Annotated in this window: 52 protein-coding genes, 1 other RNA gene and 1 pseudogene; 20 read left to right on the top strand and 34 right to left on the bottom strand. The window is 69.4% G+C overall.

Features of this window, described 5'->3' with window-relative positions:
• Positions 1-42: 42 nt before the first annotated feature.
• From modC to modA, 3 genes are read right to left on the bottom strand one after another with little or no spacing between them, the layout of a single operon-like run.
• A complete protein-coding gene (gene modC / locus HUW53_RS12150; protein WP_237346032.1) occupies positions 43-1,098 on the bottom strand; it encodes a molybdenum ABC transporter ATP-binding protein in 1,056 nt (351 codons plus the stop codon).
• Positions 1,095-1,778 carry a molybdate ABC transporter permease subunit gene (gene modB / locus HUW53_RS12155; RefSeq protein WP_237346033.1) on the bottom strand — a complete coding sequence of 228 codons (684 nt, stop codon included), beginning with the start codon at positions 1,776-1,778 and terminating at the stop codon, positions 1,095-1,097. Before modB ends, modC begins: the two co-directional genes overlap by 4 nt.
• 34 nt (positions 1,779-1,812) lie before the next feature.
• Complete coding sequence (gene modA / locus HUW53_RS12160) at positions 1,813-2,610, bottom strand: molybdate ABC transporter substrate-binding protein (protein WP_237346034.1); 798 nt, start codon at positions 2,608-2,610, stop codon at positions 1,813-1,815.
• Positions 2,611-2,911: 301 nt separating this feature from the next.
• On the opposite strand from modA, the gene HUW53_RS12165 reads away from it, so the two are divergent.
• Positions 2,912-3,613: an adenosylcobinamide amidohydrolase gene (locus HUW53_RS12165; RefSeq protein ID WP_237346035.1), complete on the top strand. Its 702-nt coding sequence runs from the start codon at positions 2,912-2,914 to the stop codon at positions 3,611-3,613.
• A 6-nt stretch (positions 3,614-3,619) separates the two neighbouring features.
• Here HUW53_RS12165 and HUW53_RS12170 read toward each other — a convergent pair whose 3' ends face one another.
• On the bottom strand, positions 3,620-4,309 hold the full coding sequence (locus HUW53_RS12170; RefSeq protein WP_237346036.1) for a fumarylacetoacetate hydrolase family protein: 690 nt from the start codon (positions 4,307-4,309) through the stop codon (positions 3,620-3,622).
• A gap of 249 nt (positions 4,310-4,558) precedes the next feature.
• On the opposite strand from HUW53_RS12170, the gene HUW53_RS12175 reads away from it, so the two are divergent.
• Complete coding sequence (locus tag HUW53_RS12175; RefSeq protein ID WP_237346037.1) at positions 4,559-5,542, top strand: LLM class flavin-dependent oxidoreductase; 984 nt, start codon at positions 4,559-4,561, stop codon at positions 5,540-5,542.
• Positions 5,543-5,766: 224 nt separating this feature from the next.
• Here HUW53_RS12175 and HUW53_RS12180 read toward each other — a convergent pair whose 3' ends face one another.
• The 11 genes from HUW53_RS12180 to HUW53_RS12230 form a co-directional block, all read right to left on the bottom strand.
• Positions 5,767-6,645 (bottom strand): RodZ family helix-turn-helix domain-containing protein, encoded by an 879-nt coding sequence (locus HUW53_RS12180; RefSeq protein ID WP_237346038.1) that lies wholly within the window; start codon positions 6,643-6,645, stop codon positions 5,767-5,769.
• On the bottom strand, positions 6,642-7,196 hold the full coding sequence (gspM, locus tag HUW53_RS12185) for a type II secretion system protein GspM (RefSeq protein ID WP_237346039.1): 555 nt from the start codon (positions 7,194-7,196) through the stop codon (positions 6,642-6,644). Before gspM ends, HUW53_RS12180 begins: the two co-directional genes overlap by 4 nt.
• On the bottom strand, positions 7,193-8,233 hold the full coding sequence (locus HUW53_RS12190) for a PilN domain-containing protein (protein ID WP_237346040.1): 1,041 nt from the start codon (positions 8,231-8,233) through the stop codon (positions 7,193-7,195). The genes gspM and HUW53_RS12190 overlap by 4 nt, the downstream gene beginning before the upstream one ends.
• Positions 8,230-9,120: a type II secretion system protein GspK gene (locus HUW53_RS12195; RefSeq protein WP_237346041.1), complete on the bottom strand. Its 891-nt coding sequence runs from the start codon at positions 9,118-9,120 to the stop codon at positions 8,230-8,232. Before HUW53_RS12195 ends, HUW53_RS12190 begins: the two co-directional genes overlap by 4 nt.
• The gene (locus HUW53_RS12200; protein ID WP_237346042.1) at positions 9,117-9,806 is read right to left on the bottom strand and encodes a PulJ/GspJ family protein; all 690 of its coding nucleotides are present in this window, start codon (positions 9,804-9,806) and stop codon (positions 9,117-9,119) included. Before HUW53_RS12200 ends, HUW53_RS12195 begins: the two co-directional genes overlap by 4 nt.
• Positions 9,803-10,204, bottom strand: a complete 402-nt coding sequence (locus HUW53_RS12205) for a hypothetical protein (RefSeq protein WP_237346043.1) — start codon at positions 10,202-10,204, stop codon at positions 9,803-9,805. Before HUW53_RS12205 ends, HUW53_RS12200 begins: the two co-directional genes overlap by 4 nt.
• Positions 10,205-10,215: 11 nt before the next feature.
• Complete coding sequence (locus tag HUW53_RS12210; RefSeq protein WP_237346044.1) at positions 10,216-10,413, bottom strand: hypothetical protein; 198 nt, start codon at positions 10,411-10,413, stop codon at positions 10,216-10,218.
• Positions 10,414-10,544: 131 nt separating this feature from the next.
• Positions 10,545-11,051 (bottom strand): GspH/FimT family pseudopilin, encoded by a 507-nt coding sequence (locus HUW53_RS12215; protein WP_237346045.1) that lies wholly within the window; start codon positions 11,049-11,051, stop codon positions 10,545-10,547.
• A gap of 226 nt (positions 11,052-11,277) precedes the next feature.
• Positions 11,278-11,751, bottom strand: coding sequence for a type II secretion system major pseudopilin GspG (gspG, locus tag HUW53_RS12220; protein WP_237346046.1), 474 nt, complete (start codon positions 11,749-11,751; stop codon positions 11,278-11,280).
• A 5-nt stretch (positions 11,752-11,756) separates the two neighbouring features.
• A complete protein-coding gene (locus tag HUW53_RS12225; protein WP_237346047.1) occupies positions 11,757-12,977 on the bottom strand; it encodes a type II secretion system F family protein in 1,221 nt (406 codons plus the stop codon).
• Positions 12,978-12,979: 2 nt separating this feature from the next.
• Positions 12,980-14,674, bottom strand: a complete 1,695-nt coding sequence (locus tag HUW53_RS12230; protein WP_237346048.1) for a GspE/PulE family protein — start codon at positions 14,672-14,674, stop codon at positions 12,980-12,982.
• Between the two features lie 627 nt (positions 14,675-15,301).
• Between HUW53_RS12230 and gspD the strand changes: the two genes are divergently transcribed.
• The 3 genes from gspD to HUW53_RS12245 all read left to right on the top strand — a co-directional run bounded on the left by gspD (position 15,302) and on the right by HUW53_RS12245 (position 18,777).
• Positions 15,302-17,500, top strand: coding sequence for a type II secretion system secretin GspD (gene gspD / locus HUW53_RS12235; protein ID WP_272904213.1), 2,199 nt, complete (start codon positions 15,302-15,304; stop codon positions 17,498-17,500).
• A gap of 113 nt (positions 17,501-17,613) precedes the next feature.
• Positions 17,614-18,189: a prepilin peptidase gene (locus HUW53_RS12240; protein ID WP_237346049.1), complete on the top strand. Its 576-nt coding sequence runs from the start codon at positions 17,614-17,616 to the stop codon at positions 18,187-18,189.
• A gap of 171 nt (positions 18,190-18,360) precedes the next feature.
• Positions 18,361-18,777 (top strand): tetratricopeptide repeat protein, encoded by a 417-nt coding sequence (locus HUW53_RS12245; RefSeq protein ID WP_237346050.1) that lies wholly within the window; start codon positions 18,361-18,363, stop codon positions 18,775-18,777.
• Between the two features lie 91 nt (positions 18,778-18,868).
• On the opposite strand, the gene HUW53_RS12250 is transcribed toward HUW53_RS12245, so the two are convergent.
• The 3 genes from HUW53_RS12250 to HUW53_RS12260 form a co-directional block, all read right to left on the bottom strand.
• The gene (locus HUW53_RS12250) at positions 18,869-20,962 is read right to left on the bottom strand and encodes a hypothetical protein (protein ID WP_237346051.1); all 2,094 of its coding nucleotides are present in this window, start codon (positions 20,960-20,962) and stop codon (positions 18,869-18,871) included.
• 180 nt (positions 20,963-21,142) lie between these two features.
• Entirely contained in the window at positions 21,143-22,843 is a 1,701-nt protein-coding gene (locus tag HUW53_RS12255; protein WP_237346052.1) for an outer membrane protein, read from the bottom strand.
• A 510-nt stretch (positions 22,844-23,353) separates the two neighbouring features.
• Positions 23,354-23,692: a Rieske (2Fe-2S) protein gene (locus HUW53_RS12260; protein WP_237346053.1), complete on the bottom strand. Its 339-nt coding sequence runs from the start codon at positions 23,690-23,692 to the stop codon at positions 23,354-23,356.
• Between the two features lie 265 nt (positions 23,693-23,957).
• Between HUW53_RS12260 and HUW53_RS12265 the strand changes: the two genes are divergently transcribed.
• From HUW53_RS12265 to HUW53_RS12275, 3 genes are read left to right on the top strand one after another with little or no spacing between them, the layout of a single operon-like run.
• Positions 23,958-25,061: an HlyD family secretion protein gene (locus HUW53_RS12265; RefSeq protein ID WP_237346054.1), complete on the top strand. Its 1,104-nt coding sequence runs from the start codon at positions 23,958-23,960 to the stop codon at positions 25,059-25,061.
• Positions 25,062-25,092: 31 nt separating this feature from the next.
• Positions 25,093-27,837 (top strand): ribosome-associated ATPase/putative transporter RbbA, encoded by a 2,745-nt coding sequence (gene rbbA / locus HUW53_RS12270; protein ID WP_237346055.1) that lies wholly within the window; start codon positions 25,093-25,095, stop codon positions 27,835-27,837.
• A 1-nt stretch (position 27,838) separates the two neighbouring features.
• Entirely contained in the window at positions 27,839-29,014 is a 1,176-nt protein-coding gene (locus HUW53_RS12275) for an ABC transporter permease (RefSeq protein WP_237346056.1), read from the top strand.
• Between the two features lie 16 nt (positions 29,015-29,030).
• Here HUW53_RS12275 and HUW53_RS12280 read toward each other — a convergent pair whose 3' ends face one another.
• From HUW53_RS12280 to HUW53_RS12290, 3 genes are all read right to left on the bottom strand, one after another.
• Complete coding sequence (locus HUW53_RS12280; protein ID WP_237346057.1) at positions 29,031-29,477, bottom strand: RrF2 family transcriptional regulator; 447 nt, start codon at positions 29,475-29,477, stop codon at positions 29,031-29,033.
• 69 nt (positions 29,478-29,546) lie between these two features.
• Positions 29,547-30,113, bottom strand: coding sequence for a septation protein A (locus tag HUW53_RS12285; RefSeq protein WP_237346131.1), 567 nt, complete (start codon positions 30,111-30,113; stop codon positions 29,547-29,549).
• A gap of 171 nt (positions 30,114-30,284) precedes the next feature.
• Complete coding sequence (locus HUW53_RS12290; protein WP_237346058.1) at positions 30,285-30,956, bottom strand: biosynthetic peptidoglycan transglycosylase; 672 nt, start codon at positions 30,954-30,956, stop codon at positions 30,285-30,287.
• Between the two features lie 162 nt (positions 30,957-31,118).
• On the opposite strand from HUW53_RS12290, the gene HUW53_RS12295 reads away from it, so the two are divergent.
• Positions 31,119-32,045 (top strand): polyprenyl synthetase family protein, encoded by a 927-nt coding sequence (locus HUW53_RS12295; RefSeq protein ID WP_237346059.1) that lies wholly within the window; start codon positions 31,119-31,121, stop codon positions 32,043-32,045.
• 110 nt (positions 32,046-32,155) lie between these two features.
• A complete protein-coding gene (locus tag HUW53_RS12300) occupies positions 32,156-33,523 on the top strand; it encodes a flavin monoamine oxidase family protein (protein ID WP_237346132.1) in 1,368 nt (455 codons plus the stop codon).
• Between the two features lie 108 nt (positions 33,524-33,631).
• Here HUW53_RS12300 and HUW53_RS12305 read toward each other — a convergent pair whose 3' ends face one another.
• Entirely contained in the window at positions 33,632-34,348 is a 717-nt protein-coding gene (locus HUW53_RS12305) for a sulfite oxidase-like oxidoreductase (protein ID WP_237346060.1), read from the bottom strand.
• A gap of 210 nt (positions 34,349-34,558) precedes the next feature.
• On the opposite strand from HUW53_RS12305, the gene HUW53_RS12310 reads away from it, so the two are divergent.
• Together HUW53_RS12310 and HUW53_RS12315 are read left to right on the top strand one after the other, a co-directional pair.
• Entirely contained in the window at positions 34,559-35,488 is a 930-nt protein-coding gene (locus HUW53_RS12310; RefSeq protein WP_237346061.1) for a thioredoxin family protein, read from the top strand.
• A 13-nt stretch (positions 35,489-35,501) separates the two neighbouring features.
• Positions 35,502-36,170 (top strand): LON peptidase substrate-binding domain-containing protein, encoded by a 669-nt coding sequence (locus HUW53_RS12315; protein ID WP_237346062.1) that lies wholly within the window; start codon positions 35,502-35,504, stop codon positions 36,168-36,170.
• A gap of 39 nt (positions 36,171-36,209) precedes the next feature.
• Here the strand turns inward: HUW53_RS12315 and HUW53_RS12320 are convergent, their stop codons facing one another.
• Complete coding sequence (locus tag HUW53_RS12320; protein WP_237346063.1) at positions 36,210-36,557, bottom strand: DUF6476 family protein; 348 nt, start codon at positions 36,555-36,557, stop codon at positions 36,210-36,212.
• 28 nt (positions 36,558-36,585) lie between these two features.
• Between HUW53_RS12320 and HUW53_RS12325 the strand changes: the two genes are divergently transcribed.
• Complete coding sequence (locus HUW53_RS12325) at positions 36,586-37,686, top strand: RluA family pseudouridine synthase (RefSeq protein WP_237346064.1); 1,101 nt, start codon at positions 36,586-36,588, stop codon at positions 37,684-37,686.
• A 112-nt stretch (positions 37,687-37,798) separates the two neighbouring features.
• Positions 37,799-38,641 (top strand): annotated as a pseudogene (rpoH, locus tag HUW53_RS12330) (RNA polymerase sigma factor RpoH); the annotation flags it as partial.
• 269 nt (positions 38,642-38,910) lie between these two features.
• Here rpoH and HUW53_RS12335 read toward each other — a convergent pair.
• The 4 genes from HUW53_RS12335 to HUW53_RS12350 form a co-directional block, all read right to left on the bottom strand.
• Complete coding sequence (locus HUW53_RS12335) at positions 38,911-39,405, bottom strand: DUF1178 family protein (protein WP_237346065.1); 495 nt, start codon at positions 39,403-39,405, stop codon at positions 38,911-38,913.
• Entirely contained in the window at positions 39,402-40,286 is an 885-nt protein-coding gene (locus HUW53_RS12340) for a carbon-nitrogen hydrolase family protein (RefSeq protein ID WP_237346066.1), read from the bottom strand. Before HUW53_RS12340 ends, HUW53_RS12335 begins: the two co-directional genes overlap by 4 nt.
• Positions 40,287-40,629: 343 nt before the next feature.
• A complete protein-coding gene (grxC, locus tag HUW53_RS12345) occupies positions 40,630-40,884 on the bottom strand; it encodes a glutaredoxin 3 (protein WP_237346067.1) in 255 nt (84 codons plus the stop codon).
• A 68-nt stretch (positions 40,885-40,952) separates the two neighbouring features.
• Positions 40,953-41,726 (bottom strand): ComF family protein, encoded by a 774-nt coding sequence (locus HUW53_RS12350; RefSeq protein WP_237346068.1) that lies wholly within the window; start codon positions 41,724-41,726, stop codon positions 40,953-40,955.
• A gap of 147 nt (positions 41,727-41,873) precedes the next feature.
• Here HUW53_RS12350 and mutL point away from each other — a divergent pair, with 147 nt between their 5' ends.
• Positions 41,874-43,793: a DNA mismatch repair endonuclease MutL gene (gene mutL / locus HUW53_RS12355; protein WP_237346069.1), complete on the top strand. Its 1,920-nt coding sequence runs from the start codon at positions 41,874-41,876 to the stop codon at positions 43,791-43,793.
• A 31-nt stretch (positions 43,794-43,824) separates the two neighbouring features.
• Here mutL and HUW53_RS12360 read toward each other — a convergent pair whose 3' ends face one another.
• The 7 genes from HUW53_RS12360 to tkt form a co-directional block, all read right to left on the bottom strand.
• The gene (locus tag HUW53_RS12360) at positions 43,825-44,613 is read right to left on the bottom strand and encodes an inositol monophosphatase family protein (RefSeq protein ID WP_237346070.1); all 789 of its coding nucleotides are present in this window, start codon (positions 44,611-44,613) and stop codon (positions 43,825-43,827) included.
• Positions 44,614-44,790: 177 nt separating this feature from the next.
• Complete coding sequence (locus HUW53_RS12365) at positions 44,791-46,098, bottom strand: tetratricopeptide repeat protein (RefSeq protein ID WP_237346071.1); 1,308 nt, start codon at positions 46,096-46,098, stop codon at positions 44,791-44,793.
• Positions 46,095-46,754: a thiamine phosphate synthase gene (locus HUW53_RS12370; RefSeq protein WP_237346072.1), complete on the bottom strand. Its 660-nt coding sequence runs from the start codon at positions 46,752-46,754 to the stop codon at positions 46,095-46,097. The genes HUW53_RS12365 and HUW53_RS12370 overlap by 4 nt, the downstream gene beginning before the upstream one ends.
• Positions 46,755-46,879: 125 nt before the next feature.
• Positions 46,880-47,905: a class I fructose-bisphosphate aldolase gene (locus HUW53_RS12375; protein ID WP_237346073.1), complete on the bottom strand. Its 1,026-nt coding sequence runs from the start codon at positions 47,903-47,905 to the stop codon at positions 46,880-46,882.
• Between the two features lie 117 nt (positions 47,906-48,022).
• Positions 48,023-49,225 (bottom strand): phosphoglycerate kinase, encoded by a 1,203-nt coding sequence (locus HUW53_RS12380; protein WP_237346074.1) that lies wholly within the window; start codon positions 49,223-49,225, stop codon positions 48,023-48,025.
• A 20-nt stretch (positions 49,226-49,245) separates the two neighbouring features.
• Positions 49,246-50,256 (bottom strand): type I glyceraldehyde-3-phosphate dehydrogenase, encoded by a 1,011-nt coding sequence (gene gap / locus HUW53_RS12385; protein ID WP_237346075.1) that lies wholly within the window; start codon positions 50,254-50,256, stop codon positions 49,246-49,248.
• Positions 50,257-50,359: 103 nt separating this feature from the next.
• Positions 50,360-52,351 carry a transketolase gene (gene tkt, locus HUW53_RS12390; protein WP_237346076.1) on the bottom strand — a complete coding sequence of 664 codons (1,992 nt, stop codon included), beginning with the start codon at positions 52,349-52,351 and terminating at the stop codon, positions 50,360-50,362.
• 460 nt (positions 52,352-52,811) lie between these two features.
• Between tkt and HUW53_RS12395 the strand changes: the two genes are divergently transcribed.
• The 5 genes from HUW53_RS12395 to HUW53_RS12415 all read left to right on the top strand — a co-directional run bounded on the left by HUW53_RS12395 (position 52,812) and on the right by HUW53_RS12415 (position 55,205).
• Positions 52,812-53,117 carry a DUF4164 domain-containing protein gene (locus HUW53_RS12395; protein WP_237346077.1) on the top strand — a complete coding sequence of 102 codons (306 nt, stop codon included), beginning with the start codon at positions 52,812-52,814 and terminating at the stop codon, positions 53,115-53,117.
• A 6-nt stretch (positions 53,118-53,123) separates the two neighbouring features.
• The gene (locus HUW53_RS12400) at positions 53,124-53,507 is read left to right on the top strand and encodes a cell division protein ZapA (protein WP_237346078.1); all 384 of its coding nucleotides are present in this window, start codon (positions 53,124-53,126) and stop codon (positions 53,505-53,507) included.
• Positions 53,508-53,592: 85 nt separating this feature from the next.
• Positions 53,593-53,746: non-coding RNA, 6S RNA (ssrS, locus tag HUW53_RS12405), on the top strand.
• Between the two features lie 16 nt (positions 53,747-53,762).
• Positions 53,763-54,377 carry a 5-formyltetrahydrofolate cyclo-ligase gene (locus HUW53_RS12410; RefSeq protein ID WP_272904214.1) on the top strand — a complete coding sequence of 205 codons (615 nt, stop codon included), beginning with the start codon at positions 53,763-53,765 and terminating at the stop codon, positions 54,375-54,377.
• A gap of 3 nt (positions 54,378-54,380) precedes the next feature.
• Complete coding sequence (locus tag HUW53_RS12415) at positions 54,381-55,205, top strand: TIGR00282 family metallophosphoesterase (RefSeq protein ID WP_237346080.1); 825 nt, start codon at positions 54,381-54,383, stop codon at positions 55,203-55,205.
• Positions 55,206-55,321: the final 116 nt, after the last annotated feature.

The following is a 55,321-nucleotide window of genomic DNA, read 5'->3' on the forward strand; positions in this document are numbered from 1 at the left end:
GTACCACGCGGACGCTGGCCGGGCGCGCGCCCGGCGGCGGGGTCACAGCACCTGCACGCCGATCGACTTGAACAGGGCCAGCACCGGCTTGTTGGGCTGGATGTCGAGGTCCTGGCGCGAGTCCGGGGTGAGCTGGGACAGGAACAGCACATCGCCCACCGCGACCTCGGCCAGGGCCATGGTCTTGTCTTCGGTCTCGCGCACGGTGCGCACCGTGCCGGCGATGACATTGTTGGTGCTGATAAGCCTGGGCTCCTCCAGGGCGAGAGCGACTTCGCGCGCTGGAATGCGCACCCGCAGCCGCGTGCCCAGCGGCCGGTCGAGGATCGGCACCAGGATCTTCACGCCCTGGGCGTCGAGCTGGGTCAGCCAGCGGGCGTGATCATGCTGTTCCACCGTCGCGGAAATCACGGCGCCGGCATTGCTGCCGGTGGAGAAGGGCAGGTCGGCGCGCGCCAGCACCGCGCCCACCGGCCCCGACGCCTCGATGTGCCCCTTCGAGATGAGCACCAGCGTGTCCGCCAGCCGCGCCACCTCCTCGATGGAGTGGGTGACGATCATGATGGGAATGTTCATCTCGTCGTGCAGGCGGGCGAGGAACGGCATGATCTCCTGCTTGCGCGAGGAATCGAGGGCCGCCATGGGCTCGTCCATCAGCAGCAGCCGTGGCTGGCTCAGCAGCGCCCGGCCGATGGCGACGCGCTGGCGCTCACCGCCCGACAGCTTGGCCGGACGCCGGCCCAGGAGGTGGCCGATGCCGAGCAGTTCCACCGCTTCGTCGAACTTGACCGGGCCGGCCGGCGCCCGGCGCATGCCGTAGCGCAAATTGGCCGCCACCGTCATGTGCGGGAACAGGCGCCCGTCCTGGAACACCACGCCGATGCGCCGCTCGGCGGGCTGCCGGTCGGAGAGCACGTCGCCGTCGAGAACCACGCGCGCCTCATCGGCCTTGAGCAGGCCCGAGACGGCGGACATGACCGTGGTCTTGCCGCAGCCCGAGGGGCCGAACAGGGCCACGACGCCGGGCGTGGGCGCGCTGAAGGAGATGTCGAGCGAGAAGCTTGGAAAGCTATGCTTGACCGTGACGTCGAGGCTCATGGACGTAACCGCTTTCCGACCCATTCGCCGAAGAGCAGTCCGGCCACCGCGAGCACCACCGAGATCAGGGAGAGGCGCGCCGCCGCCTCCTCGCCGCCCGGGGTCTGCAGGGCGGTGAAGATGGCCAAGGGCAGGGTCTGGGTCTGGCCGGGAACATTGGAGGCAAAGGTGATGACCGCGCCGAACTCGCCGAGGCTCGCCGCATAGGCAGTGATGGCGCCGGACACCACGCCCGGCGCCATCAGCGGCAAAGTGACGGTGAAGAAGCGGTCCACCGATTTGGCGCCCAGCGTGCTTGCGGCATCCTCAAGGCCGCGATCCACCGAATCGAGGGAGAGGCGGATCGCCCGCACCATGAGCGGAAAGCTCATGACCGCGCAGGCCAGGGCCGCGCCGTTGGCGGTGAACACCAGGCGGATGCCGAACCAGTCGTTGAGGATCTGGCCGATGGGGCCGCGAATCCCGAATACGATCAGCAGCATCCAGCCCACCACCACCGGCGGGAGCACCAATGGCAAATGAACGAAAATATTGAGGGCGGTCCGGCCGGGAAGGCCAGGCCACCGCAGGAGAAGCGATACCAGGATCGCCAGGGGCAGGCCCATGGTGACCGCCTGAGCGGCCACCACAACGCTGAGGCGGACCGCCTGCCATTCTTCCGCGCTGAGGCCGAAGTCCATCGGAGGTCTTCAGATGAGCGTCATTCCGCTTTCATCAATTGGCCGAGAAGCCCAGCTTCTTATAGACCGCCATGGCTTCCGGACCCACCAGGAAGGCCAGCGCGGCGCGCGCGTCGGGCGTGTCCTGGGCGGTCACGATCACGAACGGATAGCTCACCGGCTCGTGGGAGTCCTTCGGGAAAATGCCCACCACTTTCACCCGGCTGGAGGCCGCCGCGTCGGTGCCATAGACGATCCCGAGCGGGGCTTCGCCGCGCTCCACCAGGAGCAGGGCGGCGCGCACGCTATCGGCGCGGGCAAGGCGGGGGTTGATGGCGTCCCACTGGCCCATCCAGGTCAGGGCCTGCTGGGCGTAGAGGCCGACCGGAACGTGGGCCGGATCGCCGGTGGCGAGGCGACCGTTGGCGCCAAGCAGGGCTGCAAGGTCGGTGGTCTTGGTGATGTCCACCTTCACGGTGCTGTCGGTGGGGGCGATGAGCACGAGGTCGTTGCCCAGCGGCGACACCTTGGAGGACTTCACCAGCAGGCCGCGCTCAATGCCCCAGTCGGCCCAGCGCTGGTCGGCCGAGATGAAGATGGCGGCCTTCGCGCCCTGCTCGATCTGCTTGATCAGGGTGGAGGAGGCCGCGAAATTGAACTCCATGGGCGCATTGCCCTTGGCCACCCAGATCTCGTTCGCCTTCCGCAGCGCGTCCGACATGGAGGCGGCCGCGAACACGGTCTGCGTGGTGGTGACCTTTGCCGGGGCGGGAGCAGCGCTTTCGGCGGACGCGAGGGAAGGCAGCGCAATGGAAAGGCAAAGAAGAGCGGCTGAGAGCAGTCGGAGGGCCATGAGGAATGTCCTGAACTATATTCAGATTAATATAGCTTAAGGTGGCGGTAGAGGATTGCCAATCGCCTTTCAGCGCGAAAGGGCCGATGTGCGACCATAGTCGATGCCAGGGGCGGATTTGCCGGGGCGATAGGGGCGCGGGGCAGGGGCGGTGGACATCCCGCGGGCGCGCGGGCATGGTGCACGCCCGCTCCAAGTCGATGTCCGCGCCCGTGATCTGCCTTTGTCCCCGCGTGTGCACGCCGCGCCGCATCCCCGTTGTGTTTGTCGGCCGCGCCCCCGCGCCTACGGGGGGAGTGCGATGACGCGGCCAAGCGGGGCCTGCCCCCTGTTCACGGTTGCGCCGGCGCGGCCGCTCCTGGTGGCGCGCTTCACCGTCGATCAGCACATGGTGTCGTGGTCCATCAACCGGCCCGGCTTCGTGACGGCGCGCACGGTGGCCTGGCTGGAGGTGCGCAATAGCGATCTCTCCGCCGATCTCGATGTGCTGACGTGGTTCGCCGCCCGGCTCGATGCCGCCGGCCTTGGCGATGCGGTCGGCCTGATGACGTCGCGCAACGTGGATCATCACCATCTGGCGCGGCGCACGGTGGAAGGGGTGACCGCCGCGTGCCTCGTCACCCTGGGGCTCAACAATGGCGAGCGGGTCGGCGCGCGCTTCGCGCCCGTGCCGGCCGCGCACCTGTCGGCCGGCACGGTGAACATGTTGGCGGCGGTGGATGTGCCCCTGACCCCGGCGGCGCTGCTGGAAGCATCCTCCATCGTCGTCCAGGCGCGCACCCGCGCCATCCTGGAGGCGGATTTCCAGCGCGACGGCATCGCCGAGCCGGTGTCCGGCACCGGCACCGACTGTGTGGTGATGAGCGCGCCCGCCGCCGGCGTGGCGCGCCCTTATGCGGGGCTGCACACGGCCGTGGGCGAGGCGGTGGGCGCCGCCGCTCTCGCCGCCACCCGCGAGGCGGTCGCGGTCTGGCTCGCGGACCCCGGACGGTTCACCCTCTGAGGGGGCTCACGCGAAGCGGATGTCCAGGGTGCCGACGCCGTCCACGCCCCCTTCCAGCCGATCACCCCGCGCGATGTGGCCGACGCCGGCGGGGGTGCCGGTGAAGATCAGATCACCGGGGGCGAGGGTGAACAGGGTGGAGAGCGTGGCGATCACCTCGGGCACCTTCCAGATCATCTGGTTGAGGTCGCCCTGCTGCTTCAGCGCGCCGTTCACGTTGAGGAAGATGCGGCCGGCGGCGGGATGGCCGATGCGGCTCGCCGGCACCAGGGCCGAGCAGGGCGCGGCATCCTCGAACGCCTTGGCCGGCTCCCAGGAGCGGCCCATTTTCTTCAGTTCCGCCTGCAGGTCCCGGCGGGTGAGGTCAAGCCCCACCGCATAGCCATAGACATGGTCGAGCGCGTCGCGCGCTGGAATGTCGGAGCCGCCGGACTTCAGCGCCACCACCAGCTCGATTTCGTGGTGCAGGTCGTTGGTACCCTTGGGGTAGGCGGCGGTGGCGCCGTCCCGCACCAGGGTGTCGGGGTTCTTCTGGAAGAAGAAGGGCGGCTCCTTGCTTGGATCGTGCCCCATCTCGATGGCGTGGTCGGCATAGTTGCGCCCGACGCAATAGATGCGATGGACCGGGAACACCGCGCTTTCGCCGATCACCGGCAGGGTCGGGATGGACGGCGGGGAAATGACGTATTCGGCCATCACAGGCTCCGGTAAGGCAGGATATCGCTCCTGATTAGGAGCTTCCGGCGCCCGAGGAAAGGCATCCGCAAGGTTGCGGCGCGCGATTTCAGGCCTGCGAAAGGATGCGACCGCAAGGCCGCTGACAGGTTGGTTATATCCACATATATATAGCTGCTGGGCGTTTCGCCCGCGATTGCGCACACGACCTCAGGCGCGGCGGCTGGTTCCCCCGGTGACGCGCCGCTTTTTCGCGCCTGGAGATTGCCCATGCAGTTCGGCCTTTTCTGCACCTATGAAAACCCGCAAGGGGACTATGTTTCCGCCTATGGCGAGCAGACCGGGCTGGTGCGCCTCGTCGAGGATCTGGGCTTCGATGAGGCCTGGGTGGCCGAGCACCATTTCAATCCCGGCGCGGCGAGCCCCTCCTGCCTCGCCTTGCTTGCCCACCTCGCCGGGCAGACCCGTCGTATCCGGCTCGGCTCGGCGGCGGTGCTGCTGCCGTTCCGCGATCCGATCACGGTGGCGGAGGATGTGGCGACGGTGGACATCCTTTCCCACGGGCGGTTCAATCTCGCGGTGGCGAAGGGCGGGCCGTTCCCGGTGCAGAACAAGCATTTCCACGCCGCCAAGGAAACGTCCCGCGCCAAGACGCTGGAAGCCCTGACCGTCATCGAGAAGCTGCTCTATGAGCCGGTGGTGCATTTCAAGGGCGAGTTCTTCGAACTCGATGGGGTCGAATTGGTTCCGAAGCCGGTGCAGGCGCCTATCCCCACCTTCTTCGCCACCGCCACCGAGGATGCGCTGAAGCTGGCCGCGGCGCGCGGCTACGGCATCATGGCGGCGCCGCCTTTCCCCCTGGACGGGGCGCGCCAGAGCCTGCGCCTGTATCGCGAGGCGGTGCCCGGGGCCGATCCGCGCTTCACCCTCATCCGCTTCTACCATGTGGCGGCGACCCGCGAGCAGGCGGTGGCGGACGCGCAGGCGTTCCTGCGGCCATTCGTGGAGCGCATGCAGGCCGTGACCCAGGAGGCGCAGCCCAATTGGACGCCCTGGTTCGCCCTCGACCGCATGATCGCCGACTCTCTGGTCGGCACCATCGAGGATGTGGCGGCCAAGGTGGAGGCCATCGCCGACGACCTCTCGCCGCGCACCCTGGTGCTGAAGCCGCTGAGCCCCGACTTCGCCAAGCGTAAGGCCGACCTGGAGCTGTTCGCCCGCGCCGTGCGCCCGCGCTGGAGCGCCGCCGCCTGAGCCTCCCCTTGCGCCCGCGCCGCCGGCTGGACGTCGGTCGCCCTTTCCGCCATCGGCGCCGGTCCTTGAGCGCTGCCAGACGGGGACTCCCGAGCGCCGCGCGGGCTTGAGCGCCGGCCGGTCAGCGAAGCCTTGAGGCGGTTCGTGTCAGAGCGGCGCCGTGGGGCAGCGCGCGGGAGGGAGGCTCCAGGCGTCCCCGCCGCGTCGATGTCCGCGGCCGGTCGTCACTGCGACGCGGGCGGCGTGTCGCCGGCGTCTTCCGCTCCGGCCGGCGCGGGCGCCTCCTCCATGTCGCCGGCGGTGGCGCCATCGTCGGTGGCCTGCGGCGTCGGGTCCGAACGGGCGTCGGACGGCGGTTCGGCCTCCGTTGCCGTGGCGTCGTTGTCGGGCGACTCCGGCACAAAAGCCGCGCCGGCGTCTTCGGGCGGAGTGTCGGCGGGTTCCGGGTCCGTGCTGGCCGAGGCGCCGCCTTCCCGCGCAGGCAGCGACAAGGTGGCCGTCGCGCCGTCCTTGCCGAGCGTGACGCGCTGGGCCTCCACCGATTTCAGGGTCCAGCCGTCATGCGTGTCCCCGGTCCTTAGGCGGAACGCCTGATCCGATCCGGTGTCGTGGAAGAGGCCGAAGCCCGCGCCGGGGCCGGTGATGGTGCCCACGAGGCTGAAACTCGGGGCGGCGCTGGAGCTGGCATCCGGGCTGGACGTCTCCGGGGCATCGGGGAGCGCCTCGGCGTCCTCGGCGCGCGGCGGCGGGCGTCGCGAGGGGGAGAAGATCGGCCGCTCGCGGGTGGCGGACAGGGTTGACAGAGGAATGGCCCAGAGCGGATTGCCCTGCGGATCCCCCCTGCGCGGATCTCCCCCCTGCCGCTTGCCCGGTTGCGATGACGGGGGCGGCGCCGCTTTGCCCGGTTCCGATCTTCCCGGTTCCGATCTCCCTGGTTCCGACTTGCCCGGCTGCGGGCTGCGCGGCGCGCCGGCGTGGGGCAGGCCGAGATCGATGCGCGGGGCCGGGGGGGTGAGATCGAGGGCGGTGGCCGGGCGCGGGGGTGCCCCGGCCAGGATCAAGGCCGCCAGCAGCAGTCCCCGGACCGGTTGCGATCCGATCATGGCGTCCCCCGCCACTGGCCATAGACGGTGAGCGTCACATGCAGCCGTTGCGGATCGCCGTCCCCCGGCGCGCGGGCCGCCACCGGGCGGGCGGCCAACTGGCCCACGAACAGGAACGGCAAACCCGATTCGAGATCATAAAGCAGCTTCTGAAGATCCGCCTGGGCGATCTCCAGGCTGGCTTCGACGGCGATGAAGTCCGGGCCATAGGGGGTGTCGCGCAGCGCCACCTGGGATGAGGTGATGCGCCCGCCCGCGTCCGCCACCGCGCTCGACAGGCGCTGCATTAGCCCGGCGCCGGCGATGGTGAGGGTGGCCCCGTCGAGGAAGGGAGACCCGGCCGGGCCTCCGCTCCCGCTTCCCGGCATCCCGCGCCGGGCCTGGAGCTGGGCCAGGGTGGCGGCGGCCTCGTCGACGGCGCCGCGCCGCGCCGTCATGTCCCGCACCGCGTCGGCGGCGATGAACAGCAGCAGCAGAACCAGCCCGCCATAGGCGAGGCCGGCGAGCAGGGGGCGCGGGCCCATGGGCGGCTTGGAAGGGGCGAGGCTCATGGCCTGGCCTCGCCGCCACGGGTGGCCGCGGCCTCGATGTCGAAGCGTTCGCCGTGGCCGGTCGGCAGCGGCGTCGTGGGGGCGACGAAGGTGGCTCCGGTGAAGCGCCCGGATTGCTCCATGAGCCGGATCAGCTCCGCCGGAGCCGCCGAGACGCCGGCAATTCGCACCCGGTCCCCGTCGATTTGCAGGTCGGTGACATAGGTGTCATCCGGCAGCACGCGGGAGAGGTGTTCGAGGGTGAGTGTGGCGGCGGGTAGGTCATGCTTGCGCCGTTCCAGCGCCTCGAAGGCCGTGCCGCCGGTGCCCTGGTTCGCCCGGGCCGCCATGATCTGCCGGCGGGTGGCGGCAATGGCCTGCTCGATATCGGCCCGCTCCGCGTCGAGGCTCTGCGCGGCGAAGGTGGAGACCACCAGAGCCGCGGTCGCCAGCAGCGCCGCCGCGCCCAGGATGCCCGTCAGCGCGGTGCGGATGCGCGCCGAGTCGGCGCCCGCGCTCTGGTCAAGCAGGCGGATGGGGACCGTATCCACAGTGGTGGTGATCGAGATGGAGCCGGCGCCGAGGTGCCTGAGGCCCGCGAGGAGGGGGCTTACGGAGGCCTTGGGCGTGGCCACCACGGTGATGCGGAGGCGATCGTCGGCGCGGCCGTCCGGGGGCGTCCAGCCATAAAGGGCGTCCTCCGCCATCCAGGGCGTGAGACGATCGATTTGCGACCGGACGATGCCGGGCAGGAACGGCGCGGCGCCGTGGGGCAGGTCCAGCGGTCGCGCCAGCATCCGCCTGCTGTCCAAGTGGAGGTCCATCGGCTGGTTCTTCAGCCGGGCGGCGATCACCCGCGGCACGTCCGGGCCATCGGGATCGCCGAGCCGCACCGCCACCGCGCCACCCTCGGGCAGGGTGAGGCTGAACAGGCCGTTTTCGCGCTCGGTTAGTCGGAAGCCGCGCCGGCGCCGCACCCGCGCCAGCCCATCCGACACGGTGCTGGCGACCATGTCGAGCCAAAGGGAGAACAGATCCATGAAGCGCGTGACGGTCATCGTCCGTTCTCCGATCCGCCCGGAGCCGAAGGGGCGTAGGGGCCGGGCACGGCCATCGGCGCCGCGAGCTCCTCCTCGCTCCAGGCGAGGATGCGATAGGGGGTGTCCCCGGATTCGCGCAACAGGATCACGGCTTCGATGGTCCGATGACGTCCGCTATCGAAATCCATGCCGATTGTCACCCGCACCGCGTCGGTGTGGCCGGGAAGGGGGGCCGGGCCGTCGTCTCCGGGATCGGCGCGCCGGGTGCCCGCCGCCGCCTGCACCACCGGATCGGCATTGGCGGGATGGACCTGCGCCTGCCCGCTGAACACCGTGACATGGGGCAGCGCCGCCGCCACGAGGTCGGGCGGCAGGCCGGCGACCCGCCACAGCTCGTCGGCATGCACGAAGGGCGCGCCCCGTGGCGCGTAGCCGAGCTGGGCGTCGCGATAGAGCGCGGCTTCCTCCGGCGGGGCATCCTCGGGGTCCGAGGAGCGCCAGGCCACCACATGCCGGGCGAAGCCGTCGGCGGCGTCGGGTGTGGCGCCGAGGGCGGAAAACAGGCCCGCGATCAGTTCATGAGGCGCGGCATTGAGATCGATGCGGGCGGTGTCCTCCACGAAGCCGACGCGGATCTGCGCCGATCCCATGCGAAAGCTGAAGCCGCCCCGCGTCGGCCGCTCGTCCCTGGACTGGGCCAGCAGGCGGAAGGCCGTGAGCTCCAGCGCCGCGCGCGCCAGCGGGCGCGCCGCCACTTCTTCCTCCAGCGCCACCGCGCTGCGCACGGTGGCGGCGACATAGACCGCATAGGCCGCCGCGAAGGTGGCGAGGGCGATCAGGATCCAGAGCACGGCGACCAGGATGAAGCCGTCGTCGCCGGAAGGGCGGGTGCGGGGCGGCGTCATGGGGTCTTATCCGCGGTGCCGGGGGGCGGCTCGTCGTCAGGGGGGGCGGCGCCGTTGCAGATGGGCAAGGCGGCATTGGAGACGCAGGCGGCCGGCAGTTCGGTGTTCAACAGGGCCACGGTGGAGATGTCCAGGGCGCGGCCGGTGCGCGCGTCGCGCACCACGATGCGCACGGCGCGGGGCAGCTCGTCGAGGTTGGTCCAGGCGCCGAGCCACAGGCCGTCGGAACCTGCATAGGAAAAGTCGAGCTGGTAGGGCGCGCGCAGCAGCACCACCGGGGCGCCGAACGCAGGCATGGCGTCGCCCGACCGTCGCGGCACATAGGGAGCGGCGCTGCGGGTGAGGCCGTCGTCGCTGGCCAGGAGGACGATTTCGAGTCCCGGCCGGGCATTGGGGCCGAGCGCCGGGCGCACGAAGGTGATGGAGGCCGGCCGGCCGTCGAACAGCGGGCGCGGACGTTCGAGGCCGGCCGGCACGAAGGCGGCGGCGCCCAGGTCCGCCGTCACCCGGCGCAGGGCGAGGCTGACGCGCTCCACGTTCTCCACCCGGTTGATGCCGCGCTTCCAGTTCGGCAGCCATTGCGCCGTGAGGGTCGCAAGGGCCGAGACCACCAGCGCGGCCAGGACCAGGGCCACCAGCATTTCCACCAGGGTGAAGCCTTCGGTCCGGCGCGGCGCTGGGGTCATGGGGCAGCCGCTCCGCTGCGGTCCGGCGGGCCGGATTCCGTGTCGCCGGGCGCGGTGTCCGGAGGGGTGTCGGTGGGGACGAGGCGCACCGTCTCGATCTCGATCAGGCCGCCCTTGGGGCCGGCGACGCGGATCCGCACACGGCGCGGCACCCAGCGCACACCATCGGGGATGTCGCCGACATCAAGGGGTTCGGTGTCCATGCGCCAGGCGTGACCCGCGACCACCCCATCGAGCCGATCTTCCCGGAGCTGGTCGCGCGGCGGAATGCCCGCCTCCACCGCCTGGGCGGTCGCGACCAGGGCGGCGCGCTGCTCCAGCGCGCGCGTGGCCCGCGCGTTGGCGCCGACCACGAGGCCGATGGCCGCCAGCACCGCCATTGTCACCGCCAGCGCCACCAACACCTCGATCAGAGTGAAGCCGGCTTGGCCCGCGCCGTGCCGCGTTGGCGCGCGCGCAGAGGGGGACGCACCACCGCGCCCCGTGGTGTCTGGCGCGGTGCGCGTGCTGTCACCCGTACCGCCATCCGCCGGCGCGACAGCCGGGGCGTGGCCTGGGCGTCCGCCGGCGCCTGGAACCCGGTCTGCGCCGAGGCCGGGATCGTCATGGCAGGGATCGTCATGGCCATCGGCCGCCCGGTGCCATCGGTCGGCGCAGGGCCGTGGGTGGCGGGCCGGCGGGCGGGGATCGCCCGCGCGCGTGGCGGCGTCGGGCAGCGGCCCATCGTAGGCGGCGGCTTCAGGAGGCGCGGCGCGGGACAATCTCCACCCCTCCGGTCAGCCAGTTCACGCGCACGTCATAGGCGGCGCCGCCCCGCGCTAAGGTGACCACGCCGCCGCACGACATGCCGCTGGGAAAGAAGCCGATCTGCGCATCGACCCGGCGTCCGCCGCATTGGCGCGGCAAGAGGGCTTCGATGCGCACATCTCCGGGCAGGCGCACGCGGCGGCCGTTCGATCCCGAGCGCAGCCGCCCGGCCGGGGCGTCCACCTCGGTGGCCACAAAGCGGCCCTGTCGCACGGCGGCGGCGCGGTCGGCCTTCAGCAGGGCCGCCGTTTCCACCGCGAACGCCTCCAGGCGCGGGCGCGAGGTGCCGAGCGGGATCCGCGGCAGGGCGAGGGCGGCGAGGGCCGCCACGATCAGCAATGCGCACACCACCTCCAGCAGGGTGAAGCCGGCTTCGCCGCCTAGCGCGCGCGCGGGGGGCCTGGGCAGCTCCTGTGGCGGTGGGCGAAAGGCCTTCATCTCCAAATGACTCCGCGACGCGCCCCGCAAGGTCTGGGGCCGGGGTCGGAACGCGCGCCGCTCCTCGGGCAAGACGCCTCCCCCGCTGCCGCCTGCCCGCCGGCACCCGGCCGCAACCAGCACCGCGCGGGAGCGCCGCGCGGCCGGGTTCTGTGAGGGGCGCGGGCGCCTGTCATGGCTGGGCGTTTCCGTTTCCGTTCATGGTGTTGTGTTCATGGTGCTGCGTTCATGGCGCTGCGGTCTTGGCGGCGCTGGAGATGTCGGCGGCGTTGCCGGTGCCCCCTTCCTGGCCATCCGCGCCACGGGAAACGATCTCGTAAGGCGCATTCGGACCCGGCGCGCGATAGATGTAAGCCTTGCCCCAGGGGTCGGCCGGCACCTGTCCGCCCTTGAGGTAGGGGCCGTTCCAGGCGCCGACCCCGGACGGGCGCTGCACCAGCGCGTTCAGGCCTTCCGACGAGGACGGATAGCGCCCCGCATCCAGGTAGAACAGGTCGAGGGCGCTGGCGAAGCCCTGGATCTGGATCTTCGCCGTCTTCACTTTGGAATCGCCCAGATAATTGAGCACCCGCGGCCCCACCAGGGCGGCCAGCAGGCCGATGATGGTGATGACCACCAGCAGCTCCACCAGGGTGTAGCCGCCCTCGCGCGTGCGGCGGCGGATCGATGTCGGGCGTGCCCGGCGCGGGGCCTTGCTCATGGGGTTCATCCGATGCTTTGGCTGACCGACAGGAGCGCGGTCATGACCGAGACGATGAGGCCGCCCACCACCACCGAGATGGTGATGATGGACACCGGCCCGACGATGGCCACCAGACGCGCCAGAGCGCGCTGGAGCTTCTCTTCATAGAAATCGGCGATGCGGCCCGAGAGCAGGGCCAGTTGCCCGGTCTCCTCCCCCAGGCGCAGCATGCGGATGGCCATGGGCGGCAGCGCCTCGCCGGTGGCGAAGGCGTCGGACAGGCGCCCGCCATGGCGCACCCTTTCGGCCGCCGCCGCCCACACCGCCCCGTCCGGCCCGTCGGCGACCACCGCCACCAGGATTTTCAGTGCCGCCGTCAGGGTCACGCCGTTGCCGATCAGGATCGAGAGGTTGCGGCAGAACATGGCCGAGCGGCGATACATCAGGATGGTGCGCACCAGCGGCAGCCGGCCCAGGGCGCCGAGCACCGCCGCGCGCGCCTTGGCCTGCCGCAACGCCAGCCACAGGCCGAGCGGCAGCAGCGCGGCGCCGAGCGCCAGCGCATCGGCGTGCGCCTTGAGGGCGTCGGAGGCGTCGAGCAGGGTTTCCACGGCGGGGTCGAGCGTCGCGCCCATGTCGCGCAGCACGCCGGAGAATTGCGGCAGCACGAACAGGAGGAAGAACACCAGCACCGCCCCTGACGCCGCCAGCACGAAGGCGGGATATTGCAGCGCTTCCACCACCTTGCGGCGCAGGGCCTCGGCCCGCGCGCGCTCTTCCGCGAGCAATTCCAGTACCCGGTCCACGGTGCCGGAGGCCTCGCCCACCCGCACCAGGGCCACATAGACCGGCGGAAACAGCCCGCCATGGGCGGAGAGCGCCTCGGCGAAGCCCTCCCCGGACAGCACGCCGGCGCGGATCTTGCGCGCCGTCTCCCGCATGCGGCCGAGGTCGGCGTCGCCGGCGAGCAGCTCCAGCGCTTCGTCGAGCCGCGCCCCGGCGCGCAGCAGCAAGGCCAGGTCGCGGGTGAACAGGGTCACGTCCTGGGCCCGCGGCCGGTGCAGGAACTCCGGCAGGCTGAAGCCGCCGGTCGCTTTCGGCCCGCCGCCCGCGAGCGCGGTTTCCACCGGGACCAGCCCGAGATATTCGATGCGCCGGCGCACCTCGGCTTCGGTCGGCGCGGAGATCTCGCCGCTCACCATGTGGCCGGCCTGGGTCAGGGCCTTGTAGTTGTAGGTGGCCATCGTCAGCGCACGGTGGTCACGCGCAACACCTCGGCGGCCGAGGTGAGGCCGGCGCGGCATTTGGCGATGCCGTCGTCGAGCATGGTGGACATGCCCTCGGCGATGGCGGCCCGGTCGAGCGCGCCGGACCCCGCCTTGCGGTCGATCATCTCGCGCATGGCCTCGCTGAGGGTGAGGATCTCGAACACCCCGAGCCGGCCGCGATAGCCGGTGCCGCCGCAGCGTTCGCACCCCTCCGGTTCATAGACGGTCTCGCCGGCCTTGAGCCCCAAGGCGGAATAGCGCGGCTCAGCCGCGATGGCGGCGCGCGAGAGGGTGAGCGGCCGCTTGCAGCGCTCGCAGAGCTGGCGCACCAGGCGTTGAGCCACCACCGCCCGCAACGTGGATTTCAAAAGGAAGTCCTCCACCCCGAGATCGAGCAGGCGGGGGATGGCGGCGGCGGCGGTGTCGGTGTGCAGGGTGGTGAGCACCAGATGGCCGGTGAGGGCGGCATGCACGGCGATATGGGCGGTTTCCGGATCACGCACCTCGCCCACCATGATGACGTCCGGGTCCTGGCGCAGGAACGCGCGCAGGGCCGCCGCGAAGGTGAGCCCGATGGCCGGCTTCACCTGGCTCTGGCAGACGCCGCGGATCTCGTATTCCACCGGGTCCTCGATGGTCAGGATCTTGCGCGCCGGCGTGTTGAGCAGCGACAGAACGGTGGCCAGCGTCGTGGTCTTGCCGGAGCCGGTGGGGCCGGTCACGACGATCATGCCGTGGGGCAGGCCGATGAGCCGGTTGAGGGTGGCCGCGTCCCCCGCGCCGAGGCCGAGGCGGTCGACGCTGAGCAGCCCGCGATCGCGCGGCAGCAGGCGGATCACCGCCGTTTCCCCGTGCTGGGTGGGCATGATGGCGACGCGAATGTCGATCTCGGCGCGCCCGAGCTTCAGGCGCGCGGCGCCGTCCTGGGGCAGCCGGCGTTCGGCGATGTCGAGGCCGGACAGGATCTTGACGCGGGAGATGACCGCCTGCGGCAGCACGTCGGCGGGAAAGGCCACCAGCCGCAACAGGCCGTCGATGCGCAGGCGCACCTCCAGCGTGCCGCGATGGGGGGCGATGTGGATGTCGCTGGCGCGCAGCTCCATCGCCTTTTCCAGGAGATCGCCGACGGCCCGCACCACCGGCGCGCCGCTGGCGAGATCGCGCAGGCTGTCGATGTCGTCGTCGCCCGTGGGGAGGGCGGTTTCGGCGGCCGGGGCATCATCGCTCCCGAGGCGCGCGGCAAGGGCGGTGGCGATGTCCTCGAAGGCGGCCACCACCGGGGTGACGGGCTCCTGGAGCACGATCTCGGCGGCGCGCAGGACGCTGGCATCGGTGGGGTCGCCGAGGGCGAGACGCGCGGTGCCGTCGCCGGCGCGGAAGGGCACCGCCGCCGCTTCCCGCAGGAAGCGGGCGGAGAAGCGGTCCGCCAGGGAGGTCGCCGCCATCATCTGCGCCAGGTCCACCCGTGGCAGGCCGAAGAACGCCCCGACTGCATCCGCGAATTCCGTGGACGACAGCTCGCTCGCCTCCCACAGGTGGCGCAGGGACGGCCCGGCCGCGTCGGCGGCGAGGTCTGCGCCGGCGGGCTGCGGCGCAGCGGGATCGCTGGCCCGCGCCCCATGCCCCCGGCGCGCCAGAAACGAGGGAAAATCGCCCGTGCCGCCGCTCGTCATGGCATGTGCGCCCCGGTGCGGCGGTATGGCCGATCGGCATGGGGACGGCGCACGCTCGGCCGCCATTGCTGCCCGGCACGGCCCATGCGGACGCCTGTTTTGCGGAAGACCGCCAAAAGGGAGAAAAGCTCCATCGGCGCCGTCAAAGCCCCGCCCACCGATTTTGATGCATCGCGACCGTCATGAGCGCGCCGCGCGTCATGTCCTTTAAACATTCACAGCATCGCGCCGCCGCGTCAATGTGATGCAACCTGCGCGCGGTGGTGCAAAAGAGTGACATCAACATTCACAGGGATGGAATTTGCCGCATAAGCATGCAGAAATTACCACTGCGGCCGCTCTCATGTGCTCCGCGCCGCATCAATTGATGTGGAAAAGTCCCCATTTTGTGGATTGACGCGCGCCCCCGCACGCTTCTCGCTGAGGCATGGCTTGAACCGGGTTAATCAAAAATTTAGAAACTAATCCTCGCGCCGGCTCGCGACCTTGGTTTCAGCACCGGGGGCGCATGTGGGCATGGGAAAGGGCGGGGGCAGTTTGCGGAAAGATCGGCCAGACCGGTTCGCCCCACCATCGGCCGTCGCCCGTTCGGTGGGCGCGTTCTGCCTCGAAGCGGCTCTCGTCGGGATGGCTCTGGCGGCGTGCTCGGGCATTCAGGATGATACGCGGCCGCAGAGCGTGGTCGAGCAGGTGAACGCGCTCGACCTGTCGCCGCGCCAGACGGCGGCGATGCCCGCGACCCAGGACATTGCGGATAATCGCCGCGCGGTGGAATATTTCGCGCCGGGGGGATCGTCCTCGGTGTCGTTCCAGGCCGAGGGGGGCGCCGGCGGTGGAGCGGCGGCGGGCGGCGACGGCTACGATCTCAATTTCGACGATGCGCCGGTGGCTACCGTGGCCAAGGTGGTGCTGGGGGACATCCTCGGCCAGCCCTTCGTCATCGATCCCAGGGTGCAGGGCACCATCAGCCTGTCGTCGGCGCGGGCGGTGCCCAAGGGGGATCTGGCCTATGTGCTCGAATCCGCGCTGAAGGCCAACAGCGTGGCCCTGGTGCGCGATGCCGCCGGCTATCGGCTGGTGCCGCTCAGCGAGGCCGCCGGCAGCGGCCGCGTGAGCGTGGGGGCCGGGCGCCCGGAGGCCGGCTATGGCCTGTCGGTGGTGCCGCTGCGCTATGTGTCGGCCCAGACCCTCATGCCTTTGCTCGACAGCTTCGCCCTCCAGGCCGGCACGGTGCGCGCCGATCCAGGTCGGAATCTCCTGTTGATCCAGGGCACGGCGGCGGAGCGGCAGCAGGCGATGCAGACCGCCTTGTCGTTCGATGCCGATTGGATGCGCGGCCAGTCGGTGGGAATCTACCCGGTGCGCAACAGCGCGCCCGAGGCGCTCATCTCGGAGCTGGAGAGCATCCTTGATACCGGCGAGAACGGGCTCAGCCATAATCTGGTGAAGTTCCAGGCCATCAACCGGCTCAACTCCATCATGGTGGTGGCGCGGAAACCGGAGCTGCTGCGGACCGCCGCGTCCTGGATCGAGCGGCTCGACCGCTCCGACACCACGGTGGCGGTGCGGGTCTATCGGCTGCGCTATGGCGATGCCCGGCAGATGGCCAAGGTGTTGAACGATCTGTTCATCGGCACCGGCTCGGGGGCCGGTCTCGATCAGGCGGCAAGCCAGATCGCCCCCGGTTCGGGGGGCATGTCGTCGTCGTCCGGCGGCGGCCAGAACCTCACGGTGCAACAGCGCCTCGGGCAAGCCGCGCCCGCTCAGGCCCAGAATCCCGGACAGGCCGGCGGGGGCGATGGCGACAACGAGGCGACCCCGCCCGGCGGCGCGCGGGCCGCAGCTCCCGCGGCCGGCGGCGGGGCGGTGATGCCCGGCGTGCGCATCACCGCGGACGCGGTGAACAACTCGCTGCTCATCTTCGCGAGCCAGGAAAACTACCGCGTCATCGAGCGCACCCTGATGCAGCTCGACCAGCCCCAGCTCCAGGTCGCCATCGAGGCGACGGTGGCCGAGGTGACGCTGAACGACGCCCTTGCCTATGGCGTGCAATTCTTCCTCACCAGCAAGGATCTGGGCCTCGGCAGCAACAACGGATCGGCGCTCAACACCTTGTCGAGCGACATTTCCAGCCAGGCCATCAGCCGGGTGTTGCCCGGCTTCAACCTGCTGGTGGGCCGCGAGGGCCAGCCGCGGGTGATCCTTGATGCCCTGCACACGGTCACCGATGTAAAGGTGCTCTCCAACCCGTCCGTGGTGGTGGTGGACAATCAGAAGGCCACGCTTCAGGTGGGCGATGAAGTGCCGGTTTCCACCGGCAGCGCCACCGTGCTCTCCAGCTCGAACACCGTGGTCAATACGATCGAATACAAGAATACCGGCATCATCCTGAACGTGGTGCCGCGGGTGAATGTGAACGGTCAGGTGCGGCTCGATATCGAGCAGGAGATCAGCAACGTCACCCAGTCCGATACATCGGGCAGCAGTTCGTCCAGTTCGACGCTGACGCCCACCGTGTCGCAGCGCAAGGTGAAGAGCACCATCGCGGTCGCGAGCGGGCAGACGGTGCTGCTCGCCGGCCTCATCATGGAGCGCTCCAACGGGGTGCGCCAGGGCGTGCCGGTGCTGGACCAGATCCCCGGCGTGGGCGACGCTTTCGCCCATACCAACAACACCGTGAAGCGCACCGAGCTGATCATTTTCATCCGGCCGCAGATCATCCGCGACAATGTGGACGCGCACACCGTGGCCGAGGAATTGCGGGCCAAGATGAAGGGCACGGTGGGCAACCCGCCCGGCGGCCCGCAGCCGCTCCTCAATCGCTGAGCCGCGCCATGGAATCGCCTTCCGACCCTCCCGCGCGGCCGGCTCCATCTCCTCCTGCGGTGGGCGCGGCGGTTTCGTTCCGGTGGCGTCCGGCCGGTGGCGGGCGGGGGCGCGTGTGGGGCGTCCTCGCCCTCGTCGTCGGTGCCGGGATGGCGGCGAGCTTTACGCTCGCTGGCGGTCTCGAGGGGGGATCAGGGGGCTCTCTCGCGGGCTTCCTCGGGAGCTTGGCGGCGGTGGCTTTCGTGCCGGTGGTCGCGGCCATCGCGGTCGTCGATGCCCGACATTTCATCATCCCCGACACCTTGAACGGCGCGGGGCTCGCGCTCGGCCTCCTTTATGCCGCCGCGAGTGGCGGATCGGAGTTGCTCGCGGTGGCGCTGGCGCGGGGCGCGGGGCTGGCGCTCGCCTTCTGGGCGGTGCGGGTCGCCTATCGGGCGCTGCGCAAGCGCGAGGGGCTGGGCCTGGGCGATGTGAAGCTCGCGGGCGTGGCCGGCGCGTGGCTGGACGTGACCGCCATCCCGCTGGCCATCGAGATGGCGGCGCTGGCGGCGCTGCTCGGGGTCGGGATTGCGCATCTGGCGGGTGGCCGGACGGCGCGGCTCGACCGGCGCCTGCCATTCGGCCTGTTCTTCGCCCCGGCCATCTGGGCCGCCTGGGGGTTTGATCGCATGGTGTGGGGAGGGCTCTGAACCATGGTGCGGCGGGCTCGGAATGCAGGCGAGGGACGCGCTGCGCATCGCGGCCGGACGGGCGGGGCCGGGTGGAGGGCGGGGCTCGTACTCGCGACGGCGCTGGCGGCGGCGCTGTTTTCAGGCGACGCAGCCCCTGCGGCCCCGCGCGGCGGGGATACGGCGAAGGCCATGGCGCTATACGCCAAGGGCGACTATATGGCCGCCGCGCGACTGCTCACGCGGCTGGCGGAGGCCGGCGACGCGCGGGCTCAGGCCATGCTGGGCCTGCTTTACGAATATGGCCATGGGGTGCCCCAGGATTTCGCGGTGGCGGCGTGGTGGTATGGCTGCGCGGCCGAGCGCGGCGACGCGAACGGGCAGTATCTGCTCGGCCGGCTTTACGACAAGGGGCGCGGGGTGCCGCAAGATGTGGTGCTGGCGCAGAAATGGCTGATCCTGGCGGCGGCGCGCTCCGGCCGGCCGGAGCGCGAGACCTATGTGCGCATCCGCGACGCGGTCGCCAGCAAGATGAGCCGCGCCCAGATAACGCTGGCCCAGCAGCTCGCGTTGCAATGGGTCCCGTCCGCGCCCACGGCCGGGCCCTGATCTGGCGCGCCGGCCGGAGCGGAGGTGCCGAACTGAGACAAGCTGGCGCCGGAGATCCTCCGGCGCCAGGGGCATGTCATCGCGGCATCCGTCAGTTCGGCGCGCGGGTGCCGAGGGTGAAGGTGGGCGCCTTGTTGGGCTTGTTCGGGTCCGCGCGCCGTGCCGTCTCGTTGGTGTATTTGCACCAGCCGTCATTGTTCGGGCACACCACGATGCGTGGATCGAACGGCTTTGGTCCGGTGGCGGTGAATTCCGGCCAGATCTGGTAGGGCATGGTGCCGGTCGCATTGAATGTCATGATCTTGATCTGATACTTTTTGTTGTTCGTATCGCGCAGCGTGATCATACACGGTGAGGGCGTCGTCTTCGGGTTGAGGCCGATGGTGCCGGGATCGTCGCTGGAGAACTCGCGATTGGTCTCACTGGCGCAGATGCCATATGACTTCCACCCCGCCGAGGTGGGCGATTTCCCAAGCGAGACGCCGGCCGTGTACCATTCGTAGAACTGGGGCACCGCGGGCGGGACTTTCTTCTTGTTCGGCAGCCCGTTGCCGCCGCCCACCGCGAAGATGAGGCCGCTGCCGGGATGGTTCTGGAAGCTCTCGTGGTCGTCGATGGAGAAGGCATAGGCCGAAGCATTCAGGAAGCCGTCGGCGAGGCTGCCGTGGATGAGCTGGGTGTAGGGATTGAACATCTGCGCGCCCTTGGCGCCCAACTGCTCGAAGTCATATTGCAGCTTCATGTAATTGACCGGCGCATAGCCCATCTGGCTCGGCGGCTCGTTGGTCTGCGGCAGGTCGGGGACGTCGGCCGCGGTGCACGCGCCCTTGCCGCCCACCTTGTCCACCCGGAACGGCACCCAGCCGTGCAGGAAGCGCATGTAGGTTTCGAGCTTCGGCAGGCCGTCGGCGAGGGGCGCCATGTAGGAGGGGCCCTGCCCGTTGCCCCAGCACTTGGCGAGGTAGGTCTTGTAGCTCTTGTCGAACGACTGCTTGATGGGGGTGTACCAATCCTTCAAGGGACAATTCTTGTAGGGCGCGGTGGTGCAATTCTGCCAGTTTACTTCGATATTGCGGATCAGCTTGGGCAGCTTGGTGCGGTCGAAGGGCGTGGGCAGGGGAATGATTTCCGGCAGCTTGGTGTTGCCGTCGATATAGGCCGGGGACATGTAATAGTTGAAGGCCGCCAGCGTCGAGGGCACGCGGATGCCCGCGTTCGGGTAGCGCCGCTTCTTGGTCTTGGCGTCGATGGGATTGTTGTAGATGGGCCAGTTGGTGGTCGACGTCTGGTTGGCGTTCGCGCCGGTGAATGTCACGAGGCGGGCGCGCCAATCGGTCACCGACATCAAGGTGCCCATGTACCCGACCTTGTAGCCGGGCGCGATCGGCTCCATGGCCACCGGCAGATAAAGTTGGTCCACGTTGGAGACGTTATAGTTCAGGTTGAGGCTGGTGAGTTCGGCGCCTGCCGCCAGCGGACCCACGTCGGCGAAGGTCCATTCGTTGAGCTGGTTGGGCGATTGGGTCATGATGGCGCTGCCGGGAATTTCCGGCTGCACGCGATAGATCTTCAGCTCGCTGGCACTGCAGGCGTTCTTGGTCGCGGTATTGCACTTCACGGCCGGACTGCCCGAGGCGAAGGCGACGCTCTGGCCCCGGCGCCCGGCATTCACCTTGTAACTGTCGTTCAACGCGGTCTGATCGTCGAAAATGTAGATGCGGCCGCCGCGCCACCAGTCCACATGGGAATCGGCCTTGGGATCACGGTCCTTGTTGAGCGCAGACCACCAGGGCACCATGACCGAGACGGTCTCACCCTTGAGGATGCCCCGCACGGGGTTGACATAGGCATAGTAGTCATTAGCAACGACATAGCAATTCTTGGTGTCGCCGAGCGCGCGTTGCAGCCAGACATCGCCTTTGGCGCAATTGATGGCCGGATTGGTCTGGATCGATCCTTGGATGATGGCGTAAATGGTGCCGTTGGTGTTGTTGATGATGCGGATTTCTTTGTAGCACGCCTTGTCGTTTCCGGGCTTGCAGATCGGCGGGGCGATCGACGTCGCTGTGGCGTCTTGCGGTGGCAGCGCGACCAGGAGCGCGGCGGCCGCCGCGCCCGATGCGGCGAGGCGTGTCGCCGCGGCGCGGAACTGTCGTCGTGACCTAAAATCTGTTCCCGTCTGCATCGGGCTTGCTCCCAACTGTTCCGGTTCCGATTCGCCGCCCTGGCGCCGGCCTTGCGGAAGACTGATGACGGGGGATGCCCCCGAAGCTGTTCACGCCTGTCGGGCGTCGCGGAGCCTCCGCACGCGCCGGCAAACCCTGGGCATGGCGGTCGAGCGCGCGCTCAACGGCCACCCGATGTTTCAGTTGAAGCGATAGTTCACGCCTGCGCGCACGATGACGCCGTCGTAGGTCACACGGGTGACCGGGACATTGGCGAACATGGTCGCGCCAAGGACCGCGCCGGCCAGGCTGTTCCCCTCCGGATCGATCGCGCCCACCGGGCTTGCGGCGAAGCTCTCGGAACCGAGGTTGTAATAAAGCGCCTCGGCCTTGAGGCTCCAGCGGGCGCCGAGCAGCCACTCGCCACCGCCGCCGGCGGTCCAGCCCATGCGGGTTTGGGAGCCGCCGCCGACCCCGCCGAAGGTGGGGAAGGCGTAAGGCACGCTGTCGGCGAAGGCGAGGGTGTGGACGGCGCTGGCGCTGACGCCGCCATAGGCAAGGCCGCCGGTGGCGTAGAGAAGCAGGCCGGGTGTCATCAGGTAGCCGGCACGGGCGCGCACCGTGCCCAGCCAGTCGATGCTGGCGGTGATGGTGCCCGCGCCGGTCGCGGTATCCACGAGACCGGAAGCGTCGGGGCCGTATTGGGCGACACCGGCATAGCTGCCGCTGCCGGAGATGCCGGCCCCCTGGATATCCGCTTCGACGCCGGCGACGACGTTGGCACTCCATTGATAATTGTAGCCGACCTGCACGCCGCCCACGAACCCGGACGGGGACAGGCTGGCGCCGCCGCTGCTGGCGGCGGCGGTGAAGCCGGCGGGCGTGAGCCAGAACGGGTCGTCGGCGAGATTGTCAATGAGCGGGATGGCCGTGGTGTCGGCCGTGCCCGAGGTGCCCCAGCCGTAGCCCGCATTGAGGCCGCCATAGAGGCCGGTCCAGCTCGGGGCGGTGTCCGCCGCCGGGGCTGGAGCGGGCGCGCTGCCGTTGAAATGATAGTTGACGCCGGCTCGCACGATCACGCCGTCATAGGTGATGCGGGTGGACGGGAGGCTGGCGAACAGGAGGGCGCCGGGCACGCCGCCGCTCGTGTTGGTGCCGTCCGGGTCGGTGGCGCCCACGGCCGCGCCGTTGAAGGTGGCGGAACCCAGATTGTAGTAAAGGGCCTCAGTCTTCACGCTCCAGCCGGGCGCGAACAGCCATTCGCCGCCGCCGCCGACGGTCCAGCCCACCCGTGTCGCCGCCGCGTGCGCGGTGCCGCCGAAGGTGGGATAGGTGAAGGGCTGGCTGTCGGCGAAGGCCAGCGTGCTCGATTGGGTGGTGGTGACGCCGCCATAGGCCAGGCCGCCGGTGGCATAGACGAGGATGCCGGGGGTCGCGAGATAGCCGACCCGGGCGCGGGCCGTGCCGAGCCAGTCGATGCCGCTCGAGACACCGCCGCCGCCGGCGGCGGTGTCGGTCAGTCCCGAGGCGTCGGGTCCGAACCGGGCGACGCCGGCGGTGCCGCCGCTGCCGGAGATGCCCGCGCCCTGGATGTCGACCTCGATGCCGGCGATGATGCTCTCGGCCCACTGAACATTATAGCCCGCCTGGACACCGCCGATGATGCCAGACGGGTTGAGGCCCGCGCGACCGGAATTGGCGCCGGCGGTGAAGCCGTAGGGCGTTCCCCAGAACGGATCAGTGGCGATGTTGTCCACCAGCGGGATGCCCGTGGTCTGCGCGGAGCTTGATGTGCCCCAGCCGTATCCTACGTTGAGGCCGGCGTAGAAGCCGCTCCAGGCCGGCGGTGGCGGCGCGGGCGCCTTGTATGGGGTCAGATCGGCCGCGAGGACCGGAGCCACCGAAAAAGCCGCACTCACCCCGATGGTGAGCATATTGAATAAACGAAGCCTGTGCATTCTCCCCCCGCCCTCCGTCTGGAGTTCAGCGCTGATCCCGGGTCATGCACGCCGCTATTCAACCGACAGACACAGTGCGCTCAGCAGGGGCCGCGACAAGCGCCGCCCCTGGAACGTTGCGTCAGGGTACCTCTATTATTTCGGCGCAGGCAATTTTCATTGCATTTTTGGATCAACGCAGATCTTGCAGTATTGGGTAGCTTCAAAAGCGCCATTACGCAAATGCAAATCGCGGGTCAGAGCTTTTCTCGCGGGTAGAGCTTCGGGCCCGTTGCCGGTGCGCGGTTGCGTGTCGCAACTCCAGATGTCTGCATCTGCGGCCGGGGCGATCGTTGAGCGGGCGGGCAGCCGCCGCGCCGGCTGACGCATGCGATTGGTTCGCGTTGCGTGGCGTTGCGCACCCGCGGCGGGTGCCGCGGGCGATGCTTCCGAAACGGGGGCTGGCTTCGACGGTCAGGCGGGGACGCGGGGCGCCTTGACCGGTCCGACATCGACCTGGATCTCGTTGCCCTCGATGCGTAGGGGATAGGGATGCAGGGTGTTGCGGACCAGATGCGTCACGCATTTGCCGCTGGTGGCGTCGAACCCCCACTGGTGGTGCGGGCAGGTGACGTTTTGACCGTTGAAGGTCGCCTCTTCCATCGGCATGTCCGCATGGGGGCAACGGCCGCGATAGGCCTTGAGCTCGCCGCCGGCCGGCCAGAGCAGCATCACGCTCTTGCGACCGGCCTGGAACAGGCCCATGCCGCCTTCACTCACGGCATCGGTGTGACAGATAAAGGTGAAAGCCATCGTGGGTCGCCTTGTCGAACGCTGCCTCACTTTCAACAAGCAAGTTGCGGACCAGCCTCAAGGCCTTTCGGGATGGCTTTCGATGTCGGAAACCTGACCAGGGGCGGCGGCCCTCGGTCGCAGGGTGGCTTGAGCCTTGCGATGCCGCATTGCGGCAACCCCTGGAAGTGTGGGAATAAGATACGGGGGTCCGCCGTGTCGCAGGCTACGACGATCTGCATCGTCGTAGGGCAGGCGCGCGGTTTGTCGTGGAGGCTCTTCGTCGATGAAGCGGACCTTGCCGGTCGTCGTCTTGCTCGTCGCCGTGGTCGCGTTGGGCGGCTATGGCGCTTACTATCTGGCCTCGCGTTCCCGAACGCTGCCCCCGGGCTTTGCCTCCGGCAATGGCCGGATCGAGGCCACCGAAGTGGACGTGGCCACCAAGGCCGCCGGCCGCGTGGTGGATGTGTTGGTGGAGGAGGGCGACTTCGTCACCGAAGGCCAAGTGGTGGCCCATATGGACGTGGACGAGACCGCCGCCGCCTTGCGCACCGCCCAGGCCCACGAGACGCAGGCCATCAAGTCACGCGACACGGCCACCCATGTGGTGGAGCAGCGCAAGGGTGAGCTCGACCTTGCCACCAAGGAGCTGGATCGGCAGACCACCCTGGTGGAAAAGGGCTTCGCGACCGAGCAGAAGGTGGACCAGTATCGCACCACCAAGCTCACCGCTCAGGCCGCTTTGGCGGCGGCGGAAAGCAGCCTTGCCGCCAGCGAATCCGCCATCCGCGCCGCCGAGGCGGAGGTGGAGCGCCTGACCCAGCTGGTGGCCGACGGCACGCTGGTGGCGCCCAAGTCCGGACGGGTGCTCTATCGGCTGGCCGAGCCCGGCGAGGTGCTGGCGGCTGGCGGCAAGGTCTTGACCCTGCTCGATCTCTCCAATGTCTATATGACCGTCTTCCTGCCGGCGGTGGACGCCGGCCGCATCGCCTTGGGGGCCGAGGCGCGGCTGCTGCTGGAGCCGCTGCCCGACCGCGCGGTGCCGGCCAACGTGTCGTTCGTCTCGGCGCGCGCGCAGTTCACGCCGAAGCAGGTGGAGACCCAGAACGAGCGCGACCGCATGATGTTCCGCGTGAAGCTGCGCGTTCCCCAGGTGCTGGTTGAGAAATACATCACCCAGGCCAAGACCGGCGTGACCGGGGTGGGCTATGTGCAGCTCGATCCGACGGCGACATGGCCGAGCTGGCTCGATTCCGATCTGGTGCAGCAGGCCATCGCAGCGGCGCAGGCGAAGGCGGGCGCGGCCGCGCCGGGCGCCCCTGTTCCAGGGCATGCGCCTCAGGCGGACGCCCCGCAGCCGGCGGCGCAGAAGGGCGAGGCCCAGAAGTGAGCGGCGCGGGGTGGCCGCGCGGGGGTCGATCGTGACCACGATCGAGGATCGGGCGGCGAACGAGGCCGCATCCGGCGGGGTTGCGTTGCGGCTCGCCGGCATTCGCCACGGCTACGGCAAGACCCGGGCCGTCGATGGCATCGACCTGACCATCGCCGAGGGCGCGTCGGTGGCGCTGGTGGGGCCGGACGGGGTGGGCAAGTCCACCCTGCTCGGGCTCATCACGGGTGCCAAGCGCATTCAGCACGGGCAGGTGGAGGTGCTCGGAGCGGACCTTGCCGTCCGTCGCCAGCGGAACCTGGTGCAGCCGCGCATCGCCTACATGCCCCAGGGGCTGGGGCGCAATCTTTATCCCAATCTGACGGTGGCCGAGAACATCGCCTTCTTTGCCCGCCTGTTCGGAGAGGACGCGGACGCCAAGGGGGCGCGGGTGGCGCCGCTTTTGGAGGCCACCGGGCTGTCGCCCTTCGCCGGGCGGCTCATGCGCAAGCTGTCCGGCGGCATGAAGCAGAAGCTGGGCCTGTGCTGCGCCCTGGTGCACGATCCGGACCTCCTGGTGTTGGACGAGCCCACCACCGGCGTGGACCCGCTGTCGCGCCGGCAGTTCTGGGATTTCGTGGAGACCATCCGCGCCGACCGGCCGCGGCTGACGCTGCTGGTGGCGACCTCCGATATGGAGGAGGCGGCGCGTTTCGAGCGGGTGGTGATGATGGATGCCGGCCGCATGCTGGCCGACGACACCCCCGCCGGGCTCCTTGCAAAGACCGGTCAGCCCACTCTGGAGCGGGCCTTCATCTCCCTGCTGCCGGAGGATCGGCGCGGCGACGGGGATGGCGCCGCGCGCGGCGCGCCCATTCCAGACGACGCGCCCATCGCCATTGAATCGCGGGACCTCACGCGCCGGTTCGGGGCGTTCGTGGCGGTGGACCACGTGAGCTTCAAGATCCGCCGGGGCGAGATCTTCGGCTTCCTGGGCTCCAACGGCTGCGGCAAGTCCACCACCATGAAGATGCTCACCGGCCTGCTGCCGGCCAGCGAGGGCGAGGCCCTGCTGTTCGGCGTGCCGGTGGATCCCGCCGACATCGAGACCCGCCGCCGCGTCGGCTACATGTCGCAGGCCTTCTCGCTCTATGGCGAACTGACGGTGCGGCAGAACCTGGAGCTGCACGCCCACCTGTTTTCCCTGGACACGGACGCGGCGGCGCGGCGCATCGCCAAGCTCACCGCCGATTTCGACCTCGAAGACCACCTCGATGCCTTGTCCGACGGCTTGCCGCTGGGGGTGCGCCAGCGCCTGTCGCTGGCGGTGGCGGTGCTGCACGATCCCGAGATTCTGATTCTCGACGAGCCCACCTCGGGGGTCGATCCGGTGGCGCGCGACGGCTTCTGGGACCATCTCCAGCGCCTGTCGCGGGACGAGGGGGTCACCATCTTCGTCTCCACCCATTTCATGGGCGAGGCGGAGCGGTGCGACCGGATCTCCTTCATGCATGCGGGCCGCGTCATCGCCACCGGCACGCCTGAGGAGTTGAAGGCGGCGCAAAGGACCTCGTCCCTGGAAGAGGCCTTCATCGCCTATATGGAAATGGGTGGGCGGGAGGCGCAGACCGATGCCCGCCTGCCGCCGCCCAAGGTGGGGGCGGCGCGGCGTTCGTCCTTCTCCTGGACCCGGCTCGGCGCCTATGCCTGGCGCGAGACGCTGGAGTTGCAGCGTGATCCGGTGCGGCTGGCGTTCGCCCTGCTCGGCACCGCCATCCTCATGATTATTTTCGGCTACGGCATCACCCTCGACGTGGACAAGCTGCGCTTTGCCGTGCTCGACCGCGATCAGACCGCCGAGAGCCGCGCCTATATCGACGAATTTGCTCATTCCACCTATTTCGTGGTCGAGAGGCCGATCCGCGATCCGGCCGACCTCGACCGGCGGCTGAAGGCCAATGACATCGCCTTTGCCATCGAGCTGCCGCCCAATTTCGGTGCCGATCTCCGGGCAGGTCGTTCCACCGAGGTTCTGGTGACCATCGACGGCGCCATGCCGTTCCGGGCCGAGACCATCCAGGGCTATGTGCAGCAGGTGCATCTCCGGTTCCTGGAAGAGGCGGCGCAAGCCGCTGGCGGCACGCTCAGCACGGCCGCGAGCCTGGAGATGCGCTACCGCTACAACCAGTCGTTCCGCTCGGTGGATGCCATGGTGCCGGCGGTGATCGCGCTCATGCTCATCTTCATTCCGGCCATCCTCACCGCCCTGGGGGTGGTGACGGAGAAGGAATTGGGCTCCATCACCAACCTTTATGTGACGCCGGTGACCAAGCTGGAGTTTCTGCTCGGCAAGCAGGCGCCTTATGTGGTGGTGGCGTTCTTCAATTTCTTCGTCATGGTGGCGCTAGCCCTGTTTCTGTTTGGGGTGCCCCTGAAGGGGTCGTTCCTGGGGCTCATGCTGGGTGCGTTCGTCTATGTGCTGGCCACCACGGCCATCGGGCTTGTCTCTTCCACCTTGACCAATACCCAGGTGGCGGCGCTGTTCGGCACGGCCATCGGCACCATGATGCCGGCGACCCAGTTCTCGGGCCTGCTCCAGCCGGTCGCGACCCTGGAAGGCGCGGCCCGGGTGGTGGGCACCTTGTTTCCCACCACCTATTTCATGCGCATCAGCGTCGGGGCCTTCACCAAGGGGCTGGGCTTCACGGAGCTTCTGCCCTTCATCCTGGCGACCGCCGCGTTCTGGCCGGCGCTGTTGCTTCTCGCTCACCTCATCCTGCGCAAACAGGAGACGTGACATGGCCACTTCCGTTCAGGCGTCCGCCCCGCGCGGCTTCAAGGCGCGCCTCGCCAGCCGGGCGGGCAATGTGTGGCATCTCCTGGTCAAGGAACTCATCAGCCTGTGGCGGGACCGGGCGCTGCTGATCCTGGTGCTCTATGCCTTCACGGCGGCCATCTACATCCAGGCCACCGGCATGAAGCACGACCTCAACCGCGCCACGGTGGGGGTGGTGGATGAGGACAATTCGGCGCTCTCCCATGCCATCCTCGATGCCCTGCTGCCGCCGCGTTTCCAACCCGCGATCGCGCTGGAGCCGGGGGAGGTGGACAAGGGCATGGACGCCGCCCGCTACACTTTCGTGTTGAACTTTCCGCCCAATTTCCAATCGGACGTGCTGGCCGGCCGGGCGCCGAGTGTGCAGCTCCTGATCGACGCCACGGCGCTGATGCAGGCGGGGCTCGGCGCCACCGACATCTCGGGCATCTTCCAGCAGGAGGTGAACCGCTTCGTGTCCCGCACCGGGCGGGACATGGCCACCCCGGCCGAGCTGAAGATCCGCGTGGCGTTCAACCAGGGGCTCGAATCCTCCTGGTTCACGGGCACCATGGGCCTCATCACCAACATCACCATGCTCTCGGTGCTGCTGGCCGGGGCGGCGCTGATCCGCGAGCGCGAGCATGGCACGCTGGAGCATCTGCTGGTGCTGCCGGTGCATCCCTCCGAGATCATGCTCGCCAAGATCCTGGCCAATGGCGCGGTGATCCTGGTGGGAACCACCTTCAGCATCCTGGTGGTGCTGAAGGGTGTGATGGGGATGGAGATCGCCGGTTCGGTGGGCCTGTTCCTGCTGGGGACCGCGCTCTATCTGTTCTTCACGGCGGCGCTGGGCATCTTTCTCGGCACCCTGTCGGGGTCCATGCCGCAGTTCGGGCTCCTGTTCTTCCTCATCGTGCTGCCCATGAACATGCTGTCCGGCGGCTTCACGCCCCTGGAAAGCATGCCGCAATGGTTGCAGACCGTCATGCAGGCCTCGCCGTCCACCCAGTTCGTGGCGTTCGCGCAGGCCATCCTCTATCGCGGGGCGGGCATGGAGACGGTGTGGCCGCGGTTCCTCGCGACCTTCGCCATCGGCATGCTGTTTTTCCTGGTGGCGCTGGTGCGGTTCCGTAAGTTCCTCGCGGCGCAGCAATAGGCGCGAGGACCGCCCCTCAGATGTAGTCCACGAACGAGGTCAGCGCTTCGTGGGAGAGGTCGCGCATCTGGGCGAGGGTGATGGTGTCGAGCACGGTGCCGATGGCGTCGCGCACGCGCACCATCAGCAGGCGCACCTCGCAGGTGGAGACGTCGCAATCCTCGCACGCCTCATAGGCGTTACGGCTGGCGCAGGGGAAGGGGGCCAGCGGGCCGTCGAGGGCGCGGATCATGTCGCCCACCACGATGTCCTCGGGCGCACGGGCGAGGCGATAGCCGCCGAGCTTGCCCTTCTTGCTGGCAAGGAAGCCCGCGTTGCGCAGCTCGCCCAGGATGACATCCAGGAATTTCTTGGGAATATTGTTGGCTTCGGCGATGTCCGCCACCTGGGTGGAGGAACCCGCGGACAGGCGCGCCAGATGCACCGCCGCCTTCAATCCGTACTTGCCTTTTTTTGTCAGCATTCCACGCCCTCCGAACGGCTTATGGGGATCTCGGGCGCGACCGTCAACCGGGCTCGCTTCGGTCTTCGCTCAATCCTGCGGGGACGGGGTCTCCGCCTGCTCCTTCAACTCGTGGCGTGACATCAGCGGCGCCTGCGCCATGGCGAAGGCAAGCGTGAGCGGCAGATAGCCGAAGGTCTTGAAGGCGACCCAGGTATCCGTCGAAAACAGGCGCCACACCACCTCGTTGACCACCGCCATCACCAGGAAGAACACGCCCCAGCGGATGCTGAGCGCGCGCCAGCCTGCATCGGTCAGCTTCACCATGCCGTCGAAGACGTAAGGCAGCAGGGGCTTCCTGGCCACCAGGCCGCCCAGCAGCAGCGCCCCGAAGGCGGCGTTGATGATGGTGGGCTTCATCTTGATGAAGTGGTCGTCCTGGAGCCACAGGGTCAGGGTGCCGAACACCAGCACCACCACGGCCGACACCAGCGGCATGACCGCGATGCGGCGGGCCAGAACCCACATCAGCGCCAGGGCCGCGAAGGTCGCCACCATGAACGCCCCGGTGGCCACATAGATGCCGCCATAGGCATTGGCGGCGAAGAACAGCACCAGCGGACCGACCTCCAGGCCGATCTTCAGCATGGGACTCATGGACGGGCGGCGGGCGGGCGAATCGGCGGGACGCGGCGAAGTTGCGGTGGGGGCATCGGACATGCAGGCAGGTCTCCTTGTGCCCATGTGGCGTCAAAACGAGGCACAATCAAGCTCGCCCCTGCCTGCTGCGCCATTTCGCGCCAGGAAGGTGCGATGCGGTGCCTGCACTCAGTCGCCCAGATGCAGGCAGTCGATCATGTCCGCTGCCTCGCGCGGCACGCGCGCTTCCAGGCGATCGGCCAGGCGCAGCACGCCAGGGCTGGGCGTGGCGGCGCTGCGACGGGCCGGGTTCGGCAGCATCACCGCCAGCCGCGCCGACTGGGCCGCATTGAGCCGGGCCGGCGGCAGGCCGAAGGCGTCGCGGGCGGCGACCGTTACACCGAAGGTGCCGTTCGGACCCCATTCGGCGATGTTGAGATAAATCTCCAGGATCCGCCGCTTGCTCATGACAAGGTCGAGCCACAGGGCCAGCGGCATTTCCAGAACCTTGCGCGGCAGCTCCGGGTGCGGCCACAAAAACAGGTTCTTCACCACCTGCATGGTGATGGTGGAGGTGCCCCTGAGGTCCTCCAGGTCGTCGGCCTTCTCGACCATGGTGCGCATCTCGGTGATATCGATGCCGATATGGCGGCAGAAGCGGGTGTCCTCCGAGGCCACCACCGTGCGCACCAGGGTCGGGGACATGCGTGAGAGCGGCGTCCAGACCCGCTCCACCCTCTGGCCGGTTGCCATGCGGTAGAGCATGAGCGTTGAGGCCGGGGTGCCGAAATTGTAAAGCACCGCCAGCACCACCGGGATCGCCAGGAGGGCCGCGGCAAGCTGCGCCAGGAACCGGATCATCGAAAGCCTTCTCGCACGCATCTTCGGTTGCAAGCATCTTCAGTTGAAGATGACCCAGCGGGCGCCTTGACCTTGCCGTCTGGTTGGGGCACCCGGATCGGTGCGTCAACCGGGCACCGGCGCAAATCGCGCCCGGCGGCCCGTTCGGTCCGAAGGTTCCCTGTGATTCCATCGCTCGCTCTCCGCCTCGACGCCGCCGCTGCCGCCACCGAGGCGCGCCTCGCCGTCGCCCTTGCCGATCCCGCATTGCCGGGCGAAGGCGAACGCCCGCCGCGGCTGCTGGCCGCCATGCGCCATGGGGCGCTCGGCGGGGGCAAGCGGCTGCGGCCGTTCCTGGTGATCGAAGCAGCGGCCCTGTTCGGCCTTCCGGTCGAGGCGGCGGTGACGGCGGCGACGGCGGTGGAATGCGTGCACTGCTATTCCCTGATCCATGATGACCTGCCGGCCATGGATGACGACGATCTGCGGCGCGGCCGGCCGACGGTCCACAAGGCGTTCGACGAGGCCACCGCCATCCTGGCGGGCGACGGCCTGCTCACCCTGGCGTTCGATCTTTTGGCGGGGGCGGATGCCCATCCCGATCCCGCGGTTCGGCTGGTGCTGGTGCGCGAGCTGGCGCGCCGCGCCGGGGTCGGCGGCATGGTGGGCGGGCAGATGCTGGACCTTGCCGCCGAGGGCCGCTTTGCCGAGGGCCGTCCGCTCGACCTGTCGGTGGCGGAAATCCGTGGGCTCCAGGCCATGAAGACCGGGGCGCTGCTGCTGTTCTCGGCCGAGGCCGGCGCCATCCTCGGCGGCGCGGGCGCGGCGGAGCGGGCGGCGCTTTCCGCCTATGGCCGGGCGCTGGGCGCGGCATTCCAGATCGCCGACGACATTTTGGACGTGGAAGGCAGCGCCGACACGGTGGGCAAGAAGGTGGGCAAGGATCAAGCGGCCGGCAAGGGCACGCTGGTGTCGCGCCTGGGCCTGCCGGCGGCGCGGGCGGCGCTCGCCCAATTGGTGGCCGAGGCCGAGGCGGCGCTCGCCCCCTTCGGTTCGCGCGGGGACATCTTGCGCGCCGCCGCCCATTTCGTCGCCGCGCGCAAGAGCTGAGCCGCGCGCAAGAGCTGAGCCGTGCACAAGAACCGGCCCGCGCGCAGGAGCCGGCGGCCTTGCGGCGCTCGCCCCGTGCGGGGTGTCGTGATAGCGTGCCGCCCGTGTCCATGCTGACCAAAGATCCGCTTCGGAGCGCCCTTGGCCGCCCGCTCGACCGCCGCCGCCTGCTGACGGCCGGCGCGGTGCTGGCTATGGCCAGCGTGCCCTATGGCGCGTTGGGGCAGACCAGCCAGCCGGATGTCATCGTCATCGGGGCCGGCGCCGCCGGCATCGCGGCCGCGCGCAAGCTGGCTGAAGCCGGGGTGAGCTATGCGCTCATCGAGGCGGGGCGCCGGGTCGGCGGACGCACCTTCACCGACAGCCAGGTGTTCGGCGTGCCGTTCGACATGGGGGCGAACCGGCTTGATTTTCCGGAGGCGACGCCGCTTCCCGCCCTTGGCCGCGGCTCCGGATTCGACATCGCGCCCGCGCCGGAGGCGGGGCGGCTCTATCTCGGCGGCAAGGAAGCGCGTGACCCGGAATATGAGGATTTCGTCGGCGTCGTGCGCCGGGCGGAACGGGCCATCGTCGCGGCGGGGGACGCCGGGCGTGACCTGCCGGCGGCCCGCGTGGTGCCCGATCTCGGCGCGTGGTCCGCGTCGGCGCGGTTCGTCACCGGGCCGTTCCTGCGCGGCCGGAACCTCGACTGGGTCTCGACCGTGGATGTGTCCCGCGCCGAGGAACGTGGCGTGGCCAACGTCTGCCGCCAGGGGCTCGGGACGCTGGTGGCCAGCCTTGCCTCGCCGCTCACGGTGCAGCTCGATACCGCCGCACGGTCGGTGGAGCTGGGCGGGCGGCGGGTGGTGGTGGCCACCGGGCGGGGCAATCTGACGGCGCGTTGCGTGATCGTGGCGGTGCCGCCCAGCGTCATCGCCGCCGGCAAGCTGCGCATTCCCCTGTTGCCGCCGCGCCAGCGGGCGGCGGTGGAGCGTATTCCCCTCGGGATCTTCGACCACATCGCGTTCGAATGGCCTGGCGCGCCGGCGGGTGTCCTGCCCGACGAGACGATCTATTTCCGCACCGATGGCGCGGAGGGCTATGCGCTGCGCACGCGCCTCGGCGGTACATCCGTATGTGCGCTTGAGGTGGGCGGCGCGTTTGCCGAGCGGTTGGAGGCGGCGAGCCCGCAGGCGGTGCGCGCGGTGCTGACGGAAGCCCTCACCCGCGAGTTCGGCGCCGATGCCGCGCGTCGCATCGGCCGGATGCACCGCACCCAATGGGGCATGGAGCCGTTGGCCTTGGGCGCTATGTCGTGCGCGGTGCCGGGGGCGGGCAACATGCGCCGCGCGTTCCTGGAGGTGGTGTCCGGCCGTCTGGTGTTCGCCGGCGAGCACGCCCACGAAAGCCTGTGGGGCACCGTGGGTGGGGCGTGGCAATCGGGCGAGCGGGCCGCGGCCCAGGTCATCGCCCTTCTGAAGGATGGACGGCAAGGGTAGAGCCGGTCCCGCGAGGGGGGCGCGCGCAGGCATGGGGTCAGCCCCGAGGGCGTTGACCCCGAGTCGGCGAGCGCGCAAGACGCTCCGGCCGGTCCCGCCGGGGCTTTCTCAATCGTCCGAATAGCGCTGCTCGGCCCAGGGCTCGCCGCGCATGTGGTAGCCGCGCCGTTCCCAGAAGCCGGCCTTGTCGGCGCCGATCACCTCGATCTTGCGCAGCCACTTAGCGCTTTTCCAGAAATAAAGATGCGGCACCACCACCCGCACCGGTCCGCCATGAACGCGGGACAGCGGCGCGCCTTCCCACGAATGGGCGATGAGGGCGTCCGGGTCGGCGAAATCCTCCAGCAGCAGATTGGTGGTGTAGCCGTCATGGCTGCGCAGCATCACCGCGCGCGCGTCCGCCGTCGGGCGCACGATGTCGAGCAGGGTGCGGGTGGTCACCCCCTGCCAGGCGTTGTCATAGCGCGACCATGTGGTGACGCAGTGGATATCGCTGACGCGCCGGGTCTGCGGCAGCGCCATGAAGGCGGTCCAATCCCAGGAGGCGGGGGCTTCCACCGCGCCGGTGACGTCGAGCCGGAACGCGGCCAGCGGCACGTCCGGCTGTTCGCCGAGGTCCAGCACCGGCCAGTCCTGCACCAGATGCTGGCCGGGCGGCAGGCGATCCCGCGCCGGCTGGCCCGGCCGGCCGGTGAGGAAGCGGTGCTCCCGCGCCCATCGGGTCTTGGTGGCGGTGAGCTTGGTGGGCTCCGCCGGGCCGGCTTCAGGGGGCGGGGCCGCGGTGGTCGCGTCCTCCGGTGCGGGGTCGTGGATGTGGTCGCTCATGGGGGCAGCTCCAAGCGAGATCACGGCGAGTATAACATGAGCGCGTCCGCTGGCGGGATCGCCCGGCCGCCCGGCGTGCGGGAGGCGCCTTACGCTCGCGCGGGGAAAAGGCTAGAAGGCGGGTGGAGCGATTGCGCCGCGCCTTTGCCGCCCCATCTAAGGGACGAAGCAGGGCCGCGGGGTCGCGGGCAGGGATCGAGGAGCCGATACATGCTGTTCAATCAGCCGGGCGCCAGCGGCGCGGCAGCGGGCAATGGCGGGGCGGCGCCCGCCGGTGACATCATCGACGTCACCACCGAGAGCTTCCTGAAGGACGTGATGGAGGAATCCAAGCACCGCCCGGTGCTGGTGGATTTCTGGGCGCCCTGGTGCGGGCCCTGCAAGAGCCTCGGTCCGATCCTTGAGAAGGTGGTGAAGGACGCCAAGGGCAAGGTGCGCCTCGCCAAGATGAACATCGACGACCATCCGGTCATTCCCGGCAAGCTCGGCATCCAGTCCGTCCCCACCGTCTACGCCTTCGTGGGCGGGCAGCCGGTGGACGGCTTCATGGGCGCCCTGCCGGAAGGGCAGGTGAAGGGCTTCGTGGACCGCCTGATCGGCGGGGAAGCCGGGAACGACGTGGCGGACGTGCTGGCATCCGCCGAAGCGGCGCTGGCCGAGCATGACCTCGCCGGCGCGGCCGAGATCTTCGCCGCCGTGCTGGGCGAAGACCCGACCAATCTCGCGGCCCTCGCCGGGCTGGTGCGGACCCAGATTCAGGCCGGCGCCCTGGAGCAGGCGAAGGCGACGCTCGCCTCGGTGCCCGCGGACAAGGCCAATGACCCGGCCATCTCCGCCGCCCGCGCGGCGCTTGAGATCGCCGAGCAGGCGGCGGCCCTGGGCGACCTTGCCACCCTGCAGGCCAAGGTGGATATCGACCCGGCCGATCACCAGTCCCGGTTCGAGCTGGCGCTGGCGCTCAATGCGCGCGGGCGGCGCGAGGATGCGCTCATCCACCTGCTCGACATCGTCAAGCGCGACCGCGCCTGGAACGAGGACGCCGCCCGCAAGCAGCTGGTGCAGCTGTTCGAGGCGTGGGGCGCCGCCGATCCGCTCACCCTTTCCGGCCGCAAGAAGCTGTCGGCGATCATGTTCGCCTGAAGGATTTTCGCCCGTGGCCTCCCACAAGACCTATCTTTCGCCGGCGGATCTGCCGCCGGTGATCCCGGTGTTTCCGCTCACCGGCGCGCTGCTGCTGCCACGGGCGGAGCTGCCGCTGAACATCTTCGAGCCACGCTACCTTGCGATGGTGGATGCGGTGCTCGGCGGCGGTCGCCTCATCGGCATGGTGCAGCCGGACGACGCCGCGCCGGCCACCGTGCACGGCCCGGCGCTCCACAAGGTGGGGTGCCTCGGCCGGCTGACCGAGTTCAGCGAAACCGGAGACGGGCGTTATCTCATCACGTTGACCGGCATCTGCCGGTATCGGATCGTGGAAGAGATGGCCGTCACCACCCCGTACCGACAGGTGCGGATCGATGCCGCGCCGTTCGCCTCGGATTTCGAGACGGCGGGGGAGGCCGAGGTGGACCGGGGCGCGCTTCTGGATGCGCTGGCGGCCTTCCTCGACGCCAACAAGCTTGAGGCGGACTGGGACGGCATCCGCGAGGCCGGCACCGAGACCCTGGTGAACACCTTATCGGTGATGTCGCCCTATGGCGCCCTGGAAAAGCAGGCGCTCCTGGAGGCGGAGACCCTGAAGGCGCGCGCCGACATGCTGGTCGCCATCACTCAGATGCTGCTGGCGCGCATGCCGGGCGACGGCGAAGGGTCGTTGCAGTAAGACGAAAGCCGCGGCGGGCAGGCACGCTGCGCCGGGGCCTTACGGCTCCACGGCGAAGCGCAGCTTGCCGGCGGGGGCGAGGGTGCGCAGGTCGAAGGTGCGGATCTCGGTGGCGCCGTTGACATCGAGCACCACCACCACCACGTCACCGGAGACCGTGGTCGTGGCGATCTTTGCCCCCTTGGGCAGAAGGGCGGTGACCTCGCCGGTGGCGAGGGGCTGGGCGCGCATCATGCGGTAGCTGATGACGCCAAGCACCGCCGCCACGCCCAGCACCATCACCAGAATGGACATGCTGGAAAAGCGCCGGAATTTGGCGATGACCCGTTCCTGCTCCGGCGTCAGCGCCTCGTCGGGGGTGTCGGGAGGGGGCGGGCGATGGAACATGAGTGACCTTTGGCGGACCTGGTGATGAATGAACAAGACTGACGCGCGGATCATGGACGACAACGCGGCCGCCGACATCCTCGACGACGAGGTCGAGACCGGCCTCGACGGCGTGAGCGCGCTGGAACTCACCCTGACGGCACAGGCGGAGGACCACGGCGCGCGGCTCGACCGCGTCCTTGCCCGCCTCGCGCCCGACCTCAGCCGCACCCGCATTCAGCGGCTGGTGGCGGAGGGACAGGTGCGCGCCGGCGGGCGTGTGGTAGGCGACGCGGCGGGGCGGGTCAATGCCGGGGAGGTGTTCACGCTCCTCCTGCCGCCCCCGGAACCGGCCGAGCCGGCGCCGGAGGACATCCCGCTCGCGGTGGCCTATGAGGACGATCACCTGATCGTCATCGACAAGCCGGCGGGGCTGGTGGTGCATCCCGCGCCGGGCCATGCCTCGGGCACCCTGGTGAACGCGCTGCTGCACCATTGCGGCGACACCCTGTCGGGCATCGGCGGGGTGAAGCGGCCGGGGATCGTCCATCGCATCGACAAGGATACCTCCGGCCTGCTGGTGGTGGCGAAATCGGACAAGGCCCACCAGGGACTTGCCGCCCAGTTCGCCGACCATGGCCGGACCGGCCCGCTGGAGCGGGCCTATTTCGCTTTCGTGTGGGGGGTGCCGGACCTGCGCGGCACGGTGGATGCGCCGCTCGACCGTCACGCCACCCATCGCCAGAAGATGGCGGTGCGTCCGTCCGGGCGGCAGGCCATCACCCATTGGCAGGTGGTGGAGACCTATGCCGGCGCCGACGGTACGCCGGTGGCGAGCCTCCTGGAATGTCGGCTGGAAACCGGGCGGACCCACCAGATCCGCGTCCATATGGCGCATGTGGGCCATCCGCTGCTGGGCGACGAGGTTTATGGCCAGGGCTTCCGCACCAAGGCCACGCGGCTCGGTGCCGAGGCGCGGGAGCTGTTGGCGCATCTGAACCGCCAAGCGCTTCATGCGGCGCGGCTTGGCTTCTCCCATCCGGTGAGCGGGGCGGATCTGTCCTTCGAGAGCGCGCTGCCGCCGGACCTCTCGGCTCTGCGCGCGGCCTTGTCGATTCCGCTCCGCACTCGCGCCGACGTGAGGGGATGAAACCTATTCGCCGTCGCAAGTGTTCTGTATGGTTGAGAGTTGCGGCGGGCGTCATGCAGCCGTGCGCGCGGTCGCCCGCCATCGGGGGCCGCAGGAACAGGAGGCATCCTCCATGGCGAAGACCATGAGCATCCCCTCGGCCGAGGGGGGGCTGACACGGTACCTCGAGGAAATCCGTCGGTTTCCCATGTTGGAGCCGCAGGAAGAATATATGCTCGCCAAAAGCTGGCGCGAGCACGGGGACCGGGACGCCGCTCACAAGCTGGTGACAAGCCATCTGCGCCTCGTGGCGAAGATCGCCATGGGCTACCGTGGCTATGGCCTGCCCATCTCGGAGGTGATCTCTGAGGGCAATGTGGGCCTCATGCAGGCCGTGAAGCGGTTCGAGCCCGAGAAGGGCTTCCGCCTTGCCACCTATGCCATGTGGTGGATCCGCGCCTCCATCCAGGAATACATCCTGCGGTCCTGGAGCCTCGTGAAGATGGGGACCACGGCGGCGCAGAAGAAGCTGTTCTTCAATCTGCGCAAGGCCAAGAGCCAGATTTCCGCGTTCGACGAGGGCGACCTCAAGCCCGACCAGGTGGCGCAGATCGCCACCAAGCTGGGGGTGAGCGAGCAGGAGGTGGTGGACATGAACCGCCGCCTCAGCGGCGACGCCTCCCTGAACGCGCCGATCCGCGAGGATTCGGAGGGCGGGGAGTGGCAGGACTGGCTGGTGGACGACAGCCTCGACCAGGAAGAGCAACTCGCCGAGACCGAGGAACTGGACAACCGCCGCTCGGCGCTGGCCGGTGCCTTGTCCGTGCTCAATGAACGCGAGCGCCGCATCTTCGAGGCCCGCCGCCTGTCGGAAGACCCGATGACGCTGGAGGACCTTGCCGCGGAGTTCGGGGTTTCCCGCGAGCGGGTGCGCCAGATCGAGGTGCGGGCGTTCGAGAAGGTGCAGAAGGCGGTCATGGACCGCATGCGCGCCTCAGTGGGCGGCCCGGAGGACGAGGTGTCCCTGCCCGCGAATGGCAAGGAGCCGCGTGCCCCGGCGAAGGTCTCCGGCAAGATGTCGGCCGGCAAAGCGGCCCCGGCGCCGGTCTGAACCGGTCTTCCGCCGACGGATGCAAGAAGGGGTGCCGGCAAGACGGATGCCGCCGGCACGGACGGGGACGAGGCGTTCCGGCGTAACCCCATCGGCGCAGGTCGAGGATCGCGGCTGATGGGTCAGTTGATGGGTCAGTTGCGGTCGTCTGGCAGGATGGGCAGGGGGAAGACTTCGACCTCATCCTCTCTCAAGGCTTCGACTTCGTCCGGTGTTGCCTCGCCGTAGATGGAGCGATGTTCCACCTCGCCGTCATGCATCTTGCGGGCGAGGTCCGCAAATTCATCGCCTACATAATCGGACGTCTTGACCACATGCTCACGCAGCTTGCGCATGAGGCTGCGCAACTCCGCCTCGGGCTGGGAGAGCATCGGCAGAGCGGGCTTGCCCTCGGCGTCCGCGGGCGGGGGCTCGGCCGCGTCGCGCGCGGGGTCGGCGCGCGCCAGATCGGTGCGCGCGAGGTCCGTGCGGGCAACGGAGGGCGCCATCACGGCCTTCTCCACCTGCGTGGACGTGCAGACGGGACAACTCACCAGCTGGCGCGCCCGCTGGCTTTCATAGCTGGCGGAGGAGGGGAACCAGCTGTCGAAGCGGTGCCCCGCCGCGCATTGAAGGGTGTAGAGGATCACGATCTGCGCTCCACCACATGCAGCCGCCCCACCGGCTGCGCTTCCGCCACCTCGAACCGGCGCCCGTTGCTGAGGGACGGGATGCGCGCGCGGGCGGAGGCCACCTCCTTCATGTCGATCTCCGCGAGGATCACGCCGGGATCGGTGCCGCCCTCGGCGATGACGCGGCCCCAGGGGTCCACGATGAGGGAGTGGCCGTAAGTTTCGCGCCCGTTCTCATGCTTACCGCCCTGGGCGGCGGCCAGCACATAAGCGCCGGTCTCGATGGCGCGCGCGCGCAGCAGCACATGCCAATGGGCCTCGCCGGTGGGCCGGGTGAAGGCGGAAGGCACGGTGAGCACCTTGGCCCCGGCTTCCGCCAGCGCCCGGTAGAGCGCGGGAAAGCGCAGGTCATAGCAGATGGTCAGGCCGATGCGGATGGCGTCCACATCCGCCGTCACTGCGCGTTCGCCGGGCCGGTAGGCGCCGGATTCGCGGTAGCTCTCGCCATTGCCCAGATCGACGTCGAACATGTGGATCTTGTCGTAGCGGGCGGAAATCTCGCCCTCCGGATCGATCAGGATGGCGCGGTTCACGGCCCTGGCATCGGAGATCTTGAGCGCGAGCGAGCCGATATGCAGATGGATCTTCAGCTCACGCGCGAGGTCACGCAGGGCGGCAAGGGTGGTATCCTTGTGCTCTTCCGCCAACTGCTCGAACAGGCGCGCGCGGTCGAGTTCCATGATGTTGGTGGTCTCGGGCGTCTGCACATAGCGCGCTCCGTCCGCCGCCGCCGCGCGGATCAGGGCGGATACGGCGTCGAGATTGGCGGCGGGGTCGCGGCCGGTCCGCAACTGCACGAGGCCGACACGCAAGGTTTGAGCAGTCTCGAGGGAGGTCATTCAGCTGACTTTCGCTATCCGGCGGGCATGGCGCGCCGAGCCGGCGCTGGCACTCGGGGGAGCCCCTTCATCAGGAAAGATAGTGCGTGTTCGCGCCTTTGGAACGGGCGTGGAGCGGTGTTCCGGGTCGCATCTTCGCGAGGCTGGCGGGCCGCGGGGGATCCGCGCGCCCGATGACAAAGATGCAGGCCCAAAGATTGAGGCCTCGCGGGTCTGTGAACCGCGAAGGTCGATCCCGTTCGCGCAGTCTGCCGACGGGGCGGCGCGGGACCGACGGCAAGAAAATACGCGTTGCCAATGTGTTGGCTCCAGTGGTCTGGAGCCAGGGCGAACCTGAAGGGGCCTAGGCCGCGAGCGCGTCGAGGCGCCCGGCGCGGTCCAGGGCATAGAGATCATCGCAGCCGCCGACATGGGCGTCACCGATGAAGATCTGCGGGACGCTCGTGCGCCCCCCGGCGAGGCGGGACATTTCCTGCTGGCCTTCGGCATCGGTGGTCACGTCGATCTCGGTGAAGGTCCAGCCCTTGCGGCGCAGCAATTCCTTTGCGGAATGGCAATAAGGACACCAGCTCTTGGTATAAATGACAATCTGCTTCATGGGCCGTCACATTCGGGGGCATGTGGGACGGCGGATCCGCCGTCATGAAAGTGACGTATCATAAGGCTTCACGCGAAGTCGACAACACGCGCAAATGTGAGCGCGTCCACATGGGATGCCCCGGCGCGCCGCAGCACGCGGGCACAGGCATCGAGGGTCGCGCCGGTGGTATAGACATCGTCCACCAGAAGGATGCGCCGGCCCGGCAGAGCGGATGCTGCATCGCTGCATGGCGCAAAGGCGTCCGCCACGTTCGCGCGCCGCTCCGACCGGCCGAGCCGGGTCTGCGAGGGGGTGGGGCGCCGGCGCTTGATGAGATCCGTGCGGATCTTCAGCCGACCCGCCGGGGCGAGATGTCGCGCCAGGAGGGCGGCTTGATTGAACCGCCGGCGCCAGAGCCGCAGCGGATGCAGCGGCACCGGCACCACCAGATCCGCCTCGGCCACCAGATCCCGGCCGGCGAGGGCCATGAGGCGGGCCATGGGGGCGGCCACGTCGAGACGATCGGCATATTTGAGATTGTGGACGAGCTGGCGCGCCACATCGGTGAAGACCACCGCCGCCCGCGCCCGGTCGAAGGCCGGGGGGTGATCGATGGCCTCGGCGGAGAGAAGGGGGGCGGCAAGGCCACCGTCATGGGGCAGGGGCTGGCCGGTGCGCGCGCAATAGGGCGGGGTGATGAAGACCAGCGTGGACCAGCACGCGCCGCATAGGCCGCCCGCGTCGGCGGTCACGCGGCCGCAGGCGATGCAGGTGTGCGGCAACGCGAGGCTGAGCACCCCCGCGCCCAGCCGCCTCACGGCCCGTCCCACGCGCTTCAGCCGGAAGGCCACATCGTCCATCGCGTTCCCGCCCGTCTGCGCTCCGGACGGAATGATGGACGGCGAGGCGGGGCGGTGTAAAGGCGGGGACAGCGCCGGCCGTGTCCGCGGAGCCGCCATGATCCGCGTTAACATCACGTTTCATCTTGTCTTGAGTCGAAGGTGCCCATGACCATCCGCCGCCTGCCCCCCGTGCTCATCGACCGCATCGCCGCCGGCGAGGTGGTGGAGCGGCCGGCGGCCGTGGTGAAGGAGCTCATGGAAAACGCCATGGATGCCGGCGCTCGCGCGGTGGAAGTGGTCGTGCGCGGCGGCGGCCGCGATCTAGTGCGCATCACCGACGACGGCTGCGGCATGGGGCCGGACGATCTTGCCTTGTGCGTCGAGCGCCACGCCACCTCGAAGCTCGCGGGCGAGGATCTGCTCGCCATCTCCACCCTCGGCTTTCGCGGCGAGGCTCTGCCCTCCATCGGCGCGGTGGCGCACCTTGCCATCGCCAGCCGGCCCACGGGCGCGCCCCACGCGTTCGAGGTGCGGGTGGATGGCGGGGTGGTGACACCGCCACGACCGGCGGCCCTCGGCGCCGGCACGCGGGTGGAGGTGCGCGACTTGTTCTTCGCCACGCCCGCGCGGCTGAAGTTCCTGAAATCCGACCGGGCCGAGACCACCGCCGCGGTGGACGTGGTGCGCCGCCTGGCTCTGGCGCGACCGGATGTGGCGGTCACGCTGGTGGCGGAGGACAAGCCCGCCGTCATCTGGCCCGCCCGCGCCCTGGATGCCCAAGGCCGGGCCGCCCGGCTCGCCGATGTGCTGGGCGCCGAGACGGGGGCCAACGTGATCCCGGTGGAGGGCGCGCGCGGCGGTGTGGTGCTGGAGGGGCTCGCCGGCCTGCCGAGCTATTCCAAGGCCAATTCGCTCAGCCAGTATCTGTTCGTGAATGGCCGCCCGGTCCGCGACAAGCTTCTGATGGGGGCCATCCGCGGCGCCTATGCCGATCTGTTGCCGTCCGATCGCTATCCGGTGCTGGCGCTGTTCTTCTCCCTCGATCCGCGGGAGGTGGATGTGAACGTGCACCCGGCCAAGACCGAGGTGCGCTTCCGCGACGGGGGCAATGTGCGGGCGCTCATCGTGCGCACCCTGTCCGACGCGCTGGCGGCGCGGCTGCCGCGCACCGCCGGCACCATCGCCGATCGGCTGGTGGCGCTGGCGCGCGCGCCGGAACTGGAGCAAGGGCCGCCCGGCGCCGCGCGCGGTACCACGCCACCCTTGTCCGGCGGCGGAACCTGGGCGCGCACGGCGGCCTATGCTCCGCGCGGTGGATATGATTGGCGGTCCTCTCCGGCGCGCCCGCCGGGGACGCCCACGGCGCCCCAGAGCTTCGCCGAGGTGGGGCGGGAGGATTATGCCGCCGGCGCGCCGGAACCGCCGGTCCAGGGCGCCTTCGACATCGCGCCGCCGTCCGCCGATGCGCGCGCCGACGCGGCCCCGGTGGAGGCGGGGGATCTCGACCGGCCGCTGGGCGCGGCGCGGGCGCAATTGCACGAGACCTACATCGTCGCCCAAACCCGCGACGGGCTGGTGCTGGTCGATCAGCACGCCGCCCACGAGCGGCTCGTCTATGAGCGGCTGAAGGCGGGCCTCGACCGTGACGGGGTGGCCCGGCAGGGCCTGCTCATCCCCGCCGTGGTGGACCTTGATCCGGCGGACGCGGAGCGCCTCGCGGACAAGGCGGCTGATCTTTCAGCCCTTGGCCTGGTGGTGGAGCCGTTCGGACCCGGCGCGGTGCTGGTGCGCGAGGTTCCCGCCCTGCTCAAGGACGCCGACGTGACGAAGCTGGTGCGCGATCTCGCCGAGCATGCGGCGGAGTGGGACGATGCCCTGCCGCTGGAGCGGCGCCTGCTGCATGTGGCTGCCACCATGGCTTGCCATGGTTCGGTGCGCGCCGGCCGCCGCCTGAGGGTGGAGGAGATGAACGCCCTGCTGCGCGAAATGGAGGCCACCCCCAATTCCGGGGAGTGCAACCATGGCCGCCCCACCTTCGTCACCCTGTCGCTGAAGGACGTGGAGAAACTGTTCGCGCGACGGTAAGGCGGGGTGGGGCAGGGGGAGGCGCGCCGGCTCAGGCGCTCTTCAGGAGGCGTTGCAGGTCGCGGTGGATCAGCTCGTTGCCGGCCAGCACGTCGCCCTTTTCCAGGATCTTCTCGCCGCCGTCCATGTCGGAGACGAAGCCGCCGGCTTCGCGCACCATGACGAGGCCGGCCGCCATGTCCCACGGCGCGAGCTTGCGTTCCCAGAAGGCATCGAAACGGCCCGCCGCCACCCAGGCCAGGTCGAGCGCGGCCGAGCCGGTGCGCCGCAGGCCGGCTACCTGCCTTTGCACCACGCCCAATTCCCGGTTGAACTGCTCGTGATCGCCACGCCCCATGTGCGGCAGGCCGCAGCACACGACGCATTCGGCGAGCTTGCGCCGGCCGGCGACGCGCAGGCGCCGGTCGTTCAGATAGGCGCCCTGGCCGACCTCGGCCACGAACAATTCGTCATTGGCCGGATTGAAGATGACGCCCGCCATGGGCACGCCGTTGCGCACCAGTGCCACCGAGATGGCGAACATGGGGATGCCGTGCAGGAAGTTGGTGGTGCCGTCGAGGGGGTCCACAACCCACTCGTTGGCGTCGTCGGTGCCGTCCACCCGGCCCCGCTCCTCCATCAGGAAGCCATAGGTGGGGCGGGCCTTGGACAGTTCCGCGAACAGCACGTCTTCCGACTTCCGGTCGGCTGCGGAGACGAAATCCGCCGGGCCCTTCACGGAGACCTGGAGCTGTTCCACCTCGCCGAAATCGCGGATGAGGGCGCGGCCGGCCTTGCGGACGGCCTGGACCATGACGGTGATGAGGGGCGAGCGGATCATTGACGGGACTCTGAAGTAGGAAGCCGGCGGTGCGGCAAGGGCGGGCCGGGTCGAAGCATCCGGGCGATCGTGCCGACGTGTGCCCGCCTTGTGCGGCGCCGTCAAGGCGGGCGGAAGCACCGACCTGGATGGCGCCGCATGGCGCGGCATCGGCTGAAGGGCTGCGCGCCCTCTGATTTAAGGGGTCGCCGGTGCCGGCTTCGCGGCGGCGGGCGCGGACGGCTTGGTCTGGGCGGCGGGCTTGGACGCCGGCTTGGCTGCGTTCCCCGCGGGAGCAGCTTGCCTCGCGCCGCCTTGAGGTGGCCCCGCCGGCGCGCCGGTGGACGGCAGTTCAGCGCCCCAGCGGCGGGCCTGATCTTCCGCTTTCCTGCGGTCCTCCGGGCTCAGTTTGTCGGCGACGCCATCCAGCATGGGATCACCGAGGCCGCGGCTCTTGGCCATCAGGTGCCAGCTGACCGCCGCCACCGGGTCCTGAGCCGTGCCACGCCCGGCGGACAGCAGGCGGGCATAGCGATTCTGCGCGATGGCGTTGCCCGCCAGCGCCGCCTTGCGGAACAGGGCCGCCGCCGCCGCCTCGTCCTTCGGTACGCCCATGCCGTTGAACTGCATGATGGCGAACTCCACCTGTGCCGTCACATGGCCGAGCTTCGCCGCGCGCCCCATGAGCTGGGCGGCGCCCGGCACGTCGCGGTCCACCCCGTTGCCGGCCTTCAGCAGCACGGCGAGGGCGTATTGGGCATCCTCAAGGTCCTTTTCCGCCGCCAGCTCGAACCAATGCGCGGCCTTGGGCATGTCCTGGCGGACCTTGCGGCCCTGCATGTACAGCAGGCCGAGATTGTAGGCGGCCGCGCCATGGCCCTTTTCCGCCGCCTGACGGAACATCTTGGCCGCCTCCTCCTCGTTGGCGGTCATGCCGTTGCCGGTCAGCGCCATCAGGCCGAGGGCGAATTGGGCGTCGGCCGAGCCGGCCGTCGCCGCCTTATGATACCAATCGATTGCCGCCTTCTGGTCGTGCGGCACGCCGAAGCCGTGATTGTAGAGCTCCGCGACCAGGGTCATGGCCACCGGGTCGTTGTCGGCCTTCACCCGCTTCAAGGCCGCCTGCAGAGCGGTGATGTAGAAGCCGCGCTGATAGGCGCCATAGGCGATGTCGCCTTTCGCGCCTGCGGTATCGAGCTGGGGGAAGTGGCCGAGGGTGCCCGGCGGGAGGCCGAGCGCGCCGGCCCCGGCCGCGGGGGACGAAGCATCGGCCTTGGGCGCGGTGGAGGGGGCGGGCGTGGCCTTTCCGGAACTGGCCTTGCCGTTTTTCGCCTTGGCGGAGTCAGTCGCGTGCGCCGGAGGCTGCGCGCGCGCGGGACCGGCCTGCGGCGCGATGGCGAGACCGGAAAGGAGGGCGACCGCCGCAATCGCGCCCGCCGTCCGTCCGGGCCGGGCTCTGGGCGCGCGCGCGCCGGATGCCTCTGTCGGAGCGGGCGGCTGCCTCATGGGGCATCGTCCGGGCCGGCGATCTCGTCCCCCGGAGTGCCGGCCGTCACCTTCGCGGTGTCGATCGCGGCCTGGGCCGCGCGCACGGCAGCGACGCCGTCGGCGCCACGGAGCAAGCCCTCGCCGAGGACAATGAAATCGGCGCCGGCGTTGGCCAGGGCCTCGACCTCCGGCAGCGAGGTGGCGACGGCCGCGCACGGCACTTCAAACAGCGGGCTCCACCACTCCACCAGCGCGCGGGTGCGCGCGAAGTCGTCGCCGCCGGCGAGCGCGCCGAACAGCACATAGTCGGCCCCGCTCTCGCCGGCCTCCATGGCCGCATGGCGGGTGAACAGGCCGCCGGCACCGACGATGCCGTCGGGTTTCAACTGCTTGAGAACCTTGGCCAGCAGCGCGGCGTCGTCGGCATGGGCGCCGTCGAGGCCCGCGGCGGCCACCAGCTCGGGCTTGTCCTCCACCAGCACCGCGCAATCGCGCTGTTGCAGGGGCTGGGCGAGCGCCCGCAGCTGCGCCGCGGAGGGCGCCTTTTCCGCCGGGCGGATGACGGCTGCGGCCACATCGCCGGCGGCGGCCAGCGCCACCGCGTCCTGCGGAGGCAGGGCCGAGGGCAGGATCAACATCAGGCGGGCGCGGGGAGGAAGGGCGGATTGCGACATGACAGGATCGGTCGGCCAAGAAAGGGGCAAATTGGCGGCGGGGACCGCGGGGTGTCGCGCATCCGGGCATGAAAAAGGGCCGGCGATGGGCCGGCCCTTCGGTTTGGGCGGCGTGCCGCTTGGACTCAGGCGGCCTTCCTGGCTTCCTGCTCCGGCGACCAGAGGCCCTGTGCCGCCAGCGAGTTCATTTCGGCGCGATGGGTGAAGGCGGCCTGCGCGGCGGCCACGTTCTCCACCTTGCCGGACCATGCCTTCTGCGGCGCGGCCTGAAGGGCGCGGCCATAGGAATAGGTGAGCGCCCACGGCAGGCCGCCCAGCTTGACCATGGCATCGAGGTGGGCGGTGGCCTCCTCGTCCGACTGGCCGCCCGACAGGAAGGCGATGCCCGGTACCGCCGCCGGCACGCAATTCTTGAGCACGCGCACGGTCTTGAGCGCCACTTCCTCGACCGAGGCCTGCACGGTGGCCTTTTTGCCTGGCACCACCATGTTGGGCTTCAGCACCATGCCTTCCAGGCGGACGCGCTGATGGTAGAGCTGATGGAAGGTCTCCTTCAGCACGAACTCCGTCACCGCATAGCAGCGGTCGATGGAGTGGTCGCCGTCCATCAGCACTTCGGGCTCGACGATCGGGACGATGCCGGCCTCCTGGCACAAGGCGGCGTAGCGGGCCAGCGCCTGGGCGTTGGCCTCGATCGCGCCGCGGGAGGGGATGCCGGCGGCGATGTCGATCACCGCCCGCCACTTGGCGAAGCGGGCGCCGAGGTCGCGATATTCCTTCAGGCGGCCGGCGAGGCCGTCGAGCCCCTCGGTGATGGTCTCGCCCGGGCAGAAGGGCAGGGGCTTGGCGCCCGCGTCCACCTTGATGCCGGGCAGCGCGCCGGCCTGCTCGATGAGGGCCACCAGCGGCGTGCCGTCGCTGGCCTTCTGGCGCAGGGTCTCATCATAGAGGATCACGCCGGAGATGTAGTTCTGCATCGCCTCGGTGGAACGGAACAGCAACTCGCGATAATCGCGGCGGTTGGCCTCCGTGGATTCCACGCCGATGGCATCGAAACGCTTCTTGATGGTGGCAGTGCTCTCGTCAGCGGCGAGGATGCCCTTGCCGTTGGCCACCATCTTCTGAGCGTTCGTGTCGAGCTCAGCCGTCATGATTCTCCGTCCTGCCTTGGCGGTCTGTAGGGTTCGTTCAGAGTGTTCGCAAATGTCCCTGGCGCGGGCCGGGCCCGAATCAGGGAAGCGGGGCGGCCGGGGGGCCGCCCCGGAAGGTCACGCGGACGCGCCGGGTTTCAGGGCCTCGACACCCGGAAGGGCCTTGCCCTCCAGCCATTCGAGGAAGGCGCCGCCAGCGGTGGAGACATAGGAGAAGTCGCAGCCCGCCTTGGCGTGGTTGAGCGCCGCCACCGTATCGCCGCCACCGGCCACGGAGAGCAGGCGCCCGGCCTTGGTGAGGGCTGCCACCTCCTTCGCCACCGCCACCGTGGCGGCATCGAAGGGCGGCAGCTCGAAGGCGCCGAACGGGCCGTTCCAGACCACCGTCTTTACGCCCTTCAGCTTCTCGACCACCTGGGCGACCGACGCGGGACCGGCGTCGAGGATCATCTCGTCGTCGGCCACATGGTCCACGTCCACCACCCGATGCGCGGCGTTGGCCTTGAACTCTTTCGTCACCACGGCATCCACCGGCAGCACGATCTCGCACTTGGCCGTCTTGGCCTCTTCGAGAATGGCGCGGGCGGTGTCGCCCAGGTCGTGCTCGCACAGCGACTTGCCCACCTTGTGGCCCATGGCGGCCAGGAAGGTGTTGGCCATGCCGCCCGCGATCACCAGGATGTCCACCTTATGCACGAGATTGCCGAGCAATTCGAGCTTGGTGGAGACCTTGGCGCCGCCGACCACCGCCAGCACCGGGCGCTCGGGCGCCTCGAGCGCCTTGGTGAGCGCGTCGAGCTCGCCCTGCATGGATCGGCCGGCATAGGCCGGCAGCACCCCGGCGAGCCCCGCCGTGGAGGCATGGGCACGGTGCGCGGTGGAGAAGGAGTCGTTCACATAGACATCGCCAAGGCTGGCGAGGGCCTGGATGAACTCCGGTGCGTTCTTCTCCTCGCCCGCATGGAAGCGGGTGTTCTCCAGCACGATCACATCGCCGGCGGCGAGCCGGGCGATGGCGCTCTCGGCGGCGGCGCCGACGCAGTCGGAGGCGAACGCCACGCTATGGCCGAGCTGGGCTTCCAGCGCCTTGGCGAGGGGGGCGAGAGACTGGCTCTCGTCCCGGCCCTTGGGACGCCCGAAATGGGAGATCAGGACCGCCTTGCCGCCCTTCTGCGTGATCGCGCGGATGGTGGGCAGGATGGCCTTGATGCGGGTGTCGTCGGTGACGCGCCCGCAGTCCATGGGGACGTTGAGATCGACGCGGACCAGCACACGCTTGTGCGCGAGGTCGGCGTCGTCGAGGGTGCGGTAGGCGATCATTTTCGCGCCTCCCTCGCCCATCAACCGAGCTTGCCCATGGCGACGGCGGTGTCGCTCATGCGGTTCGAGAAGCCCCACTCGTTATCGTACCACGAGAGCACACGCACCAGCGTGCCGTCCATCACCTTGGTCTGGTCCAAATGGAAGGTGGAGGAGCGGGGGTCGTGGTTGAAGTCGATGGAGACGTTCGGCTGGTCGGTGATGCCGAGAATGCCCTTCAGCGGCCCTTCGGAGGCGGCGGCGATGACGGCCGCGTTGATCTCCTCCTTCGTGGTCGCGCGCTTGGCGATGAACTTCAGATCGATCACCGAGACGTTCGGGGTTGGCACGCGGATCGAGGTGCCGTCGAGCTTGCCGTTCAGCTCGGGCAGCACCAGACCCACCGCCTTGGCGGCGCCGGTGGAGGTGGGGATCATGGCCATGGCCGCCGCGCGAGCGCGGTAGAGGTCCTTGTGCATGGTGTCCAGCGTGGGCTGGTCGCCGGTATAGGAGTGGATGGTGGTCATGAAGCCCTTTTCGATGCCGACCGCATCGTTGAGGACCTTGGCCACCGGCGCCAGGCAATTGGTGGTGCAGGACGCGTTGGACACCACCAAGTGCTCGGGCGCGAGCTTGTCGTGGTTCACGCCGAAGACCACCGTGAGATCGGCACCTTCGGCGGGGGCGGAAACCAGCACCCGCTTTGCGCCGGCCGTCAGATGCGCGGACGCCTTCTCCTTAGACGTGAAGATGCCCGTGCATTCGAGGGCGATGTCCACGCCCAGGGCCGCGTGGGGCAGCTCGGCCGGGTTGCGCACGGCGGTGACCTTGATGGGCCCGCGGCCCACGTCGATGGTGTCGCCGGCAACCGTGACGGTGGCGGGGAAGCGGCCGTGCACGCTGTCGAAACGCAGCAGGTGCGCGTTGGTCTCCACCGGGCCCAGATCGTTGATCGCCACCACCTCGATATCGGTGCGGCCCGATTCGATGATGGCGCGCAGCACGTTACGGCCGATGCGTCCAAAACCGTTGATGGCCACCTTGACGCTCATTTTCCATCCTCCATAGCCGGCTTCTCAGCACGGCTCGATCTTGTGGGCGCGGCTGCGGAAGTTTCCGCGCCGCTGCGACTGTCGCGCCCGCCGCGCGCGGAACTCAGGCCTGCCGGAGCTTGTCGAGGGCGGCCTCCGCCACCTTCTCCGCAGTGATTCCGAAATGGGCGTAGAGATCCTTTGCTGGCGCGCTGGCGCCGAATGAGGTCATTCCCACGAAGGCGGCATCCGAACCGACGATTTCGTCCCACCCCATGCGGATGGCGGCTTCCACCGCCACCTTCACCGGAGCGTCCCCGATCACCTTCGCCCGCTCTGCGGCGGACTTTGCGAGGAACAGTTCGAACGAGGGGACGGAGACCACGCGGGTGGGAACACCCTGGGCCTCCAGAAGCTTCCGGGCCTCCACGGCGAGGGAGACCTCCGAGCCGGTGGCGAACAGCGACACCTTGGCCGCGCCGCTCGCCGGAGCGATCTCATAGGCGCCGGCGGCGCTCTTATTCTCCTGCGTCGCGTCGGTGCGCAGCAGGGGCAGGTTCTGGCGCGACAGGATCAGGGCCGAGGGGCCACCGGTGTGCTCGATGGCGATCTGCCAGGCTTCCGCCGTCTCCACCGTGTCGGCCGGGCGCAGCACCAGGAGGTTCGGGATGGCGCGCAGGGCCGCCAGATGCTCCACCGGCTGGTGGGTCGGGCCATCCTCGCCGAGGCCGATGGAATCGTGGGTCAGCACATGGATCACCCGCGTGCCCATGAGGGCGGCGAGGCGGATCGCCGGCCGGCAATAGTCGGAGAAGACCATGAAGCCGCCGGAGAAGGGCACAAGCCCCTTGTGCAGCGCGATGCCGTTCATGGCCGCCGACATGCCATGCTCGCGCACGCCCCAGTGCATGAACGAGCCGGAGAAGTCGTCCGGCGTGACGGACTTGGCGCTCTTGGCCTTGGTGTTGTTGGAGCCGGTGAGGTCGGCCGAGCCGCCCAGCAGCTCCGGCATCACCGGAACCAGGATGTCGAGCACCGCCTCGGACGATTTGCGGGTGGCCACGGCGCCGCCGGCGGCCACCGCCTTCGCCTTGGCTTCCACCACGGCCGCGAGGAAGCCCTGCGGCAGGGTGCCGGAGATGCGCCGCTCGAACTCGGCGCGCAGCTCCGCGGGGGCGGCGGCGAGGCGCTTTTCCCAAGCTTCGCGATCGGCGTGGCCTTTGGCGCCCGCCGCGCGCCAGTCGGCGGCGACGTCCTCGGGGATCTCGAACGGACCGGCTTCCCAGCCCAGGGCGGCGCGGGTGGCGGCCACCTCTTCCTTGCCGAGGGGCGAGCCGTGGACCTTCTCGGAGCCGGCGCGCTTGGGCGATCCGTAGCCGATGGTGGTGCGGCAGGCGATGAAGGTGGGCTTGTCGGAGCCCTTGGCCGCTTCAACGGCGGCGAGGATGGCGTCCGGATCGTGCCCGTCCACCTCGGCGGTGGCCCAGCCGGAGGCGGCGAAGCGCAGGAGCTGGTTGGTGGAGGTGGAGACCGAGGTCGGGCCGTCGATGGAGATGCGGTTGTCGTCCCACAGCACGGTGAGCTTGGAGAGCTTAAGGTGGCCGGCGATGTCCGCCGCCTCCTGGCTGATGCCCTCCATGAGGTCGCCGTCGGAGCACAGCACATAGGTGCGGTGGTTGACGAGGTCGGCGCCGAAGCGGGCGGCGAGCGCCTTCTCGGCGATCGCCATGCCGACGGCGGTGGCGATGCCCTGGCCGAGCGGGCCGGTGGTGGTCTCGATGCCCTCGGTGACGAAGTTCTCCGGATGCCCCGGCGTCAGCGATCCGAGTTGGCGAAACCGCTTGATCTCGTTGATGGTCACCTGCTTGTAGCCGGTGAGGTGCAGCACCGAATAGAGCAGCATGGAGCCGTGGCCCGCGGACAGCACGAACCGGTCGCGATCCGCCCAGTTCGGCTGGGTGGGATCGAATTTCAGCACCCGGCTGAACAGGACGGTGGCAATGTCCGCCGCGCCCATGGGCAGCCCCGGATGACCGCTGTTGGCGGCTTCCACGGCGTCGATGGACAGAAACCGGATGGCGTTGGCCATACGATCGTGGCGGGTGCGGTTCGACATGAGCCCCTCAAAAAAATGCGGCTTGCGCTGTGGGCCCGTCCGGCGGGCCTCGCCCGGTCGATCAAGCAGTCTGTGGCCTGCTCTCCGGCGCTTGCCATGGCGGCTGTCTAGATAACAGCGCTCTCGGGGGTGTCAAACGCACCTCGTCCCTGGCGTCAAGCGGGTTGTCGCTCCGGCTCTCCGCGTTTGATCGTCGCGCCGATTGCCGAAAGGGCATCGCTCGCCCTCCGCGAGAAGGTATTGGGACCGTTTGGGCGGTATTCTGCTGCGCCATTGTGCCGCCAAACACTTTAAGAAACAAGAACGGCGCGTTTGTGGTGAGCGTCGCGGTTCCACGTGCGGCGCCGACCGGGCGGCGTGAACATCCTGGTAAGTCTGATGCAAAAATTCATCCGCGCATTCTGGTTGACAACTCGGGGGGTGGTGGCGCGGAGATCATCGACTCAGCTACACTTTTGCCATGTACGCGCTGAAGCAACGTCTCCCGCTCGAGGACGCCCCCATTGCGGCGGCGACCCGGCGCCTCCACGCCGCCCTCGATTCGCTGACCGACGCGCTGGATCGCCGCCGGGACGCGGATCGCCATCAGGCCGCGTTGCAGGCGCAGCTCCACGCGCTCGGCAACGACCGGGCGCGGCTGGCCGCCGAGCTCGACCGCAGCCAGGCGGAAGCCGGGCAGGTGGGCGAGGTGGCGCAGGAGGTCATGCGCCGGCTGGACGTAGCCATGTCCACCATCCGCGACGTGCTCGCGACTCACGGCGGCTGATCGCTCATGCCCCATGTGTCCGTCACCATCGCCGGTCGCCAGTATCGGATGGCCTGCGATGAAGGGCAGGAAGAGCATCTGGTGCGGCTCGCGCACGACATCGACAGCCGCATTTCGCAATTGCGCACCGCCTTCGGCGAGATCGGCGACCAACGACTGGTGGTGATGGCCGCCATCACCATCGCCGATGAACTGGCGGAGTCGAGGAACCGCATCCGGGCGCTCGAAAGCGACATCGAGGGCCAGCGCGACGCCCGCGCCTCCGCGCTGGAGCGCATCCAGGCCAGCGAGGGGGACGTGGCGCGCACCATCGAGGAGGTGGCCGAGCGCATCGAGCGCCTGGTGGCGCAGCTGGTGCCGCGCGAGAAGGGCACCATCGGCATGGGCTGAGCCCTGCCTCTCCCGATCATCGCGATCCGAGGGATAACTTCGCGCGGGGCTGGCGCCGGCGCCTAAAGCTTCCTACATTGGTAAGGCGGGGCTGCGGGGCTCGTTAGGAGACATATCCCCGGGGCCTTATCGATCCTTAAGGGAGCTGTCCCTGACCTCGTCCCTGGACGGGGACACACGGCGCCCACCTACGCTGTAGGTTTCCCGGGATCGACCTCCGACGGTTTTGTGGCTCCGCACGCTTCCATGCAGACGATGGCTTCCTCCCAAGATTTTCGCCTTGAAAAGGCGCAGCTGCGCGCCGAAGCGCTGGGGCGGCGCTCCGAGATGAGCGCGCTTGACCGCGCGCGGGCCGCAGTCGAAGCCACCGCCAATGCGCTGTCGCGGGTGCCGGCCTTCCAGTCGCCCGAGGGGCGCCGGATTGCCCTGTTCGCCTCCTTCCGTGATGAGATCGACACCCTGCCCCTGGCCCGCGCGCTGTGGGCGAAGGGGGCCCTGCTGGCGTTGCCGGTGATCGTGGGGCGCGAGCGGCCGCTCCTCTTCCGGAGCTGGGCCGAGGGGGCGGAGCTTCAACCCGCCGGCGCGTTCTGTATCCCCACGCCAGGTCCCCAATGCCCGGAGCTGGTGCCGGACGTGGTGCTGGTGCCGCTCGCCGCATTCGACCGGCGCGGCTTGCGCATCGGCTATGGCGGTGGCTTCTACGACCGCACCCTGGCCGGCCTCCGGCAGCGGGGAGCGGTGACGGCGGTGGGCTTTGCCTTCGCCTGCCAGCAGGTGGCGTGCGTGCCGGCCGAACCCCATGACGAAGGCGTGGATGTGATGGTAACGGAAGCGGAGGCGTTTCGCTGCGGCGACGAAGACGGGATCTGACGGATGCGCATGCTCTTTCTCGGCGATGTGATGGGCCGCCCCGGGCGGGAGATCGTGGGCGCGCGCCTGCCCGGCCTCGTGGCCTCCTGGAAGCTCGACCTCGTGGTGGTGAACGGGGAGAACGCCGCCGGCGGTTTCGGCATCACCGAGGCCATCTATGAGGATCTGCTCGCGGCCGGCGCCGATGCCATCACGCTGGGCAATCATTCCTTCGACCAGCGCGAGGCGCTGGTTTTCATCGATCGCGCGCCGGCTTTGGTGCGGCCCTTGAACTATCCGGCCGGGACCCCCGGCCGTGGCGCCGCCCTGGTGGAGGCCAAGAACGGCGCGCGGGTGCTGGTGCTCAACGTGATGGGCCGCATCTTCATGGACCCGCTGGATGATCCCTTCGCGGGCCTCGACCGGGCACTGGACGGTGCCATGCTGGGCGAGGTGGCCGATGCGGTGGTGATCGACGTGCATGCGGAAGCCTCCAGCGAGAAGCAGGCGGTCGGCCATTATTGCGACGGGCGCGCCTCTCTGGTGGTGGGCACCCATACCCATGTGCCCACGGCGGATCATCGCATCCTTACCGGCGGCACGGCCTTCCTCACCGATGCCGGCATGTGCGGCTGCTATGACGGGGTGATTGGCATGGACAAGGAGGAACCGCTGCGGCGCTTCACCCGCAAGCTCGCTTCGGGCCGCTTCGAGCCGGCCAGCGGGCCGGCAAGCCTGTGCGGCGTGGCGGTCGAGACCGACGACCGCACCGGGCTTGCGGTGAAGGTCGCGCCGGTGCGGCTCGGTGGTAGCCTGGGCGAGGCGCGGCCGGCGTTCTGGGAGAATTGACCCGGATCGGCCGCGGCGACCGCCGCTTCGGCGTTCGCCAGCTTGCCCATCTCCCCGGCTCCCGCCTATAAGGCCGGCTCCAGTCAACGCAATTGATCCGAGCGGCGCGGCGCCGG

It is taken from the genome of Xanthobacter agilis, assembly GCF_021730435.1.
Classification (GTDB): Bacteria; Pseudomonadota; Alphaproteobacteria; order Rhizobiales; family Xanthobacteraceae; genus Xanthobacter; species Xanthobacter agilis.

Coding starts and splice junctions, on each gene's coding strand:
- modC (WP_237346032.1), bottom strand. CDS start 1,098: ATGAGCCTCGACGTCACGGTCAAGCATAGCTTTCCAAGCTTCTCGCTC.
- modB (WP_237346033.1), bottom strand. CDS start 1,778: ATGGACTTCGGCCTCAGCGCGGAAGAATGGCAGGCGGTCCGCCTCAGC.
- modA (WP_237346034.1), bottom strand. CDS start 2,610: ATGGCCCTCCGACTGCTCTCAGCCGCTCTTCTTTGCCTTTCCATTGCG.
- HUW53_RS12165 (WP_237346035.1), top strand. CDS start 2,912: ATGACGCGGCCAAGCGGGGCCTGCCCCCTGTTCACGGTTGCGCCGGCG.
- HUW53_RS12170 (WP_237346036.1), bottom strand. CDS start 4,309: ATGGCCGAATACGTCATTTCCCCGCCGTCCATCCCGACCCTGCCGGTG.
- HUW53_RS12175 (WP_237346037.1), top strand. CDS start 4,559: ATGCAGTTCGGCCTTTTCTGCACCTATGAAAACCCGCAAGGGGACTAT.
- HUW53_RS12180 (WP_237346038.1), bottom strand. CDS start 6,645: ATGATCGGATCGCAACCGGTCCGGGGACTGCTGCTGGCGGCCTTGATC.
- gspM (WP_237346039.1), bottom strand. CDS start 7,196: ATGAGCCTCGCCCCTTCCAAGCCGCCCATGGGCCCGCGCCCCCTGCTC.
- HUW53_RS12190 (WP_237346040.1), bottom strand. CDS start 8,233: ATGACCGTCACGCGCTTCATGGATCTGTTCTCCCTTTGGCTCGACATG.
- HUW53_RS12195 (WP_237346041.1), bottom strand. CDS start 9,120: ATGACGCCGCCCCGCACCCGCCCTTCCGGCGACGACGGCTTCATCCTG.
- HUW53_RS12200 (WP_237346042.1), bottom strand. CDS start 9,806: ATGACCCCAGCGCCGCGCCGGACCGAAGGCTTCACCCTGGTGGAAATG.
- HUW53_RS12210 (WP_237346044.1), bottom strand. CDS start 10,413: ATGACGATCCCGGCCTCGGCGCAGACCGGGTTCCAGGCGCCGGCGGAC.
- HUW53_RS12215 (WP_237346045.1), bottom strand. CDS start 11,051: ATGAAGGCCTTTCGCCCACCGCCACAGGAGCTGCCCAGGCCCCCCGCG.
- gspG (WP_237346046.1), bottom strand. CDS start 11,751: ATGAGCAAGGCCCCGCGCCGGGCACGCCCGACATCGATCCGCCGCCGC.
- HUW53_RS12225 (WP_237346047.1), bottom strand. CDS start 12,977: ATGGCCACCTACAACTACAAGGCCCTGACCCAGGCCGGCCACATGGTG.
- HUW53_RS12230 (WP_237346048.1), bottom strand. CDS start 14,674: ATGACGAGCGGCGGCACGGGCGATTTTCCCTCGTTTCTGGCGCGCCGG.
- gspD (WP_272904213.1), top strand. CDS start 15,302: ATGGCTCTGGCGGCGTGCTCGGGCATTCAGGATGATACGCGGCCGCAG.
- HUW53_RS12245 (WP_237346050.1), top strand. CDS start 18,361: ATGGCGCTATACGCCAAGGGCGACTATATGGCCGCCGCGCGACTGCTC.
- HUW53_RS12250 (WP_237346051.1), bottom strand. CDS start 20,962: ATGCAGACGGGAACAGATTTTAGGTCACGACGACAGTTCCGCGCCGCG.
- HUW53_RS12260 (WP_237346053.1), bottom strand. CDS start 23,692: ATGGCTTTCACCTTTATCTGTCACACCGATGCCGTGAGTGAAGGCGGC.
- HUW53_RS12265 (WP_237346054.1), top strand. CDS start 23,958: ATGAAGCGGACCTTGCCGGTCGTCGTCTTGCTCGTCGCCGTGGTCGCG.
- HUW53_RS12275 (WP_237346056.1), top strand. CDS start 27,839: ATGGCCACTTCCGTTCAGGCGTCCGCCCCGCGCGGCTTCAAGGCGCGC.
- HUW53_RS12280 (WP_237346057.1), bottom strand. CDS start 29,477: ATGCTGACAAAAAAAGGCAAGTACGGATTGAAGGCGGCGGTGCATCTG.
- HUW53_RS12285 (WP_237346131.1), bottom strand. CDS start 30,113: ATGAGTCCCATGCTGAAGATCGGCCTGGAGGTCGGTCCGCTGGTGCTG.
- HUW53_RS12290 (WP_237346058.1), bottom strand. CDS start 30,956: ATGATCCGGTTCCTGGCGCAGCTTGCCGCGGCCCTCCTGGCGATCCCG.
- HUW53_RS12300 (WP_237346132.1), top strand. CDS start 32,156: ATGCTGACCAAAGATCCGCTTCGGAGCGCCCTTGGCCGCCCGCTCGAC.
- HUW53_RS12305 (WP_237346060.1), bottom strand. CDS start 34,348: ATGAGCGACCACATCCACGACCCCGCACCGGAGGACGCGACCACCGCG.
- HUW53_RS12310 (WP_237346061.1), top strand. CDS start 34,559: ATGCTGTTCAATCAGCCGGGCGCCAGCGGCGCGGCAGCGGGCAATGGC.
- HUW53_RS12320 (WP_237346063.1), bottom strand. CDS start 36,557: ATGTTCCATCGCCCGCCCCCTCCCGACACCCCCGACGAGGCGCTGACG.
- HUW53_RS12325 (WP_237346064.1), top strand. CDS start 36,586: ATGAACAAGACTGACGCGCGGATCATGGACGACAACGCGGCCGCCGAC.
- HUW53_RS12340 (WP_237346066.1), bottom strand. CDS start 40,286: ATGACCTCCCTCGAGACTGCTCAAACCTTGCGTGTCGGCCTCGTGCAG.
- grxC (WP_237346067.1), bottom strand. CDS start 40,884: ATGAAGCAGATTGTCATTTATACCAAGAGCTGGTGTCCTTATTGCCAT.
- HUW53_RS12350 (WP_237346068.1), bottom strand. CDS start 41,726: ATGGACGATGTGGCCTTCCGGCTGAAGCGCGTGGGACGGGCCGTGAGG.
- mutL (WP_237346069.1), top strand. CDS start 41,874: ATGACCATCCGCCGCCTGCCCCCCGTGCTCATCGACCGCATCGCCGCC.
- HUW53_RS12360 (WP_237346070.1), bottom strand. CDS start 44,613: ATGATCCGCTCGCCCCTCATCACCGTCATGGTCCAGGCCGTCCGCAAG.
- HUW53_RS12365 (WP_237346071.1), bottom strand. CDS start 46,098: ATGAGGCAGCCGCCCGCTCCGACAGAGGCATCCGGCGCGCGCGCGCCC.
- HUW53_RS12370 (WP_237346072.1), bottom strand. CDS start 46,754: ATGTCGCAATCCGCCCTTCCTCCCCGCGCCCGCCTGATGTTGATCCTG.
- HUW53_RS12375 (WP_237346073.1), bottom strand. CDS start 47,905: ATGACGGCTGAGCTCGACACGAACGCTCAGAAGATGGTGGCCAACGGC.
- HUW53_RS12380 (WP_237346074.1), bottom strand. CDS start 49,225: ATGATCGCCTACCGCACCCTCGACGACGCCGACCTCGCGCACAAGCGT.
- gap (WP_237346075.1), bottom strand. CDS start 50,256: ATGAGCGTCAAGGTGGCCATCAACGGTTTTGGACGCATCGGCCGTAAC.
- tkt (WP_237346076.1), bottom strand. CDS start 52,351: ATGTCGAACCGCACCCGCCACGATCGTATGGCCAACGCCATCCGGTTT.
- HUW53_RS12395 (WP_237346077.1), top strand. CDS start 52,812: ATGTACGCGCTGAAGCAACGTCTCCCGCTCGAGGACGCCCCCATTGCG.
- HUW53_RS12400 (WP_237346078.1), top strand. CDS start 53,124: ATGCCCCATGTGTCCGTCACCATCGCCGGTCGCCAGTATCGGATGGCC.
- HUW53_RS12410 (WP_272904214.1), top strand. CDS start 53,763: ATGGCTTCCTCCCAAGATTTTCGCCTTGAAAAGGCGCAGCTGCGCGCC.
- HUW53_RS12415 (WP_237346080.1), top strand. CDS start 54,381: ATGCGCATGCTCTTTCTCGGCGATGTGATGGGCCGCCCCGGGCGGGAG.